Annotated in this window: 44 protein-coding genes (1 of these 44 running past the window's edge); 4 read left to right on the top strand and 40 right to left on the bottom strand. The window is 47.9% G+C overall.

Annotation, left to right across the window (positions count from 1 at the left end; translation table 11 throughout):
- The 6 genes from pcrB to AC50YG_RS30710 all read right to left on the bottom strand — a co-directional run.
- Positions 1-490 carry the 5' portion of a heptaprenylglyceryl phosphate synthase gene (gene pcrB, locus AC50YG_RS30735; RefSeq protein WP_494832526.1) on the bottom strand. It extends 233 nt beyond the left edge of the window, so only the first 490 of its 723 coding nucleotides appear in the window; the start codon lies at positions 488-490; its stop codon lies beyond the left edge, outside the window.
- Positions 491-812: 322 nt separating this feature from the next.
- The gene (locus AC50YG_RS30730; protein ID WP_494832524.1) at positions 813-3,350 is read right to left on the bottom strand and encodes a U32 family peptidase; all 2,538 of its coding nucleotides are present in this window, start codon (positions 3,348-3,350) and stop codon (positions 813-815) included.
- A gap of 282 nt (positions 3,351-3,632) precedes the next feature.
- The gene (locus AC50YG_RS30725) at positions 3,633-4,844 is read right to left on the bottom strand and encodes an efflux RND transporter periplasmic adaptor subunit (RefSeq protein WP_473756472.1); all 1,212 of its coding nucleotides are present in this window, start codon (positions 4,842-4,844) and stop codon (positions 3,633-3,635) included.
- A gap of 157 nt (positions 4,845-5,001) precedes the next feature.
- Entirely contained in the window at positions 5,002-8,112 is a 3,111-nt protein-coding gene (locus AC50YG_RS30720; protein ID WP_494832521.1) for an efflux RND transporter permease subunit, read from the bottom strand.
- Positions 8,113-8,313: 201 nt separating this feature from the next.
- Positions 8,314-9,702, bottom strand: coding sequence for a sensor histidine kinase (locus AC50YG_RS30715; RefSeq protein WP_473756470.1), 1,389 nt, complete (start codon positions 9,700-9,702; stop codon positions 8,314-8,316).
- Positions 9,696-10,379 carry a response regulator transcription factor gene (locus AC50YG_RS30710; protein ID WP_494832519.1) on the bottom strand — a complete coding sequence of 228 codons (684 nt, stop codon included), beginning with the start codon at positions 10,377-10,379 and terminating at the stop codon, positions 9,696-9,698. Before AC50YG_RS30710 ends, AC50YG_RS30715 begins: the two co-directional genes overlap by 7 nt.
- Before the next feature lie 249 nt (positions 10,380-10,628).
- Here AC50YG_RS30710 and AC50YG_RS30705 point away from each other — a divergent pair, with 249 nt between their 5' ends.
- Positions 10,629-11,597, top strand: coding sequence for a sugar phosphate isomerase/epimerase family protein (locus tag AC50YG_RS30705; RefSeq protein ID WP_341279818.1), 969 nt, complete (start codon positions 10,629-10,631; stop codon positions 11,595-11,597).
- Positions 11,598-11,772: 175 nt separating this feature from the next.
- On the top strand, positions 11,773-12,198 hold the full coding sequence (locus AC50YG_RS30700; RefSeq protein ID WP_494832517.1) for a CBS domain-containing protein: 426 nt from the start codon (positions 11,773-11,775) through the stop codon (positions 12,196-12,198).
- A 60-nt stretch (positions 12,199-12,258) separates the two neighbouring features.
- Here the strand turns inward: AC50YG_RS30700 and AC50YG_RS30695 are convergent, their stop codons facing one another.
- The 13 genes from AC50YG_RS30695 to ftsE all read right to left on the bottom strand — a co-directional run bounded on the left by AC50YG_RS30695 (position 12,259) and on the right by ftsE (position 28,102).
- Positions 12,259-12,681, bottom strand: a complete 423-nt coding sequence (locus tag AC50YG_RS30695) for an OsmC family protein (protein WP_338553331.1) — start codon at positions 12,679-12,681, stop codon at positions 12,259-12,261.
- An 86-nt stretch (positions 12,682-12,767) separates the two neighbouring features.
- Positions 12,768-13,538, bottom strand: coding sequence for an amino acid ABC transporter ATP-binding protein (locus AC50YG_RS30690; protein WP_341279822.1), 771 nt, complete (start codon positions 13,536-13,538; stop codon positions 12,768-12,770).
- Positions 13,539-13,658: 120 nt separating this feature from the next.
- Positions 13,659-14,303 carry an amino acid ABC transporter permease gene (locus AC50YG_RS30685; RefSeq protein WP_494832514.1) on the bottom strand — a complete coding sequence of 215 codons (645 nt, stop codon included), beginning with the start codon at positions 14,301-14,303 and terminating at the stop codon, positions 13,659-13,661.
- Positions 14,304-14,381: 78 nt separating this feature from the next.
- Positions 14,382-15,254 (bottom strand): transporter substrate-binding domain-containing protein, encoded by an 873-nt coding sequence (locus AC50YG_RS30680; protein WP_494832512.1) that lies wholly within the window; start codon positions 15,252-15,254, stop codon positions 14,382-14,384.
- 79 nt (positions 15,255-15,333) lie between these two features.
- Positions 15,334-15,915, bottom strand: coding sequence for a TetR/AcrR family transcriptional regulator (locus AC50YG_RS30675; protein ID WP_473756466.1), 582 nt, complete (start codon positions 15,913-15,915; stop codon positions 15,334-15,336).
- 192 nt (positions 15,916-16,107) lie between these two features.
- Positions 16,108-16,320, bottom strand: coding sequence for a PH domain-containing protein (locus tag AC50YG_RS30670; RefSeq protein ID WP_341279826.1), 213 nt, complete (start codon positions 16,318-16,320; stop codon positions 16,108-16,110).
- Between the two features lie 358 nt (positions 16,321-16,678).
- Positions 16,679-19,561 carry an excinuclease ABC subunit UvrA gene (gene uvrA / locus AC50YG_RS30665; RefSeq protein WP_494832510.1) on the bottom strand — a complete coding sequence of 961 codons (2,883 nt, stop codon included), beginning with the start codon at positions 19,559-19,561 and terminating at the stop codon, positions 16,679-16,681.
- Positions 19,562-19,603: 42 nt separating this feature from the next.
- The gene (uvrB, locus tag AC50YG_RS30660; protein ID WP_445933767.1) at positions 19,604-21,601 is read right to left on the bottom strand and encodes an excinuclease ABC subunit UvrB; all 1,998 of its coding nucleotides are present in this window, start codon (positions 21,599-21,601) and stop codon (positions 19,604-19,606) included.
- Between the two features lie 326 nt (positions 21,602-21,927).
- On the bottom strand, positions 21,928-23,265 hold the full coding sequence (locus AC50YG_RS30655) for a PDZ domain-containing protein (protein WP_494832507.1): 1,338 nt from the start codon (positions 23,263-23,265) through the stop codon (positions 21,928-21,930).
- Between the two features lie 142 nt (positions 23,266-23,407).
- Positions 23,408-24,943: a S41 family peptidase gene (locus AC50YG_RS30650; protein ID WP_494832502.1), complete on the bottom strand. Its 1,536-nt coding sequence runs from the start codon at positions 24,941-24,943 to the stop codon at positions 23,408-23,410.
- A gap of 296 nt (positions 24,944-25,239) precedes the next feature.
- Complete coding sequence (locus tag AC50YG_RS30645) at positions 25,240-26,502, bottom strand: murein hydrolase activator EnvC family protein (RefSeq protein ID WP_494832498.1); 1,263 nt, start codon at positions 26,500-26,502, stop codon at positions 25,240-25,242.
- A gap of 12 nt (positions 26,503-26,514) precedes the next feature.
- Positions 26,515-27,426, bottom strand: a complete 912-nt coding sequence (gene ftsX, locus AC50YG_RS30640; protein ID WP_494832496.1) for a permease-like cell division protein FtsX — start codon at positions 27,424-27,426, stop codon at positions 26,515-26,517.
- Positions 27,416-28,102: a cell division ATP-binding protein FtsE gene (ftsE, locus tag AC50YG_RS30635; RefSeq protein WP_046229739.1), complete on the bottom strand. Its 687-nt coding sequence runs from the start codon at positions 28,100-28,102 to the stop codon at positions 27,416-27,418. The genes ftsX and ftsE overlap by 11 nt, the downstream gene beginning before the upstream one ends.
- Positions 28,103-28,371: 269 nt before the next feature.
- Here ftsE and AC50YG_RS30630 point away from each other — a divergent pair, with 269 nt between their 5' ends.
- Complete coding sequence (locus AC50YG_RS30630; protein ID WP_494832494.1) at positions 28,372-29,853, top strand: VanW family protein; 1,482 nt, start codon at positions 28,372-28,374, stop codon at positions 29,851-29,853.
- A gap of 250 nt (positions 29,854-30,103) precedes the next feature.
- Complete coding sequence (locus AC50YG_RS30625; protein ID WP_494832493.1) at positions 30,104-32,053, top strand: amidase family protein; 1,950 nt, start codon at positions 30,104-30,106, stop codon at positions 32,051-32,053.
- A gap of 126 nt (positions 32,054-32,179) precedes the next feature.
- Here the strand turns inward: AC50YG_RS30625 and argH are convergent, their stop codons facing one another.
- The 21 genes from argH to AC50YG_RS30520 form a co-directional block, all read right to left on the bottom strand.
- A complete protein-coding gene (argH, locus tag AC50YG_RS30620; RefSeq protein ID WP_341279835.1) occupies positions 32,180-33,595 on the bottom strand; it encodes an argininosuccinate lyase in 1,416 nt (471 codons plus the stop codon).
- A 96-nt stretch (positions 33,596-33,691) separates the two neighbouring features.
- Positions 33,692-34,921, bottom strand: coding sequence for an argininosuccinate synthase (locus AC50YG_RS30615; RefSeq protein ID WP_046229721.1), 1,230 nt, complete (start codon positions 34,919-34,921; stop codon positions 33,692-33,694).
- 94 nt (positions 34,922-35,015) lie between these two features.
- Positions 35,016-35,993, bottom strand: a complete 978-nt coding sequence (argF, locus tag AC50YG_RS30610) for an ornithine carbamoyltransferase (protein ID WP_473756458.1) — start codon at positions 35,991-35,993, stop codon at positions 35,016-35,018.
- A gap of 25 nt (positions 35,994-36,018) precedes the next feature.
- Entirely contained in the window at positions 36,019-37,227 is a 1,209-nt protein-coding gene (gene argD / locus AC50YG_RS30605) for an acetylornithine transaminase (RefSeq protein ID WP_494832490.1), read from the bottom strand.
- Positions 37,228-37,257: 30 nt separating this feature from the next.
- Entirely contained in the window at positions 37,258-38,049 is a 792-nt protein-coding gene (argB, locus tag AC50YG_RS30600) for an acetylglutamate kinase (protein ID WP_494832488.1), read from the bottom strand.
- 45 nt (positions 38,050-38,094) lie between these two features.
- Positions 38,095-39,336 (bottom strand): bifunctional glutamate N-acetyltransferase/amino-acid acetyltransferase ArgJ, encoded by a 1,242-nt coding sequence (gene argJ, locus AC50YG_RS30595; RefSeq protein ID WP_473756455.1) that lies wholly within the window; start codon positions 39,334-39,336, stop codon positions 38,095-38,097.
- 49 nt (positions 39,337-39,385) lie between these two features.
- Positions 39,386-40,435, bottom strand: a complete 1,050-nt coding sequence (argC, locus tag AC50YG_RS30590; RefSeq protein WP_494832486.1) for an N-acetyl-gamma-glutamyl-phosphate reductase — start codon at positions 40,433-40,435, stop codon at positions 39,386-39,388.
- A gap of 185 nt (positions 40,436-40,620) precedes the next feature.
- Positions 40,621-41,544, bottom strand: coding sequence for a YitT family protein (locus AC50YG_RS30585; RefSeq protein WP_494832484.1), 924 nt, complete (start codon positions 41,542-41,544; stop codon positions 40,621-40,623).
- Positions 41,545-41,752: 208 nt separating this feature from the next.
- Positions 41,753-42,860 (bottom strand): peptide chain release factor 2 gene (gene prfB / locus AC50YG_RS30580; protein WP_473756453.1). Its coding sequence is split into 2 segments (ribosomal slippage): positions 41,753-42,787 and positions 42,789-42,860, totalling 1,107 coding nucleotides; the frame shifts between segments, so codons are not numbered across the junction.
- A gap of 262 nt (positions 42,861-43,122) precedes the next feature.
- Positions 43,123-45,627 carry a preprotein translocase subunit SecA gene (gene secA / locus AC50YG_RS30575; protein ID WP_473756452.1) on the bottom strand — a complete coding sequence of 835 codons (2,505 nt, stop codon included), beginning with the start codon at positions 45,625-45,627 and terminating at the stop codon, positions 43,123-43,125.
- 313 nt (positions 45,628-45,940) lie between these two features.
- Complete coding sequence (gene hpf / locus AC50YG_RS30570; protein ID WP_046229713.1) at positions 45,941-46,486, bottom strand: ribosome hibernation-promoting factor, HPF/YfiA family; 546 nt, start codon at positions 46,484-46,486, stop codon at positions 45,941-45,943.
- Between the two features lie 222 nt (positions 46,487-46,708).
- A complete protein-coding gene (locus AC50YG_RS30565; RefSeq protein WP_056036940.1) occupies positions 46,709-46,906 on the bottom strand; it encodes a cold shock domain-containing protein in 198 nt (65 codons plus the stop codon).
- Between the two features lie 209 nt (positions 46,907-47,115).
- Positions 47,116-48,285 (bottom strand): cytidylyltransferase domain-containing protein, encoded by a 1,170-nt coding sequence (locus tag AC50YG_RS30560; protein WP_494832481.1) that lies wholly within the window; start codon positions 48,283-48,285, stop codon positions 47,116-47,118.
- On the bottom strand, positions 48,270-49,136 hold the full coding sequence (locus AC50YG_RS30555; protein ID WP_494832479.1) for an N-acetylneuraminate synthase family protein: 867 nt from the start codon (positions 49,134-49,136) through the stop codon (positions 48,270-48,272). The genes AC50YG_RS30560 and AC50YG_RS30555 overlap by 16 nt, the downstream gene beginning before the upstream one ends.
- A 50-nt stretch (positions 49,137-49,186) precedes the next feature.
- Entirely contained in the window at positions 49,187-49,861 is a 675-nt protein-coding gene (locus AC50YG_RS30550; RefSeq protein ID WP_494832477.1) for a class I SAM-dependent methyltransferase, read from the bottom strand.
- A gap of 359 nt (positions 49,862-50,220) precedes the next feature.
- Entirely contained in the window at positions 50,221-52,455 is a 2,235-nt protein-coding gene (locus tag AC50YG_RS30545; protein ID WP_494832475.1) for a motility associated factor glycosyltransferase family protein, read from the bottom strand.
- Positions 52,455-54,725 carry a motility associated factor glycosyltransferase family protein gene (locus tag AC50YG_RS30540; protein WP_494832473.1) on the bottom strand — a complete coding sequence of 757 codons (2,271 nt, stop codon included), beginning with the start codon at positions 54,723-54,725 and terminating at the stop codon, positions 52,455-52,457. Before AC50YG_RS30540 ends, AC50YG_RS30545 begins: the two co-directional genes overlap by 1 nt.
- Before the next feature lie 109 nt (positions 54,726-54,834).
- Entirely contained in the window at positions 54,835-55,161 is a 327-nt protein-coding gene (locus AC50YG_RS30535) for a hypothetical protein (RefSeq protein WP_494832471.1), read from the bottom strand.
- Positions 55,158-55,553 carry a flagellar export chaperone FliS gene (gene fliS / locus AC50YG_RS30530; protein WP_494832469.1) on the bottom strand — a complete coding sequence of 132 codons (396 nt, stop codon included), beginning with the start codon at positions 55,551-55,553 and terminating at the stop codon, positions 55,158-55,160. The genes AC50YG_RS30535 and fliS overlap by 4 nt, the downstream gene beginning before the upstream one ends.
- Positions 55,554-55,567: 14 nt before the next feature.
- The gene (fliD, locus tag AC50YG_RS30525) at positions 55,568-57,043 is read right to left on the bottom strand and encodes a flagellar filament capping protein FliD (RefSeq protein WP_494832467.1); all 1,476 of its coding nucleotides are present in this window, start codon (positions 57,041-57,043) and stop codon (positions 55,568-55,570) included.
- A gap of 17 nt (positions 57,044-57,060) precedes the next feature.
- Entirely contained in the window at positions 57,061-57,450 is a 390-nt protein-coding gene (locus AC50YG_RS30520) for a flagellar protein FlaG (RefSeq protein ID WP_494832465.1), read from the bottom strand.
- Positions 57,451-57,671: the final 221 nt, after the last annotated feature.

The raw sequence follows: 57,671 nt of genomic DNA, 5'->3' as shown, positions 1-57,671 counted from the left end.
ATTCCATATAAATGACAGGAAGGCGCATGAGGCGGTCCGCCATTTGCACATGAGCAAGCACCTGTTCCTCGCTCAGCTCGGCATTTGCTCCTGTCAGCTTGGCGGCGGTCGCTTCTCCATTCAATATAATATAACCTTGCGCCGCCGTTTCCTCCCAAGGAATGAAGGAGCCGAATGCTTGCAGCCCTTCTGTCTGGCGACCATTAATCCACTCGGCCTGGCTCGTGTTCAATACAAGCGGCACGAAATAGCCGTCAAAGCCGGGAACCGCCGCATCCATCGACGAGACCTCCAGCGCGCAATCTACCGCATAACGGCGAATGCGCGACATTAAATCTACGGTATTCTCAAACGTCACGCCGCTAGAGCCTCCTACTAATACGGCATTTGTACCCGACATGCAAATCGCATCAAGCTCCTCATCGGAGATGCTGCGCTCCGGGTCCAGCTTAAATACATGTCTCCAACCTGCATACCATTGTCCGTCCATCCTCACCATTACCCCGCTTATCCCTATCCGTTATGCTCACTTGTCGTTATGAGCGCTCCAGTTATTTCAGTAACTTTGGCTCTAAATCGCAGCCTGCTTCTTCCTATGCTAAGCGAGCCGCATGGCGGTGTCAAACGGCTTGAGTGAACCAAAGATCAGGTATCCTCAAGCGTAAACGGCTGAAGCCGTCCTCTGGCGGCAATGCTACCATTTCGCGGTGAAATATAAGCTGATTATAAGGGTGAAACTTATAAATGCTTATATTTTCAAAAAAAGCCGACACTGCGTTTCCCGCAATGCCGGCTCTCCTCTTTCCGCTTTCTTACTTCACCAATTGTCCGCGTGTTACGCCGATTTGGTTTGTTGCTTTCAGCGTGCGCCATACTTTCGTTCCCGTAATCCGGCCATCAAGCGCATCGCGGTAAAGGGACAATACTTCCGTTACCCGCTCCGGCGTTTCTTCCAAAAATTCGACGCGGAATGATGGAATGCCCAGCTCCAAAAATTGCTTAATATATTCAGCTCCCGATTGCTCAATCGCGTTGTACACTGTATTGCGGCAGCCTTCGTCTACGCGAACCGGATGGGACATGCCAATACGGTCCTGCAAGGAAGCGCGCGAATCTTCACATGGACGTCCACAGTTCGTGAAGTTGGTGCCTTCACTCATGAAGGTGCAGTAGACGCAGTGCTCCGTATGGAACATCGGCATATGCTGCTGGATTACGACTTCCAGCTTTGCCGTATTGGCCTTGTCCAGCATATCCATCATTTGCTGAATGTTCAGGTCATAGGACGGCGTAATCATATCGAGGCCAACTTCTTCAAAAAGCTTCACCGTCTTGTGATTAGCCACATTCAGCGAGAAATCGCCAATCAGCTTAGGAAATGGCTGATCGGGATTTTCGGCCTTGGCGCGCAAATAATAATAAAGCGCACCCGTATTGCGGACAAGCACAGCGTCTGGCTTAAGCTTCAAAATGTTAGCATGGTAGCCGTTCTCACCCGGCATATGAATGCGCGGAGTCGCCAGAGCGATAGGCTTGCCTGCCGCTCGCGCCAGCTCTACAGCCGCCGGAAATTGCTTAATAAATTCAAAATCAGCATAAATCATATCGACATCGGCGGCAATCGCCGCTTCGACCTGCGGCAAGCCGCGGCATAGAGCCGTCAGGCGCGGCGCAAGATCGCCTTCGTGCGAATAACCGGAGGCAGCGGCTGGAACAGCCTCTTGATCCGCGGTGTTTGCCAGCGGGTCGATGTTATTTTTCACATAAACGGGCGGCTTCGGGCGCTCTCCAGCTAAATGCTCTACCGCTTCGCGGCGCATCCGGTTGAGCTCACGCACGGGCACAATCAGTTCGCCCTCAAGCAGCACTTCCAAATGGTCAAGCTGATAAACCGTTCCACCTAGACGGCCCAGTTGATCGGCAAGCAGCTCGGCATCCATTGGACGCTTCTGCGCCTGCTCCAGCAGCAGCTCAGAGACCACCTCTACCATCGTTCCCTTCTGCATATCCGTCCATATCGTCCGCAGCGGCTCGCCGAGCTTGCCTGTTACCGATACATGAAGCGGGAAAACGCGGTATGGCTTCTCCGTCTCATAGGTCGCGCGCAGACGCTTATCCAGAGCCGGGTCATTCGTCTTCCATACGCGGTCGCCCACATGCACCTTACGCAAATCAACGTCGCTGCGTCCTGGAACAAGCTCCAGCAGCGTGCCTTCCTGCGCTTCCCCTTCAATCTTCACGCCTTGGCGGCGAATGTCGTAGACGCGGCCGCCCTCTTCCTTCTTCGTTGGATCGCCAGCATCGAAAACGACGCCATCGCCACGCTTAAGCGGAGCTTCCAGACGGACGGTTACAGCATCGCGAAGAATACGCTCGACACGGCCAATGAAGACGCCACGGCTTTTGGGAAACGTGCCTTCAACTAGCATTTTATTGTTCGTGCCAGATAGGAAGCCATGTGTGAACCCGCGCGAGAAGCTTTGCTGCAATTCGCGAACTTCCTCTACCGATGGCTTGGACAGGTCGCCGTCAAAATATTTATCAATTGCCTTACGGTATTTGCTGACCACATTGGCAACGTATTCCGGGCTTTTGAGACGTCCTTCGATTTTGAAGGACACGACGCCTGCTTCAATCAGCTCAGGCACGAGATCGATTGCCGCCAAATCCTTCGGCGACAGCAAATACGAAATATCGCCCATCGGCTGATGCTTGCCATCGACCATCAGGTCATAAGGCAGACGGCAGGCCTGCGCGCATTCGCCGCGGTTCGCCGAGCGGCCGCCCCACATTTCCGAAGTCAGACACTGGCCAGAATACGATACGCATAGCGCGCCATGCACAAAAACCTCCATAGGAAGCTTCGCCTGCTCGCCGATTGTTTTAATTTGCTTTAGGTTATTTTCACGGCCGAGGACGACACGCTCCATATTAAACGGCTTCGTAAATTCCACCGCTTCTGGAGAAGTAATCGTCATTTGCGTCGAGCCATGAATCGGGAAATCCGGAGAAAGCTCGCGAATGAGCTTCACGAGTCCCAAATCCTGCACGATAACCGCATCTACACCTGCATCTATACACATTTCAATGAGCGCTTGCGCATCGCGCAGCTCGTCCTCAAATACTAGAATATTGAAAGTCAAAAAGCCCTGCACGCCGTAGCTGTGCAAAAAGGCCATAATCTCTGGCAGTTCCTCGCTGCGGAAATTATTCGCTCTCGCACGAGCATTGAATTTTTCCACACCAAAAAAGACAGCATCCGCACCGTTCGCAACCGCCGCCCGCATACACTCCCAGTCGCCTGCCGGAGCAAGCAACTCTACATCTTGACGCATTATATTTGCTTTCATAGTACCGCACATTCTCCTCAATAGTTAGCAATCTGTTGCTACTAGTGTAACAAACCGCCGCCAGCTATTCCACCATACATTGTTGACAAAATTATAGAAAGTCCAGACATGCTATCAAGCAGTCTTGTAAAAATCAAGGTGAAACGGCTTTCGCCGTCCTTTGGCGGCGCAGCTCGTTTCAGTCCGAGAAATATAGAGAAAGGATGGAAAAATCATATACTTTCCTAATATTTAAAAAAGGAGAGAGCATAATTGCCGCTCCCTCCTTGTCTTCCGCCTGCCTTATGACTGCTTCGCAGCCTCTTCATTCTCGATCTTCTGCCCGTCGCTCAGCGTATGCTGGCCAGAGACGACAACAGTCTCGCCTTCTTTCAAGCCTTCTTGCACTTCCTGATAGACGCCATTGATGCGGCCCAATTTAACTGCGCGCTTCTCAGCTGTACCTGCATTGGACAGCATAACGAAGGTTTCGCTCCCTTCACGTACAATACTCAGCGATGGAATAGCAATTACATTCTCCTCTGCAACGGTCGTCAGCTCCACTTGAACGCGACTGCCTGGCTTGAGCGAGCCATCCGCATTGTCCGTTGTGAGCTCAAGCGCGTACATTCTCGTTTTTGCATTAGGCACCGAGGCGAGATAGACCACTTTCGCTTTTTTCTTCACAGATGGATTCTCCGAATTGTAGTAGACAAGATCTGACTTGCCGCGGGCCAGCTCGGCTGCTGGTTCGCTAAGCTCGGTTTTAATCGAAATTTGCTTCACATTCTGCACGACAGCTACTACTGTACCTGCGTTTATCGTCATGCCCTCGCTCACGGCAAAATCAGTAATCGTACCGCTCGCTGGAGCGGTAATTTGATAGCTGTCCAGCTGAAGATCTGCCTGCTCGACGGCTAATCTAGCCGCATCGATTTGGGACTGCAACCCGGAAAGCGAGCTGCCATTATCCAAATCGGCAAGCTGCTGCTTGGCCGACTCCAGATTACGACGTGCGGCATCAATCAAATTTTGATCATCACCGGCACTAGCCTGAATGTACTGCGTCTCCAGACTAGCAATATTATTCAGCAAGGTAGAACGGCTTGAAGCAATATCCTGCTTAGCCTTTACTAAAGATTGCTCTGCTGCTGTCAGGCTGGTTTCCGCGCGCTTACGGTCAAGCACTGCGAGATTCGACTCCAATTGAATGATGGCTTCTCCTTTTTGAACCGTGTCGCCATTGCTCTTAAGCACGCGAGCGATTTTGCCAGAAGCCATCGTCGGAATGTCCAGACGAACCGAGGCGCTTACCTCAGCGACCTGCTCGCGCGGAGCTCCCATGCTGTGCTTGGCTGCCGCCTCTGTTTTAATGACTGTCACTTGCTGCTCTACTGCTGTCTCTTCTGCAGCAGGTGCCGCGCTCGAGCATCCCGCAGCCATTAAAGCCATTGCAAACACGGCTGCGAGTGCGGCTTTGCTGCGCCGCTCCTGCTTGATAAAACGAAAAAACATATATTCCAGCTCCCCTCTATATTGTTAACCCTCTTAACCTTTTATGTGCCAAGCAAAAACGACTTCGTCGTCCTTCTAGGACGTGCGAAAAGCTTTGTCGGAGAAATATAAGCCTGTTTATAAGGGAAAAACTTATAAAGGCTTATATTTTAAATGTTTAGCCTTCCAAATGGGCAGGCTTATTAAAATCCACTGGTGCAGCTTGGCCTTTCCCTTTGCGGAACAGCTTGTTGCTAATCGCCTCAAGCATCTCATATACGACTGGCACGACTACAAGCGTAAGCAGTGTAGAAGTGATCAAGCCGCCGATAACAACGACCGCGAGCCCTTTAGAAATAAGTACGCCTTCACCAGTGCCCATTGCCAGAGGTATCATCGCTACTATCGTTGCGCCTGCTGTCATAATAATCGGACGCAGACGGACTCTGCCTGCTTCGACCAGCGCATGGCGGACGGAGAAGCCTTCATGCCGCAGCTGCTGCGCTCGGTCGAGCAATACGATCGCATTGGTAACGACGATGCCGATCAGCATCATAAATCCAATGAGGGATGTAATATTAATGGATTCATTCGTAACCAGCAGGCCTAGCAAACCGCCAATAATGGCGAGCGGCAGCGAGAACAGAATCGCGAACGGCGTGCTGGCATTGCCGAAGCACAGAACCAGTATAAAATAAACGATAGCGATGGATACAGCCATAGCCATAAACAGCTGCGTGAAGCTTTCGGTGATTTCCTCCGACACGCCCTGTATCTCGGTAGATACACCTGTTGGAAGCTCAATTGCATCCAGCGCTGCCGCCACTCTTGTGCTGACATCAGTCTGGTTTGCTGCATCAATGGTAGCCGACATCTTCACGACCTGCGAGCGCGATTCCCGGCTCAATGCAGCAGGGGCCTGTACTTCCTCTACTTTGGCCACCTCTTGCAAATAAACGATGCCTGCCGTCTGCGATAAAATCGGCATTTTGCCAAGCTTCTCAAGCGAGCCCTTATCTTCATCGCGAAGCTTGACCACTGTGGAATACAAAACATTATCAAAGCGAATATCTCCAAGGCGCTGCTCTGCAAGCCACATCCGAACTGAATCTCTGACATCAGCAGGATTAAGTCCAAGCTCTCTAGCCTTCGTCTGCGAAACGGTAATGCTTATTTCCGTTTTGGCGTCGCTAAGCGTATCCTTGATTTTAGTAAGCTCAGGGAATTCCTTCATTTTATCCTTGATGAGTGCGGCCCCCTGCTCAAGCAACTGTTGATCGTCACCTTTCAGCACATAAGAGAAGGTTCCTCCGTTAAGACCTCCACCACCGCTTGCCGTCTCTCCCGTTACTTCCGTGCCTTGCGGCAACTGGTTTTTAATCAGCTCCACATAGTTGTTCAAGACCAGCATTGCATCCTCTGCTTCGCTGATCTCAGCGGTAAGCAAGGTTGTATAAGGAACGGTATCGTCACTGTCCGCATATCCAACCAAGGACTCCACGAAGGTGAACAAGGCGCCGCCCTGGCTGTCTTTGGCATCCAGCAGCATCTTCTCAATTTCCTGTGACTGCATGTCATTGCTCTCCAGTGACGTTTCATATGGATACTTCACTTGGAAGTACACGAGCTTCTCTGGGCCGCTCGAAGGCAGGAAGTTAACTGCCAAATTCGGAATCGTAATCGCCATGGTCACAACAAGCATGACAAGCGACATCAGCAAGGTTTTGATCCGATTAGTCAAGCACCATACTAGAATACGCTCATATAGACGCGTTACTTTGCCGTCATGCGCATGCTCGTTCTGCTTAATCTGCTTGCGGCTGCGAAGTACGAGCAGCTTTGTCATCATGGGAATGACCGTCAGCGCCACGACCAGTGAAGCAAGCAGAGCACATGATACCGTCAGCGCGAATGGCCGGAACATCTGTCCAACGATGCCGCCAACAACTGCGAGTGGCAGGAACACGCCTGCCGTAACGAGCGTCGAGGATGTAATCGCCATGGAAACTTGGCGGGTAGCCATAATAATGACGGATTCGCCGCGCTCCTGCGCTTTTTCCAGATTACTGTATATGTTCTCAATGACGACGATACTATCGTCCACAATTCGCCCAATGGCGATGAACATGCCGCCGAGCGTCATAATGTTCAGCGTAATATTCATGCTCGACATCATAATCAGCGTGATCAGAATCGAGAGTGGAATCGAGACGAGAACGATCAACGTCATCCGAATATTGCGAAGGAATAGCAGAATCATAAGCGAGGCAAGGGCAATCCCGATAAAGCCTTCCTTTAAAATGCCGCTGATCGATTTTCTAACCTCATCTGCGCCATCGTAAATTTTTTGGAATGTAACCGCTGGCTGCTTTGTTTCCCAATCGGTCAGCACCGAATTGACTTCATTGGAGAAATCAACCGCATTGGCTTCGCTCATCTTATAAAGACGAATGCCCAGCGCAGGCTGATTGTTGTAGCGGGCAATAAACTTCGATTCGTTCACAGCCTGAACATCTCCCAAATCCTGAAGCAGCACCGTTTGGCCGGTCCTCGTGGCAAACTCCAAATTTCGGAGGCCGTAAATGCTGTTCAAATCGCCACTCACCCGTGCCATTTGCGATTTGCCGTCCAGCTCTACTGAACCGACTGCACCATCCGTCAGAGCGGATTGAATGGCACTAGTTACCTCTACCGCCGACAAGTTGAACACGGATAAAGCATCTGCGTCCAGCAAAATATCGAGCGAGGTTGAACTAACGCCAATAGAATTAACATGGTCAATACCATTAACACCTTCCAGCGATGGCTTAATGCTATCCTCGTAAAGCTTGTTGAGCTCCATTTGCGACATGCCTTCCCCGGCATATAGCGTTAAGTAATAAGCAGGCTGGGAGGAAAAGCCGAAGGTCAAAACCTTTGGCGTACTCGCGCCAGCCGGAAGTGCTACCTCTTGCAGCAGGCTTTCCAGCTCCGTCTTTTTCTCCTTTATATCGTAGCCCTGCTTAAACTGGACAACGACGCTGGAGATATTATCGCTGGATGTTGAGCTGAGTGTATCTAGCCCCTGTATGTTCGCGATTTTATCCTCAATCGGCTTCGTCACCTCATCCATCACATCCATTGGCGGTGCCGGATATGTGGTTTGAATCATGGCGACTGGAAACGAGATATCGGGGATCGTCTCCATTTTCAGAGTCGCCGTTGCGTATAGCCCCCCTCCTACAAGCAGGGCAATCAATATAACCATTGCAGCCACTTTATTCATCGAAAAGCGGATTAAACCATTCAACCAGAACCCCTCCTACTCGCGTGTATACCTCAACGTTAAACTTTCTGTATGAACATAACGTGAACCATGCAAAAAAAATGATGCAAGCAGCCCTTTTTTTTTGCGTGGTTCGCATTTGTAGGAGTGATATGGCAAGCTATGGAGGGATGGTCTTGTCATTATCCCTTCTTCCGTGCGGATGCAAGCGGCTGCTTAAGCCCGTCAGGAAATGCGTTTTTTGGCTGCCATGCTCGGCAGCGTCACGTCTACGCGCGCACCGCCCTCCACCCGGTTTGTAATACGGATGACGCCTCGATGCAAATTGACGATTTTCTGGGCGATGGAGAGGCCTAGGCCGCTTCCTCCCAGCTTTTTGCTGCGCGACTTGTCCGCCTTATAAAATCGTTCAAACAGCCTAAAGCCGTCTTCGTCAGGAAACCCTCTGCCATTGTCCGATACGGATACTTTAATGCTGTCTGTATCAAAGCTCATTTCAATGCGTATATATCCGCCTTCCGGAGCAAATTTGATCGCATTGCCGATTACATTTATCCATACTTGGCTAAGCCCATCCTCATCGGCATTTATTTTCACATGGGGCAGCTCCAGTATCATCTCAATCGATTTTTCGGACCACTGCGGCTCGCAGACCAAAATAACTTGGCGCAGTTGCTCATCGAGATCGTAGGTAACCGGATCAAAAGCAGGCACTGCCGAATCCAGTTCCGCCAGCTTAAGCAAATTATCGCTAAGGCGCGACAGACGCTGGCTTTCTGTATAAATAATGTTTAGATACCGCTGCTTCTGCTCGGGATCTTCCACCGCATCCAGCATAAGCATTCGCGAAAATCCGGCAATCGACGTCAGGGGCGATTGAATCTCATGCGAGACGCTGCTTACAAATTGCCCACGCAGTTCATCCATCTGCTGAATTTCCTTCGCCATGCCGCTAAAGCTTTGGGCCAGCTGCCCGAGCTCATCTGTACGCTTGCCTGATCTTAGCTGAATGTCGAAGCGCCCACTCGCCATCCGCTCTACCGCCTGCTTCATTTCTTTAAGCGGACGCACCAAATAGATGGCGGCCACAAAGATGCACAGACCGCCTACCCCGAGCACAACAGAAAGAGCAACGAAGAGCATCTGGTTGAAAATAACAGTTCTACTCGTCGGCTGGTGCACGAACAACGCGTACGTTTTATGATCAGAAGTAAACGGCATCCCGAGCACGAGGCCTTTGCCCTCGGTGAACCCAAAATCAAAATCCACAAACGGCTCGCCGTTTAATACAGATGTTGAAATGCTGTCTCCGGGAGCAATGCCAAATTCCGCAAACAGCTTCCCCTCCTCAGTGAGCCAGCCCTTGTCATCCATAACCATATATTTATAGGTCGGGGTAGGCTCTAATAGCGTAACAATTCGCTTCGCTTCCTCAATGCCATACTGCTCATATAAAGCGGCAATCGAATGTCCGTATTGCAGAACCTCCTTCTGCACCATGGTGATCACCTGGTCCTTAAACAGCGTAATCGTAATGAAGAAGGCGCTGACCAGACCAATCAGCACCGCTGTTATAAAACTAATAATAACCCTTACATATAAGGTTCTTAGCATGCGTCCACCATTTCGAGCCTGTAGCCAAGCCCCCGCTTGGTCACAATCGTAAACGGCGCATCCATTTCTGCAAAACGTTCGCGCAATCGCTTAATATGTACATCCACTGTCCGCTCATCGCCGAAAAACTGCGGACCCCAAATTTGGCTGATCAGCTCGTTGCGCGTGAAAATTTTGCCCGGGTTACCCGCCAGCTTGAACAGCAGCTCAAATTCCTTCAACGGCAGCGCTACCCGTGCCTGCCCCTGAATCATCTCAAACGTATGCCGATCCAGCACAAAATCGCCCAACTGCAGCCGCATTGACGCTTCAATTCGGTAGCGTTTCAACAATGCCCGAACACGCAGCACTAACTCATAGGGCTCGAAAGGCTTCACCATATAATCATCAGTTCCCAGGCCAAACGCTTTGATTTTCTGATTAATTTCACGCTTTGCTGTTACCATCAGCACAGGGATATTCGGGTATTCTTCCTTTACATATTTACATAGCTCCCAGCCATCCATGAAGGGCATCATGATATCAAGCACCACTAAATCTGCTTTTTGCTTTCGCAGCAGCCGAATGGCCTCTTTGCCGTGGCTTGCCTGAATCGTCTGAAATCCCTCACTGCTAAGCTGCGCGTGCATGAGCTCGCGTATATCTGGATCATCATCTACCAGCATGACACTTGCCATCTCTTTGTTCCTCCCGCTCTCCTGTGGCTTCTCCATTGTTTTCGGCAGTTCCTATTTAAAATTATAGCTTAAGGACAGAAAAAACTGTCAAGTATTATCTTTAACTTGTACGGATGAGCGGGCTTTAGGTAACCTTTTGTTTAGTTTATATGCGATTATGTCAAATTTGCAGTTTTCATTAGATATCGGCAATTAGGCAATGGTATAATGGGAATTAGCTTTTCTTATAAATAGGAGGAATGATTGCACATGAAATTAGGAGTATTCAGCGTGCTTTTCGCACAGAAGTCATTTGAAGAAGCGCTCGATTACATAGCTGCCAAAGGACTGGATGCTATTGAAATCGGCACTGGCGGTTACCCTGGCACAGCCCACTGTGATCCTGATGTCCTGCTTGCTGATGAAGAAAAGTTGAAAGCGTTTAAGCATGCAGTAGAATCACGCGGCCTGATCATCAGCGCCCTGAGCTGCCACGCTAATCCGCTGCACCCACAGAAGCATCTAGCTGCTGCGGATGATGCTACTATTCGCAAAACGATTGAGCTCGCAGGCCGCTTGGGCGTTCCTGTCGTTAATACATTTTCCGGCTGCCCAGGCGACCACGAGGATGCTAAATATCCAAACTGGCCGGTTGCGCCTTGGCCAAACGATTTCCAAGAAATTTTGGCTTGGCAGTGGGAACACAAAGTTATCCCTTATTGGACTGAGATCGGTGCGCTTGCTGAAGAGCATGGCGTGAAAATCGGACTTGAGCTGCACGGCGGCTTCTCCGTTCACAGCCCGGCAACGCTGCTTCGCCTTCGTGAAGCGGTTGGCCCGGTTATCGGCGCCAACCTGGATCCGAGCCATATGTGGTGGCAAGGGATTGATCCGGTTCAAGCTGTTCATATTTTGGGACGCGCTGGCGCAATTCACCATTTCCACGCGAAGGATACGACGATTGATCCAATCAACGTCAACCATCACGGCGTAACGGATATGCAGTCGTATTCGCTGATGCTGGATCGTGCTTGGCAATTCCGCACCGTCGGCTTCGGGCATGACCTGAAGGTATGGGCGGACATTATTAGCGCGCTTCGTCTAGTCGGCTACGACTATGTGGTGAGCATTGAGCACGAGGACGGCCTGATGTCCGTTGATGAAGGTTTCACCAAAGCGGTGCAAAACCTGCAGCAAGTGCTGATTAAAGAACCACTAGGCGAAATGTGGTGGGTATAGTTTAAAGGAGGGCGGCTGCATCCGGCGAGGATGCGGCCGTTCTTTTTTTGCAGGAAGGAGGTGGGCAGGCTCGTAAAATCTTTACATTCCACTAATAAATAACACTCCCCGCGTTAATCCTACTAGCGTACTCTATAAGAGCAACCCCCACTAAACCAGAGGATAGGTGATCAACATGACTGGCTATGCTACTGATGCCGTTGCTGCTTCTTTCGTCCCCCAACTTAACAAAGGCCAAACCTGCTATGAAGCGCTCCAACTGTTCCGCAGCTACCCGGAAGCGCCTTGCGCTGTCGTATGCAATTCATTGACAGAGCCTATTGGGCTCATTATGCGCGACCGTTTTTTTCTCCAATTATCGAGCAGCTTCCTTGGCTATTATCAGGCGGACATTACCAAGCTCATGAATACCCGCTTTCACTCCATCATCGCTTCCTCCACTGACACAAGCTTTAATCCGGATAGCAACTCCTCATTGAAAAATAAAGCTGCTGATCGTCAAGCCGACCTATGCAGCGATTGCATCGTTATGACGAATGAGCAGGGCCAATTCGCGGGTATCATTCATGCTGCCGCCTATACGTACAAAATAGAGCCGTAACCCGAACCGCCCACGGCAGCCTCGGATCACGACTCTTTCTTTGTGTTCGCTGAAATCAGCTTATCCCCGCGTCATTTCTACCCCATTGAGTACTAGCCGGTAACGAATGTCCGCTTTCAGCGAATCCGAGACAGCGCAATATTTTTCCTTGCCCAGCTCAATCGCTTTCCAAATCCGGTAATCCGGCACATCGCCATTCACTTTAAAAATAAGATCAATGGCCGTAAAGCCCTTCGGCATTTCCTCTTTGCGCGTGCCTTCCGCATCTATCTCGATGCTGCTGATTGAACCAAGGAACGCATCCATAATCATCGTAATATCGATGCCGATACAGCCCGCGAGGCCCGCCAGCAGCAGCTCCATCGGTGTAGCTCCTTGCCCGTCGCCGCCATATGCTGCGGTCGCATCCATTCCAACACTGTAGCCAGATGGCCCTACAGATGTAAATGCACGTTTGCCTGTCCATGTTGTTGTAACCTTCATTGCGGTTTACCCTCTTTCTTTCGTAAGAATCGAAGGCCAAGCCTCCTGCTTTAACTTTGTGATTCGCATTAATATTCTGTCGTTCTTTATTGCTGCTCTTGCTGCAATCCTCTGTGCTGGCCCAGCTTGTTCAGAAATCGACGCGCCCGTTCGGTAACAGGATGATCGAAAAACACATCTGGCGCTGCCTCCTCGACAATTTGCCCATCATCCATAAACACAACACGATTCGCTACATGGCGGGCGAAAGCCATTTCATGCGTCACCACCAGCATCGTCATACCTTCGCGAGCCAGCTGCTGCATCACATCAAGCACCTCGCCGACCAATTCCGGATCAAGCGCAGATGTCGGCTCGTCAAACAATAAAACATCCGGCTCCATCGCCAGCGCCCTTGCAATCGCTACCCGCTGCTGCTGTCCGCCAGACAGCCTTGATGGATATTCATCCAGCTTGCCTTCCAGCCCGACGCGCTCCAGCATTTTTTTGCCGATAGCAATAGCTTCGCTTCTTGGCAGCTTTTTCACGACAAGCAGCGATTCAATGACGTTGCCCAGCGCTGTTTTATGCGGGTACAGGTTAAACTGCTGAAATACCATCCCGCTATGGCGGCGAATGGTTCGGACATTCTGATTATGCTCGCGTGGCTTCATCTGTGTATCAAGGCGAACACCGTTCATCTCAATACGGCCTCCGCTGAGCGTCTCCAGCCCGTTCAGGCAGCGAAGCAGCGTGCTTTTTCCCGAACCGCTTGGCCCGAGCAGCACAATAATTTCTCCGGGATTGACCTGAAGATTGATACCCTTCAGAACCTCGGTGCCTTGAAAAGATTTCGTTAATTTCTCCGTCGTAATCATCGTATTTCTCACGCCCCAACCCAAGCGTAAACGGCTGTCGCCGTCCTCTGGCGGCAAAGCTTCCGTTTCGCGATGAAATATACGCCCATTATAAGAGTGAAACTTATCATTTCTTATATTTTAATAAGCTTTGGACAAGCGCTTCTCAATCGCTTCTAAAATAGCTGAAAAAGCGGTACTCATCACCCAGTACATAACTCCAATTCCCACATAAAACGGCATATAGACGTAATACTGTGCTATAAGCAAAGTCGCCTGACGCAGCAACTCGGTTACAGTAATAGCTGAAACGAGCGATGTCTCCTTAAGCATTCCAATAAACGTATTTCCCATTGGTGGAATGGCTACCCTTGCCGCCTGCGGAAGCACGATTCGATAAAGCGCCTGCCAAGAGGTCATGCCCGTTGCATATGCGGCCTCCATTTGCCCTTTTGGAATGGACAAAATCGCACCACGAAACGTTTCCGACAAATACGCACCCACATTAATACTCAGTGCAATCGTTGCTGCCGTCAGTGGCCCTAATATAATTTTATAGTCCGCCAACCCATAATAAACGACAAAAATTTGGATAAGCACTGGGGTTCCACGAATAATCGAGACATATCCCCGAGCCAATAGCCGAATGGGACGGTTACCCTTCAAACGGGCAATAGCTACTACTGCTCCGATTATGAGCCCAAAAAACATCGACATAACCGTAAGCAGTAGCGTGTAATACGCGCCCTTTAGCAGAAAAGAGAAATTTTCAAAAACGAGATTCATAACGTGAAGGTTCCCTTCCGTCTACGTGGTTTCGCAAGGTAAAACTTATAAATCCATATAATTTGACGAGAGCCGGGCTTATTCAGCCGCTGGCTCTTCGCCGAACCATTTCACAAAAATAGTTTTATACGTGCCGTCGGCTTTCATCGCCTTCAAAGCTTCGTTCAGCGCGTCACGGAATTCCGGGTTATCTTTGCGGACTGCAATGCCTGCGTTGTCCGATTTAATTGGATCGCCAACCGCTTTGATTTTGAAGCCATTTTTCTCGACGATTGGTTTCAGGGCATACATATTGTTAATTGTCGCATCAATACGTCCGGCATTCAGATCCTTCAGCGAAGTAATGACATCATCATAGGTTTTAATGGTGAAGTCGCCGACTTCAGGCAGCACCGTTTTGCGAAGATAGGTTTCGTCGTTCGTACCCAGGCCTACACCAATATTTTTGCCTTTAAAGTCAGCCAGCTTCGTGATCGTATCGTTTTTTTCGGCTACGATGATTTTTACAGAGTTCGTAATGTACGGTTCTGTAAAATCCATTTGCTCCTTGCGCTCGTCGGTAATCGTCATTTGGCTAATGACGACGTCAAATTTCTTCGCCTGCAGTCCAGCAATCATACCGGAAAACTCCTGTGCGACAAACTCAGCTTTTACGCCAAGGCGCTTGGCAATTTCTTTTGCAATATCGGCATCAAAGCCATCTATTTCCTTGTTGTCGTTTAAAAAGTTATACGGCGCATAGGTTCCCATCAAACCTACCTTGAGAACGCCTGCTTGCTTCACTTGCTCCAGCAGATTGGCAGGAGCCGCTGTTTCTGCTTCCGCAGTCGGCGAAGCCGAGCCCGCATTGCCGCTGTTGCCGTTCTTCGAGCCGCAGCCCGCCACAATAACCGCCAGCAGCAAAATAGCTGTCATCATCCATAACGTTGATTTTTTCATTTGAATCCTCATCTTCCACTCTCTCCTTCATAGCTTCTCTAATATTTTATTATTGCTTATTAATGTGTCCGGCTTTCGCAGGGAAATGCAGCTAAATGCCTAATAAGCCGAAAAATTCAAACCGCGCCGTTTCCGCAGCGAGCAATTCCGCAGATTTTACCGCAATAGCATCGCTTTCCGGCGAGCTGCGAAACAGCCAACGGGACAGTACGCCTTCAATGAGGCTCATCAGAAATGCCGCTCGCAGCTTGGCATCAATGGTGGCCGGCAGCATGCCCAGCTCAGTGGCGCGTTCAATATTGAGTACAAAGGATTGCTCCATCGCCATTTGAGTAACCGTTATTTCCTGTCTAACGACTTCGCTGAAGCCTGTGCCATCAAGCAGCATGCCCATTAAATAGCGATTTTCCTTAGCAAAATGGAAGAGCTCGGCAAGCAGATGCTCAGAGGCTGACACCATATCCTGCACCGAACCGGCATTTTTTCGGTAGCCTTGTCCAATAACCGTAAGCAACCGCTCCCGGCCATCCTGTACAATTTCTATAGCTATAGCTTCTTTACTTTTGAAATACCAATAGAAAGTACCTTGCGCTACTCCTGCATCCGCTACAATATCCGATACTTTCGTCGAATGGTAACCATGAAGGGCAAAACGCTTCAGTGCGGACTCCATAATTTGGCGTTTGCGCTCCGCATTGTTCGCCGTATTGCGATCTACGGTTCCGATAACAGCATCGCCTCCATTGATTGACTCGTCAGTCAGTTTTGATTTAAATCCTATCGGATCACTTGTATATTGTCAAGTGGATAACAAAAAAAGACCACCCAGGTCGCATTCAACTTGGACGGTCTTTCTTGTTTGTCGTTATGCCAACCATACTTTGGTGATCATGATGTAATCAATAAACAAAAACAATCCCAAAGATACAGCTGTGAAACCAATCGCGAAAATGTTCTTCTTGCGCTCTTTCACCAACCGGACAAAGCCGATCAATAACAAAATTGTAAACGCAAGCATAAACCAGTCAAACGTGTTAATGTTGCTGGTCGCTTGTGCTGCTTCTTCTGCCAAAAACATTTGAATGACCCCTCCCACAGTTAAGCTTTTGCTCCATTTCACTTGCTTTAGGACCTGTCCTCCAAACCAAAAAAATCCATTTGGCCACACGCATCCTATCCTAACCTATATGTTATCTTTTCCATGCGCCTGACGCAAGTCCGAATCTGTTTTCGTAACAACTTTGTCACGTTTGTCCATCAAGCATGACTAATACCTTATTGCCAATCAGGCTAATCCTTTTCCACTATCTCCTTATACGTTGTCCAGCTTTGCCCATCCTTATAACCTGCGGCCGTCATGGAATATGGATGGAATTCAAATTAGACAAAGAAAAAAAGCTAACCCACATCAATGGGCTAGCCTTACATCATCAGGCCTAATTAGACGCCGCAGCAACGGACGCTTGCGTCTCGCGCCGCTGGATGGTCCGTTCCCGGTCACGCTCCATAATAGGCTTCAGGTATTTCCCTGTATAGGACTTGTCTACCTTCGCCACTTCCTCCGGCGTTCCCGTCGCAACGATTAAGCCGCCGCCGCTTCCGCCTTCCGGCCCCAAATCGATCAAATAATCGGCTGTCTTAATGACATCGAGATTATGCTCAATGACAAGCACCGATTCACCCGAATCAACAAGGCGATGCAAAACCATCAACAGACGGTCAATATCATCGGCATGCAAGCCTGTCGTCGGTTCATCCAGAATGTACAACGTTTTCCCCGTACTCCGGCGATACAGCTCGGAAGCCAGCTTAACACGCTGTGCTTCGCCTCCAGACAATGTCGTTGCAGGTTGTCCCAGGCACATATAACCTAAGCCTACATCAAGCAGCGTCTGTAATTTGCGCTGGATTTTCGGGATATTTTCGAAAAACTTGCAGCCATCCTCAATTGTCATTTCCAGCACATCGGAAATGCTCTTGCCTTTATATTTCACTTCCAGCGTTTCGCGATTGTAACGCTTGCCTTTGCAAATTTCGCAAGGGACATACACGTCAGGCAGGAAATGCATTTCAATCTTGATAATGCCGTCTCCACGGCAAGCCTCGCAGCGGCCGCCCTTCACATTAAAGCTGAATCTGCCCTTCTTATAGCCCCGCACCTTGGACTCATTCGTCGAAGCATAAAGATCGCGTACATCGTCAAACATGCCCGTATACGTAGCGGGATTCGAGCGTGGCGTTCTGCCAATTGGCGATTGGTCAATATCAATAACCTTCTCCAAATGCTCGATTCCGCGCATTTCCTTATATTGTCCAGGCCGTGTTCTCGCTCGGTTCAAATCACGCGCCAGCGTCTTATAGACGATTTCGTTGACGAAGGTTGATTTGCCCGAACCAGATACGCCAGTAACCGCCGTAAAAATGCCAAGCGGAATCTTTACATTGACACCACGCAAATTGTTTTCCTTCGCACCGCGAACCTCCAGCCATTTGTCTCCCGCCGCACGACGCTCCAGCGGCACCTCAATAAACTTGCGTCCGCTCAAATATTGACCCGTCAACGAATTTTCATTGTGCATGATTTCCGCTGGTGTTCCTTCCGCGATAACGGTACCGCCATGAATGCCCGCACCAGGGCCAATGTCGATAATATAGTCAGCAGCCAGCATCGTATCCTCATCATGCTCTACAACAATCAGCGTATTGCCGATGTCCCGCATATGCACAAGCGTCTCAATCAACCGATCATTGTCCCGCTGATGAAGTCCGATGCTCGGCTCATCCAAAATATAAAGAACGCCCATCAGGCTCGACCCGATTTGTGTTGCCAATCGAATCCGCTGCGCCTCACCGCCGGACAGCGTTCCAGCCGCCCGGTTCATCGCCAAATATTCCAGCCCGACATTGACAAGGAAGCCTAGCCGACTGTTGATTTCCTTCAAAATCAGATTGGCAATCGTTTGTTCCCTCTCCGTTAATACCAGTCCTTCGAAGAAGCGCTGCGAATCGCCAATCGAGAGCGAAGTGACATGAGCGATGTTCTGGGAGGCAATCGTTACAGCAAGTGTTTCCTTGCGCAGCCGCTGGCCTTTACAGCCGCCACAAGGCTTAGCACTCATATAAGCTTCGATGTGTTCCCGCATGGAATCGGACGCTGTCTCGCGGTAGCGCCGCTCCAAATTATTGACGATACCTTCAAACGGTACATAAGCCTCTTTACGATGACCAAAGTCATTCTCGTATAGGAAGCGAACACGTTCTCCACCGGTACCATAAAGCAGCTTATTCATTTGCTCGTCGCTGAGCTCAGAAACCGGCACATCCTGTGGAATGCTATAATGCTCACAAACCGAGCTTAAAAACTGCGGATAATAATTGGACGTGCTTCCAGCCCAAGCAAGAAAAGCAGCTTCTTTAATAGATTTGCTCATATCGGGAACGAGCAGATCCGGATCGACGATCATCTTCGCGCCTAGTCCGTCACAATCCGGACAAGCACCGAACGGGCTGTTGAACGAAAACATCCGCGGCGCGAGCTCCTCTACGCTAAAGCCGCATGCTGGACAAGCCAGGTTTGAGCTGAACAACAGCTCTTCCTTCTCCATTACGTCAACGAGCACCCGGCCATCGGCCAATTTAAGCGCCGTCTCTATCGAATCAGCCAAGCGGCTGTGCACGTCTGCCTTCACAACGATACGGTCAACAACGACCTCAATGCTATGTTTTTTATTTTTCTCCAGTTCGATCTTCTCACTGAGCTCGCGCAGCTCGCCATTTACGCGAACGCGGACAAAACCCTGCTTCTGGATGTCGGCAAACAGCTTCGTATGCTCGCCCTTGCGGCCGGATACGAGCGGAGCCAAAATTTGCAGCTTCGTCTTCTCGGGATATTCCATAATGCGATCGACCATTTGTCCTACGGTCTGCGAAGTAATTTCAATCCCATGCTCCGGACAATGCGGCTTGCCGATTCGTGCGTATAACAAGCGAAGGTAGTCGTAAATTTCCGTTACTGTACCTACAGTGGAGCGCGGATTGCGGCTCGTCGTCTTCTGGTCAATTGATATCGCCGGAGACAATCCTTCGATAGAATCTACATCTGGCTTCTCCATTTGGCCGAGAAACTGTCTTGCGTAGGCAGATAAAGACTCCACATAACGGCGCTGTCCTTCGGCGTAAATGGTATCAAATGCAAGGGACGATTTGCCTGAGCCGCTCAAACCCGTCAATACAACAAACTTGTCGCGCGGAATGGTGACATCAATATTTTTCAAATTGTGTGCACGAGCGCCTTTTACTACAATTTTGTCGCTTCCCAATCTTATTGCCTCCTCTTTCCTATCCATTCTCTTCTTTCGCTGCTACATTCCCGCACGCAGCTCCAACAACGCATCCCGAAGCTCGGCCGCCCGCTCAAATTGCAGGTTTTTAGCCGCATCCTTCATTTCGACTTCCAATCTATTAATCATCGACTGACGATCCTTCTTCGACATCTTGCCAGATCCGGCATCCGCCAAATAATCAGCCTTCTGCTCGGCAACCTTAGTCGCTTCAATAACTTCCAATACTTTCTTGCGAATCGTCTGCGGCGTAACGCCATGCTTCTCGTTGAAAGCTTCCTGAGTCGTCCGCCTACGTTCCGTTTCCTTCATCGCACGGCTCATTGAATCCGTCACCTTATCGCCATACATGATGACCCGGCCCTCGCTGTTGCGCGCCGCACGGCCAATCGTTTGAATCAGCGAGCGGTCTGAGCGCAGGAAGCCTTCCTTATCCGCATCCAAAATCGCTACCAGCGATACTTCAGGCAAATCCAACCCCTCCCGGAGCAGGTTAATGCCAACCAGCACGTGGAACACGCCAAGTCTTAGGTCCCGCAATATCGCAATCCGCTCCAGCGTCTTAATATCCGAGTGCAGATAACGCACCTTCACACCTATTTCCTTAAAATAATCGGTTAAGTCCTCCGCCATCTTCTTCGTCAGCGTCGTGACCAATACCCGCTCATCCTTCGCCACCCGATCGCGAATTTCGCCTAGCAAATCATCAATTTGCCCCTTCGTTGGACGAAGCTCAATGATCGGATCAAGCAGGCCTGTAGGCCGAATAATTTGCTCTACCATTGTCGGACATTGCTCCAGCTCAAAAGGACCCGGCGTAGCGGAAACATAAATCGTCTGCTTGGCCTTCGCTTCAAACTCCTCGAACTTAAGCGGCCGATTGTCCATCGCCGATGGCAGCCGGAAGCCATGGTTGACGAGCATTTCCTTCCTTGCCCGGTCGCCGTTGTACATCGCGCGAATTTGCGGCAGCGATACATGCGATTCATCAATAACAATGAGCATGTCATCCGGAAAATAGTCGAAGAGCGTGTACGGTGTTGCTCCCCGTTCCCGGAACGTCAATGGACCCGAATAGTTCTCAATGCCCGAGCAAAAACCCATCTCGCTCATCATCTCGATGTCATAGCGCGTACGCTGCTCAAGCCGCTGCGCTTCCAGCAGCTTGCCCGCTTCCTTAAGCTCGGCAAGCCGCTCCTCCAGCTCGCGCTCAATATTAACGAGCGCAAGCTTCATCGTATCCTCATGGGTAACGAAGTGAGACGCCGGAAAAATCGCTACATGCTCGCGCTCGCCCACGATCTCGCCGGTCAAAACATCGATTTCCGTAATCCGTTCAATCTCATCGCCGAACAGTTCAATTCTAATCGCCCGCTCATTATTGGCAACGGGAAAAATCTCTATAATATCGCCGCGGACACGGAATGTGCCGCGAATAAAGTTAATATCGTTGCGCTGATATTGAATATCGACGAGCTTATGCAAAATCGCATCGCGGGGCTTCTCCATCCCTACGCGCAGCGACAGCAGCATGCTGCCGTACTCCTTCGGCGAACCTAAGCCGTAAATACAGGAGACGCTGGCCACAACGATAACGTCTCTTCGTTCGAATAGCGAGCTGGTCGAAGAGTGGCGCAGCTTATCGATCTCTTCATTAATACTCGAATCCTTCTCAATATAGGTATCGGTTGAAGGAATATAAGCTTCCGGCTGAAAATAGTCGTAATAGCTGACGAAATATTCCACGGCATTATCGGGGAAAAATGACTTAAATTCGCTGCACAGCTGCGCTGCGAGCGTCTTGTTATGCGCAATAACGAGCGTAGGCCGATTAACCTGCGCAATCATATTGGCAATCGTATAAGTTTTTCCCGTTCCAGTCGCACCCAGCAGCGTTTGAAACCTCTCTCCTGCTTCAACGCCTTCAACCAGCTGCCTAATAGCACGCGGCTGGTCGCCTTGCGGCGTATAATCGGATTTAAGCTCAAAATTGCGGGCTTGCGGTGCAAAATTACTCACTTCAGCCATCCACTCCTTCTTCCTTCCTAAGCTATCTATCATTATAGTCTATATCGCGCAAAAGAAGCAGCAAGCCTCAATTTGTTCATGCTGTTACAAGTAATTCCAATTCATAAAGGCAAGTCTGCCCTTTATAAGAATATGTGTTCCCGTTTATTATAGCTCTAAGCATTCTCCGTTGCAACCAGCTAAATTTCCCTACATTAAAAAACCGCACTGACAGCAGCAAAAGTCTGTCAGTGCGGTTTTGAATGATATTTGATATGCAGCCTGTCCAGCAATTTCAGGCAATGGCCATTCATTTCGGAAAGCGCCTCTGCTTGCAGCTATACTGTTGTCTTCTCGCTAGAAGCAGCGCCTTTCACAGGGGCTGGCGCTGCAGATGAACTCCGGCGATGCGCAGTTCGCTTGTGCCTCAATAAATCAAGCAGCGAAGCAGGGCCCGATGCCGCATAGAAATTCGCATCCTCGTCCGGCGCCAAAATAACCCCGAGTTGATGATGCTCATTTTCATAACGCGCACGCTGCACAAACTTTACTTCTCCCGCAAAGTTCAGCACTTCCAGCTTGCAGAAAGCCGAGTTGAGATGAAGCGCGGCATGCAGATCTGTTTTCGAATGCACGCGAACGCCATTAACCTTCGAAATAATCTCGCCTGCCTGAAGCCCCAGCGCCTCAGCCGGCGTTTGCGGCAAAATCCCTAGCAAGCGCAAGCCGCGCTGGTCATGAACGAATAGCGGGCTGCTGGCATTTTCCAGCCTGCGGCTGCGCCAGATAATCGCTTCATGGAGCAGCAGCGAGCAAAGAGCGGCAATGGGCAGCAGCACGGGCAGCCACCAAGCCAGCAAAGCTGCTGCTGCGAGGGCGACACTGTAAAGCAGCAAGCCTTTTGCAGCGTGCTTGGCCTTCTCCTCAGGCAGCATCGAGCGTGTTAATTCGCTAAAGCCGATAATCATTGGCAGCGCAGCTATTGTCCAGCCCTGCGACCAGTCCGCGCCGAGCAGCGGTGTCCATGGCAATGCTGTTGTTGAAGCATCTGCACCCGCACCTCCGCCAATGGGAACGAGCAGCAGCAAAGGGACTGGCCAAAAGCTTTGCAGCATGTAGCCGCCGACAATTTTCCCTCTCTTGCCCGAGAGGAACAGTGGCGTCGCCAGCTTGCCGCCCTGTTTTCGCACGAGCAGCGCCTCTGCCAAATGCAGCAGAGCTACCAGCATGAACAGCCCTGTCATATCCATGGCGGCGAGCGAGGCCGCTGCTTGACCGACTATACCTTCGCCCGAAGCAAGCGGCGTAAACCCAACGATCCATTGCAGCAGGCCAAGTACGCCAGCCGCATAAGCAAAGCATAAATATCGGATGCGAAACAGCATCAGCAGCGCGGATACGCCCCAGAGCCACATGACCGACTGCTGCGTAACGGAAACGCCGATAAAAGCCCCTATGAGAGATACAGCTATGCCTACCAGCAAGCCTGTGACGATTGCCCGGCCGAGCAGCCGGGGCCATATATGCAGCTTAACGGCGAACAATTGCCGTTCAAGCTTGATCTGCTTCGTGTATTGGAGCAATATAAATAAAATAGCCACATAATAAAAAGGTTGTACCAGCAGTTGAAGCAACGCCAACTGGAATTGCTGCAACAAAGCAAGAGCCTGATTCACCGCATACACTCCTTCATTTTTACCAACTTGTTCCTGTATCCGCCCTAGCGGCTTTTTCCCCTCTCATACCTGCTGCCTACTCAAAAGAAAAGGCTGACTCCGAAGACAGAGTCAACCTTGTTAGGGATTCGACAACGAGACGTTATTTCCTGCCTACACGTTCAATCGCTTCCCGAAGCTGCACATCGTTGTTCTTGTCTTTAACCCAAGCAACAACTGCTTTCTCCAATGCTGTCGCTGTAGTCTTGTCCAGTTTTCCCGTCACCGCCAGACTCGATTCTCTCTGGAATTGCTTGACCGCCTGCACGGTTTCCTCATTGAAATAACCATCGTCACGCTTCGGCTCATAACCAAGCCCCTTAAGCATAATTTGCGCACTGCGAATTTGCTCATTGTTCATATCACGCTGCAGCGTTTCGTTTATGGTCAGCCGCGCAACGGTGTAAAGCGAAGGCGGAGCTACGGCAACAGTCGGCTCAACGCCCTTCTCATGAATCCAGATGCCTTTCGGCGTCAGCCACTTGGCAATCGTCATTTTTACCAGACTGCCATCACCCAGCGCTTTATTATAGCTGACCTGTACCGTTCCTTTGCCGAACGTCGTCTCGCCGACAAGAATCGCACCGGCTTCCTCGCCAAGCGCGCCAGCCAATATTTCCGAGGCGCTGGCGCTGCCTTTGTTCATGACTACGGCGACCGGATAAGCCTTGCTGCTGCCTTTTGACAACGTCTTCTCCCGCTTGCCGTCGCGATCCTCCACCTGAACAATCGCATCGCCCTTCGCAATAAACTGCTCGGCAATTTCCACAACGACCGGCAATACGCCGCCAGGGTTATTGCGGACATCAATTACGAGGCCCTTAAGGCCTTGCCGTCCCTTATCGGCTGCTCCTTCGCTGCCCCGAGCGCTAGACTGCACCTGAGCCTGCCCTGCTGACTGCTGCTTCGCTTCCTGCTCCAGACGAGCAAGCTCTTCCTTGAAGCGTTCGGCCGTATTGAGCGAAAACTGACGAATTTCAATGACACCAATTCGGTCATCGGACAAATGGGCATATACGGTTTCCACATCAATATCATCCCGAATTAAAATCAGCTGGATCGATTCGCTTGTGCCTGTCCGCTGGATTTGCAGCTTGGCCTTCGTCCCTTTCGGTCCGCGAATTTTGTCTACCGCCTCATTCAGTCCAAGGCCCTCCAGCTTCTCTCCATTAACCGAAATGACGACATCCTTCGCCAGCAGTCCCGCCCGTTCGGCAGGGGAGCCTTTGATCGGAGATACGACGACGAGCTTGCCGTTTTGCAGCGTCACTTCCGCGCCAATACCTGTGAAGGACCCTTCGATGGATTCAGAAAAATGCTGCGCCGACGTCTTCTCCATATAAACGGAGTAAGGGTCATCCAGCGATTCCAGCATGCCTTTGACTGCACCATCTACCAGCTCTTCACGATCCGTCTTCTTCACGTATTTGGTTTCAATCAAATCCAGCACCGCATTCATTTTGTCAATCTCGGCTTCATTCAGATCATGTTGCCCGCTAGTTTCGGCAGCTGCCGGAGCGGAGCCTGACGCCTGATAGCTACCCACGACAAGATCGCGAGCCACTACAAGCGTGACCAGAACAGAAGCGAGCATCGTAATCATTACAAAAGCAATGACTGTACGGCCTCTAAACTGCATATTCAGGACACCACCTTCTCGTTTGACCACAGCATTAAATAGAACCTACTTCAGTTCATGCCTTCCCGCTTGGAAGACACGCCCTAGTATATGACAAGTTCTGTCCATTTATTTGCGTCTGCCCAGCGACCCACCTATTCCATATTTTTCAAGCGTAAACGGCGTTGCCATCAAAGGATGGCAACGCCCGTTTCGCACTGAAGCAGAAATAGAAGCTAATTTATTATGAAGACTCGTATCATTGCTTAAATTTCGAACAAGGGCAGCCCGAAGGCTGCCGCTTGTTACTGATCGTCCTATTTTAAATAGCTGCTTGGATCCGTTGTTGAACCATTAATCCGCACCTCAAAATGCAAATGCGGTCCGGTGGAATTGCCCGTGCTGCCAACCTCGGCAATTTTTTGGCCTTTTGTAACACTGTCGCCTTTGCTTACTTTAATGCCGCCTTCGCGAATGTGGCCATACAGCGTCCACATGCCGCCTCCGTGGTCGATAATGACGGCATTGCCATAACCGCTCCAGCGCTGCGCCATAAGGACAACGCCGCTTTCTGCCGCATGTATAGCCGTTCCCTGCGGAGCTGCAAAGTCGATGCCGGTATGGAGCTTCCTAGAACCCGTTATCGGGTGAATCCGGTAGCCGTAGCCCGAGCTGACACGATACGAATCAAAAATAGGCATGCCCAGCTTTCCGCCCGTATAGACGGCACCGCCGCTTCCGCCTCCGCTGCTGCCATTGCCTTTACCCGCAGCAGCGGCCGCAGCCGCTGCAGCTTTTTCCCTCGCGATTCTTTCCGCTTCCAGCTTCGCTACCTTCTCGGCTTCCAGCTCGGATACCTTCTGTGCGAATTCAATCATTAGTGCTTCCTGCTCTGCGCTTATATCTTCGAGATCCTCAAGCTGATGATCATATTCGGCAACCAGCTTGTTTTTCTCGGCTTCTTTTTTCGCTAGATCGCTTTGGTAATTTTGCAGCTTGGCATACATCGTTTTAACTTCTTCAAGCTTGTGCTCAACCTCGGCTTTTTTCTCCTCTACCAATGCCTGATCGACTTTGTTTTGCTCTAAAATGCTGCGATCCTGGCTTAAAATCAGCTGAAGCGAATCGAACCGGTCGATAAAATCGGAAAAGCTGCTCGCATTCAGCAAGACGTCAAGATACGACACCGAGCCGTTCTCATACATAAGCCGCAGACGCTGCTGGATCAGAATGTCGCGTGTTTTAACACGTCCTTCCGCCTCAACCAGCTCTGCACCAGCCTGCTGAAGCTCCGATTCCGTTTGGTCAACCTTTGCTTGCGTATTATTCATATTGACTACAACCGCATCCAGCTGTGCCAATACGGCTTTAATTGAGGCTTGTACATCAGATTTGAGCGTCGATACTTCCGTCTTTTGCTGCTCTGTCGCGTCAGCTTCCTTCTGCGCTTTGTCAATGGCCTTCTTGGCATCTGTAAGCTGCTTGTTAATGCTGTCCAGCGATGCGGCACTGCTGCTCAGTGGCTGAACAAGCAATACCGTCATTATCACCATAAGAACGATTAGATTTCTTCTCTTCACCGACGCGTCCACCTACACTTTCAAATATTTTCGAATGGATATCGTACTTCCCCATATGCCGATCAAGGAGCCCAGTCCAATTAATACACCGCTAATTTCAAGTCCAACCTGCTGAACCGATACGAGACTAAGCATCATCAGCCCAAGTCCCTCCTGCGTCAATTTGACAAACTGCGCGTAGCTGACGAGCAGTACCGCCGTCGTCAATATCGAAGCAATCATGCCAATAAGCGCACCTTCAATGAAAAATGGCCAGCGGATAAACGCATTCGTTGCGCCTACCAATTTCATAATGCCGATTTCCCGGCGCCGGGCAACAATCGTCACTTTAATCGTGTTAGAAATGAGGAACATAGCCGTAACCGTAAGCGCAAGTACGATCACGAGGCCAATTGTACGCACCGCATTCGTAATTTTGAACAGCGTTTCAATTTTGCCTTCCCCATATTTCACACTCGTAATAGGCACCGATTCATCACCTGTGTTGAGCGCCTCGATCTGCGCAGCTGCAATGCTGACAGACTGAGGTTTAAATACTTCTACCGTAAAAGAGTCCGGCAGCGGATTGCTCGCATCATCATAGCCGTCAAGCAAGCCTTCGTCACTCAAGTTTTTGCGAAGCTCCTCAAGTCCCTCTTCCTTCGTAACCAGCGTAACTTGCTTCACTTCAGAAAGGGCGAGAATTTTATTCTCGACCTCTTTCATCTTCGCCTTGTCTATATCCAGCTGCAGAAATACGCGAATTTCCACCTTGCTCTCCACCGAGGAGGCAAAATTGTTTACATTCAGCGCCAGCAGCATAAAAGCCCCGAGCAAAAACAACGAAATAAAAATCGAGCTAATGGAAGCAAACGACATCCAGCCGTTGCGAATAATATTTTTACAGCCTTCTCTAAGGTGGCGGAGCAGGGTTCTAAATTTCATAACCGTACTCCCCTCTTGCCTCATCCCGAACGACCAAGCCATTCTCGATAGCGATGACACGCTTGCGCAAGCTGTTTACAATATCGCGGTTATGCGTCGCCATGACGATGGTTGAACCGCGGAAGTTGATTTCCTCCAGCAAAGCCATAATTTCCATGGACGTCTCAGGGTCTAGGTTGCCGGTAGGCTCGTCCGCTACAATAACCGACGGGTTATTCACTATTGCCCGGGCAATCGACACACGCTGCTGTTCTCCCCCTGAAAGCTGGGCCGGCAGGCTGGCATGCTTATGCTTAAGACCAACGAGATCGAGAACCTCCATCGTCCGTTTTTTAATAATCCGCTTGGGCGCTTCGATAACCTCCATCGCAAAAGCGACATTTTCAAACACCGTCAGCTTCGGAAGCAATCTAAAATCTTGAAAAATAACGCCTATGTTGCGCCGTACAAATGGAATTTTGCGTGGCTTGAGCTTGCCTATATTAAAACCATTTACGGAAAGCTGCCCTTTCGTAGGCACTTCCTCGCGATAGATCAGCTTCATGAAGGTTGATTTCCCAGCCCCGGAAGGCCCTACCAAATACACAAATTCATTACGATCTATGCGTACGGACACTCCTCGCAGTGCATGGGTACCGTCGACGTAAGTCTTCCAAATGTCTTGCATTTCAATCACGTTATCACATCCTGTTTTTAGTCAGCATTAGTAATTCGACAATGACGTGGCAAATCCTTTCTTTTCGACGGTTTCTTTCCTCATTTTTCACAATTCTCATATTCATTCTAGCTGCTTGCATATACATAACAGAGTCGCTTTTGAAATATAAGAATTTATAAGTTACGTACTTATAAATGGGTTTATATTTCTCGGAGTGAAACGAGCTGCGCCGCCAAAGGACGGCGAAGTCGTTTTTTGCTTGACCCGAAGGAAGGGGGATTGTCCCATTGAAAAAACTACATCTCATCAGCATTTTTGTATTTGCCCTGCTGCTTGCAGCGTCCGTCAGCTGGGGTGGACTCACCTATTATGCCGAGCAGCGCACCGTGCCGACAGGCGTAACAGCGGGCGGGCTTAATATTGGCGGAATGCCTATTACAGAAGCGGTAAAGCTGCTGAGCGACTATGAGCAGGCTCTAGGAGCGCGCGAACTGACGGTTGCTACTGGCAACGCTGGCTCGGACAGGCGCACATGGAGGGCGGAGGAGCTCGGCTACCAAGCAAATACTGCGGAAGTGCGCGAGGCTTTGCAGCAGCTTGGCAAAGGAACGTTATGGGAAGCGGCAAAATATCGCTATCATTTTCCGCCAACCTTTGAGCTTGCGCAGACGTTTGATCAAGCATTGTTCGAAAAGCTTGTTCGCCAGCAGTGGGGCTGGCTAGAGCAAAATGAGCCCAAAGATGCCACCCGAACCATCACGGATCAGGACGAAATTTTTTATGAGCCGGAGGCAGAAGCCTACCGTATTGAAATGAGCCGCCTCGCTGCGGAAGTGAAAAATTGGCTCTGGCTCGCCGCCGATACTAGTTCTCCTGTGAAACAGGCGGCGTATCGCACCGAGCTTCCTATCCTCACCCTATCTCCCTCCGTCACGCTGGAGCAGCTCAAGGCGCAGGGGGTCGAGCGCAAATTGATGTCGTTCACGACCGACTTCGCTGCTAGCACAGAAGGCCGCGCTTATAATGTCGCCTCAACGGCGGCTGCTCTCGACAACTGGCTGCTGGCTCCGGGCGAGGTTTTTGACTACAGCAAAGTCATTCGCAGGGTCGAGGAAAAATACGGCTTTCGGGAAGCGCCCGTCATCTTGAACGGCAAGCTTGTTCCCGGTATTGGCGGCGGCATCTGCCAAGTGTCCAGCACGCTTTACAATGCCGCACTGCGCGCCGGACTTGAAATTGTCGAAAGACGCAACCACTCGCTTCCCGTTTCTTATTTGCCCGTTGGACAAGACGCCACCTATGCCGACGGCGCCATTAACTTTCGGTTTCGCAACTCAACGGACAAGTACATCGTCATTCGTGCTACATCTGAGGGACGCAAGCTGACGGTCAAGCTATTCGGAAATAGGTCCGAGGACGTCCACTACCGCATTGAATCGGTTACTGTCGGCACGCTGTCTCCAGAGGTGCAGCAGCTTCAAGACCCTGCACTGCCAGCTGGCACACGCAAGGTAATCGCTCCTGGGCGCAATGGCTACGTCGTCGACACATTTAGAGTGACGCTGGAAAATGGCAAGCCGCCATTAAAGGAACGCATTTCGCGCGACACTTACCGTGCTCAGCCTACTGTCATTCATATTGGCACAGGGAAAGCAGGGGGCACCGATCAGCTACCCGTCCCTCAACCCGCTCCAGCTCCAAGCGCGTCAAGCTCACCCAACGGATCGGGTACACCGACAGAACCGCTTCTTGAGGATGGCATTAGCTAAATCTCGATATTCAACATCGTAATTATATGATAATTGTATAACATGAATATAACATGAATAGATTCAGCATTATAATAGATGTTAGTTTTATTAACACATTGAGATAACGGGATGAAATGGCTGATATATCTAGTAATTCAGTTATTCAACCGCTTACTTGGGTGATTTATGAACCTTGCGTACTTTATGCCCTCTACTATACTCTTTAATTATGTCAGATTACATTACATAATAGAGAGGGAGTTTAAAGATGCCAAATCTTCTTTCATCATGGAAAAAACACAGTGCTGCTTTGCTTGTCGGCGCATTGCTGCTCACAGGGCCTTTAACAGCCTCTACTGCTGCGGCAGCAGCTGTCTATCAAGGAGAATCTTCGAAAGCGATAGAGCTGAAGCTGGGGGATGCCAGCATTTCCCCTGATAAACTTATTCCTTCGGCGGAGCTAAAAAAACTGTTTGACCAAAGCGCCAAGCTCGCAGGCGGAGACGCTATGTTTAAAGCCACACCAAAAGGGGCGACTGTCACTCGCAAGGATGCTGCGGTTATGATCGCTGAAGGACTGCATTTGTCCCCAGCCACCGAACCATACAAAGACGTGCCGGATAAAGCATCCTATGCTGCATCGGTAGGAGCGGTCATGGAAGCGAAGCTGATGCTTGGCGTTAACCAGACCCAATTTGCGCCAAATCAACCACTAACTTATGCGGGGGCCTATGCGCTTGCCTATCGCATTTATAATTACAGCATGCCATTCCTGCTGCCAGAAGCGACGATTGCCAGCATTCAGCAGGCTGTCGGCCAAGGCAAGCTTACTTACAAAGAACTGGTTCAGCAATATTTGGACCGCATCGAGAAATACGATGACCAAGGCATTAAGCTGAACGCAATTTTGACGATTAATCCAAGGGCGCTTGAAATCGCCGAGGAGCTGGATAAAGAACGTGCTTCCTCCGGCATTCGCGGCCCACTGCATGGCATTCCCGTTATTGTGAAGGACAACTATGACACAAATGACATGCCAACGACGGCAGGCTGCCTCTGCCTGAAGGATTCCATTCCTTCGGAGGATGCCGATCAGGTTGCCAAGCTTAAGGCGGCAGGCGCCATTATTTTAGCCAAAGCCAATTTGCATGAGTTTGCATTCGGCATTACAACTAGCAGCTCCCTGGGCGGTCAAACCTTGAACCCTTATGCACTGGACCACTACCCCGGCGGCTCTAGCGGCGGTACAGGCGCTGCCATTGCGGCAAACTTCGGCGTTATTGGCATGGGCACCGATACAGGCGGCTCCATCCGCATCCCTTCGACCTATAACAGTCTGGTCGGCATTCGCCCAACGATCGGCCTCTCCAGCCGCGACGGCATCATCCCGCTTGCCCTGTCGCAGGATGTAGGCGGACCTATGACCCGGACCGTGACGGATGCAGCCATCGTATTGGACGCAACGGTTGGTTATGACCCTGACGATGTCGCGACGGCAGCAAGCATCAGCCACATTCCGAGCAGCTACACGAGCTATCTGGATGCAAAAGGCTTGAAAGGCGCGCGCATTGGAGTGGCGACCGAGCTATTCGGAGCTGCGGAAGCAGAGCAGCCTACCACTGAGGTGGTACAAGCGGCTGTTAAGGATTTAGCTAAGCTAGGAGCGGTAACTGTCGATATTACCATTCCAAACCTGAAGGAAATTATGGCTTATCCAAGCCTCAGCGGCTACGAATTCAAATTCCAGCTGAATGAATATTTAGCTGAACTGGGCTCCAGAGCCCCTTACCACTCGCTTACTGAAATTATTGCTTCCGGTCAATTCGACAAGTCGATGGAAGCTTCGCTCAAAACACGTGATGCCAGACAATCGCTGAATACAGAGGACTACAAAGATATCGTGCTGTTCCGCACCAAAACGACAAAAGATGCGCTGCTGAAAGTGATGGCTGATCATAAGCTTGATGCGATCGTCTATCCTTCCACTACGCAAACAGCAGCATTGATTGGCGAAGCACAAAGCGCAGGCGGCAATAATCGCCTCAGCCCGTTCTCCGGCTTCCCAGCCATTACAGTGCCTGCCGGCTACACAGCTGAAGGACTCGGGGCGAGCATTGAATTCCTGGGCCGCGAATACAGCGAGCCAACGCTGATCAAGCTGGCTTACTCCTACGAGCAAGGGACGAAGCATCGCGTCGCTCCTGTACTTGCCCCATAAGGAAGCAGCACATACGCATACGCAAGCAATTACTTTAATTACAAGCTCACGCGAGAAAGCAAAAAATCTCCAAACCCACTGTAAAGGTGGATTTGGAGATTTTTGATTTTATATCACAAACAGCGCTTAACGGCTGCGCTCTGCGTATTCCGTTACCCATGCGGCTACCTTCAGCAGGTCCTCATCGGCACGGCCAATAGCTGCTTCAACCTGTACAGTCGCTGTGCCGCCATAGACGTTTCGCGCATCGACAACCTGCTCCGGCTGGAGCACCGCATAAATGCGATCATCAAACAGCTCGGAAAATCGCTTGAATTCCTCCAGCTTCAAATCGAGCAAATATTTGCCCTGCTCGATGCAATAAAGCACCGTTTTACCGATAACTTCATGCGCTTGGCGGAAAGGCAGACCTTTGCCCACGAGGAAATCGGCAATATCGGTCGCATTGGAGAAATCTTGATTAACCGCTTGGCGCATCCGGTCTTTGTTGACCTTCATCGTCGCGATCATCGGCGCGAACAACTGCAGCGCGCCTTGCAACGTGCGAACCGTATCAAACATGCCTTCCTTGTCTTCCTGCATATCCTTGTTGTACGCGAGCGGAAGTGATTTTAAAACCGTAAGCAGGCCAACAAGGTTGCCATAGACACGGCCTGTTTTGCCGCGCACTAGTTCAGGCACATCCGGATTTTTCTTCTGCGGCATAATGCTGCTGCCTGTGCAGAAGGCATCATCCAGCTCTACGAAATTGAACTCTGTGCTGGACCACAGGATGAGCTCCTCGCTGAGACGCGACAGATGCATCATAATGATCGAAGCATGGGAGAGAAATTCCAAAATAAAGTCGCGGTCACTGACTGCATCCAAGCTATTTTCATAAACACGATCAAATTTCAGCTGGCTGGCTACAAAATGACGGTCAATCGGGAACGTCGTTCCCGCAAGTGCGCCTGCGCCAAGCGGCAGCATATTAATGCGTTTGTAGCTGTCTTGCAGACGCTCGATGTCGCGTCCGAACATCGCTACGTAAGCCATCAGATGATGGGCGAACAAAATCGGCTGGGCGCGCTGCAAATGCGTGTAGCCCGGTACGATTGTAGCCGTATTCGCTTTCGCCTGCTCCACGAGCGACGCTTGCAGCTTTTGCAGCAAATCCACAAATTCTACAACGCGCTTGCGCAAGTAAAGATGCATATCGGTCGAAACCTGGTCATTACGGCTGCGTCCAGTGTGCAGCTTACCGCCTACGGAGCCAATGTCGTCAATGAGCGTTTTCTCGATATTCATATGAATATCCTCGTCGGACACCGAGAACTCCAGATCATTGCGCTTGATGCGCTGCAAGACGCGGTGCAGGCCGTCCTGAATCGTCTCCACATCTTTATCTGGCAAAATGCCCTGCTTGCCCAGCATCGTCACATGAGCCAAGCTGCCTTGAATATCTTCTTCCGCCAGTTCCTTGTCGAACAGGATGGATGCTGTGTACTCCTCCACCAACTGATCGGTCTTCTTCGTAAATCTGCCGCCCCATAACTTGCTCACGTTATCGCACTCCCTCCCGGATAAGGCACAGGCCGCTGCATGCAGCGGCCTCTCCTGTGCTTCCGGCATCTATTAATAAATGACGTACTTTTATTGTTATTTACCGCTGTATTTCGTTCCGACCTTCAAACGCAGTGCGTTCAGGCGGATAAAGCCTGTAGCATCGCCTTGGTCATAAGCTTGTGTCGGATCAGCTTCCATCGTAGCGATCTCTGGGTTGTACAAGCTCACAGGGCTTTGTACGCCAGCGCCGATGATATTGCCTTTGTACAGCTTCAGGCGTACAGTGCCCGTCACGTTTTTCTGGGATTCCAGCACGAGAGCTTGCAGCGCAAGACGCTCAGGTGCGAACCAGAAGCCGTTATATACAAGCTGGCTGTATTTTGCAATGAGGGAATCACGCAGATTCATGACTTCACGGTCCATCGTGAGCGACTCCATTTTGCGGTGTGCGCTGAACAGGATTGTGCCGCCCGGCGTCTCATAGACACCACGGCTCTTCATGCCGACAAAACGGTTTTCGACCATATCCACGCGGCCAATACCGTGCTTGCCGCCCAAGTCATTAAGCTTGTCCATGACTTGCAGCGGAGTCAATGACTCGCCATTAATGGCCGTACAGTTGCCCGCTTCAAAGGACAATTCCACATATTCGGATTGGTCCGGCGCATCTTCCGGCGCTACGCTGAGCACGAACATATCTTTGTTCTCATCGGAGCTTGGATCGAACCAAGGATCTTCCAGCATGCCGCTCTCAAAGCTGATATGCAGCAGGTTGCGGTCAGTAGAATAGGGCTTGGCAGCCGAAGCTTGAACGGGAATGTTGTGCTTCTCGGCATAAGCGATCATTTCTGCGCGTCCCGGGAACTCTTCACGGAACTGCTCTTCACGCCAAGGCGCGATCACTTTAATATCAGGAGCAAGCGCGGCAACGCCGAGCTCAAAACGAACTTGGTCGTTTCCTTTGCCAGTCGCGCCATGAGCGATAATGGTCGCACCTTCAGCGCGTGCAATATCAACCATACGCTTCGCGATCAGCGGGCGGGCAATCGAGGTACCAAGCAGGTATTGACCTTCATAGAAAGCGCCAGCTTGGAACATCGGAAAAATAAAATCAGACGCGAACTCATCGCGCAGATCGTCGATATAAACTTTCGAAGCGCCTGTCGCAAGCGCTTTTGCTTCCAGTCCATCCAGCTCATCCTTTTGCCCGATGTCAGCTGTGAACGCGATAATTTCCGCATCATACGTTTCTTTCAGCCATTTGAGAATGACGGACGTGTCCAAACCGCCCGAATATGCCAATACGATTTTTTCCTTAGCCATTGTAATTGTCGCACTCCTTAAAATCATGATGAATAATCCCGGCGAATATTCAGCTATGCGGGTGGCAAACTGAATAACGCCGAATTAAGCTCTGTTACATAATCGCGGCCATAATGGCCTTTTGAGCATGAAGACGATTTTCCGCCTGGTCAAAAATAATCGAGTGGTCGCCGTCAATAACGCCCTCACTCACTTCCTCGCCGCGATGTGCAGGCAAGCAGTGCATGAATAAATAGTCTTTCTTCGCATGTGCAGTCAATGCTTCATTCACTTGATAAGCGGCAAATGCTTTCTCGCGTTCCTTCTGCTCCGCTTCTTGCCCCATGCTCGCCCATACGTCCGTATAAACAACGTCAGCGCCTTCAATGGCTTCTCTCGGATCGCGGCATACATGAATGCGCGAGCCGGTCTCAGCTGCATGATCCTTCGTCTGCTGCACGATATCTGCATCCGGCTCATAACCTTCCGGAGTCGCAACCGACATGTGGATGCCCAGCTTAGCTGCTCCCATCAGCAGGGAGTGAACCATGTTGTTGCCATCACCAATATAAGCCACTTTCAGCCCTTCCAGCTTGCCTTTGTGCTCCAGAATAGTCTGGTAGTCAGCCAGCGCCTGACAAGGATGGGAAAGGTCTGTCAAGCCGTTAATAACCGGTATCGTTGCACCGCGTGCCAGCTCCACTACTTTGCGATGAGCAAACGTACGAATCATAATGCCGTCCAAATAACGCGAAAGTGTCTGTGCCGTGTCCCAAATCGACTCGCCCCGTCCGATTTGCAAATCATTGCCGCTCAGGAACAGTCCGTGTCCGCCGAGCTGGTAAATGCCCGTCTCGAACGATACGCGCGTACGCGTCGACGATTTTTCAAAAATCATTCCGAGTGTTTTTCCTTTAAGCAAATGATGCGTTTCGCCCGCTTTCAGCTTTTGCTTGAGCTCGATAGCGAGATCAATCAGGTAACGGATTTCCGCTGGCGCATAATCCACCAGCATGAGAAAATCGCGGCCTTTCAGGCTCGCAGCCATTTCTTCTTTTACTGCTTCTTGCAATCGTATCTCCTCCACTTCCATCTATGCGTTTCATTTATGATAGCTGTTATTTATTGTCGCCAGCGCCTGTGCCTGCCAGCAGCTCTGCCAAAATGCTCACCGCTTGATCAATCTCCTCATTCGTAACGAGCAGATTTGGCAGCAGACGGATGACATTCGGCCCCGCCGAAATGACGAGCAGCCCTTTATCCTGCGCCGCCGTGAGCAATCCAGCGATTGGCTCCGCGCATTCAATACCTACAAGCAGCCCTTTGCCGCGAATGTCCTTCACGAATGAATTGCCCTCAAGCTTCGCTTTCAGTTGCGACGTTAAGTAGTCGCCCTTCTCCTCCGCACGCTCAGACAAACGGTCGCCGACAATGGTCTCCAGCGTCGCCTTCACAACAGCTGTTGCAATAGGTGTTCCGCCAAAAGTTGAACCGTGGCTTCCTGGACCAAACGCTTCACGCAGCTCTTCCCTGCACACAGCTGCCCCTACCGGGAAGCCGCTGCCAAGCCCTTTGGCCAGCGTGAAAATATCCGGTTCAATGCCGTAATGCTCATAAGCGAACAGCTTGCCTGTACGGCCCATGCCCGTCTGAATTTCATCGACGATAAGCAAAATGCCATGCTTGCGGCATAGCTTGCACAGGGCATGCACAAATGCCGGATCAGCCGGATAAATGCCGCCTTCTGCCTGAACCAGCTCCAGCATAACTGCCGCTGTTTTATCGCTGATTGCCGCTTCCAGCGCTTCAATATCATTGTAAGGAATGTATCTGAAGCCCTCCGGCAACGGAGCAAAACCTTCCTTTACCTTCTCTTGGCCCGTCGCAGTCAAGGTTGCCAGCGTCCGTCCATGGAAAGAATTTTCGAACGTAATGATTTCATAACGGCCATTGCCTTTAATCTTCTGCTGGTATTTGCGCGCCAGCTTAATTGCCGCTTCATTCGCCTCTGCGCCCGAGTTGCAGAAAAATACAGCGTCGCCGCTGCTGTTGTCCGTAAGCAGCTTAGCAGCTTCCTCCTGATTCGGAATATGAAACAGGTTGGATACATGCCACAGCTCATCCAGCTGCTTAATTAAAGCTTCCTTAATTTTGCGAGGCGCATGTCCCAAATTCGTAACGGCAATGCCGCTCATGAAATCAAGGTAACGCTTGCCCTGATCATCCCATAGCCAGCTTCCCTCGCCCTTCACCAGCGCGATTGGGTATCTCGCATAAGTAGGAAGCAGTGAATTTGCCGCTGCCGAAGTTTTTGTTTTCTCACTCATCGTTTATATCCTCCCTCCCGCTCTCGCGATTTAAACCCCTTTGACGATACGCGTACCGACTCCGCCCTCGCGCACTGCCTTAGTCAATACGCCTGGCTCCTCGCCGCTGACGATGACCACTTCCTGCACCTGTCCTTGAATACATTGCACAGCTGCGCGAACCTTCGGAATCATTCCACCATATATTTCTCCGCTTGCGATCATCTCGTCAATATCAGCAACAGTGACCACAGGCAGCACCTGCTTCACGCCATCGACCGTACGCATAATGCCCGGCACATCGGTTACTACGATCATTTGATGAACGCCCAGATGGGAAGCTACAGCTCCAGCCGCAGTATCCGCGTTAATGTTATAGCGCTGCCCCTGTGCGTCAATGCCTACAGGCGCGATAACAGGAATATAACCCATTGCCATCACGCCTTCTATAACAGCAGCATTAATGTCCATCACATCGCCTACAAAGCCAATCTCATCAGCGTTTGCGACCGGACGGGCTGTAATCAGCTGGCCATCCACACCGGATAAGCCGAGCGCCTGTGCGCCGCAGGAAGACATTTTCCGAACAATTTCCTTGTTGATGCGTCCAGACAAAACCATTTCGACGACATCCAGCACCGCTTCGCTCGTCTTGCGCAAGCCGCCGACAAACTCGGTCTCAATGCCAAGCTTCGCCAGCGTCTCCGAGATCGCCGGGCCGCCGCCATGTACAATAACTGGGCTAACGCCGGATTGCTGCAGCTCCCGCAGCTCGCCAAAAAAAGATTCAGGCAGCGCAGCCAGTGTACTGCCGCCGCATTTCATTACAAATCGTTGCGTCATGCTATTATGAGCTCCTTTATCGCTTAATGCCCGCCTTATGCACCGTTATGTACGGTAAGCCGCATTAATTCGCACGTAGTCATAAGTCAGGTCACAGCCCCAAGCTGTTGCCGCGCCCGCTTCCATATGCAGATCCACATGAATGACGACCGTATCGCCCTTCAAATATTCCAAAGCTTTCTCCTCGTCAAAAGCGACCGGCTTCGACTGCTGCAGCGTTACAATGCTGCCCAGCGAAATATCGACCGTATCCGGGTTGACAGGCTCGCCAGCGCGGCCTACTGCCGCAATAATCCGGCCCCAGTTCGCATCAGCGCCAAATACCGCTGATTTCACAAGAGAAGAACCAATGACCGTCTTTGCAATCGCCTGCGCCGATGCATCGCTAACCGCACCGCGCACCTGAACCTCGACAAGCTTCGTTGCGCCTTCGCCGTCACGCGCGATCGCTTTCGCAAGCACCTCGCACACATGGCGAAGCGCCGCGCCGAAAGCTGCCCAGCCTTCATGCTGCGGATGAAGCTCGCTGTTGCCGGCAAGTCCGCTTGCCATCGCAACGAGCATATCGTTCGTGCTTGTATCCCCATCAACCGTAATCATATTAAAAGTATGGTTCGTCGCTTCACGCAGCACTTGCTGCAGCGCTTCGCTGCCAATTGCCGCATCCGTCGTAACGAAACCGAGCATCGTTGCCATGTTTGGGTGGATCATGCCGGAGCCTTTCGCCGCTCCAGCGATATGAATGAGCTGTCCGTCAATTTCTACGGATACGCAGACCATTTTTTGCACCAAATCGGTCGTCAAAATCGCTTGGCAGAAGCTTTCTGCCGCTTGCTTATCGGAAGCCAGCTTCGCTGGCAGCTCACTGATGCCGCTGCGTACTTTATCCATCTTGAGCAGCTCGCCAATGACGCCGGTAGAAGCTACCGCTACTTCATCCGCTGCAACGCCAACACGCTCAGCGAATTTATTGCGCATTTCATAAGCATCCGCTTCGCCCTGCTCGCCCGTGCAAGCATTGGCATTGCCGCTATTGACCAGCACAGCACGCAGGCGGCCATCCGCGCCAATGCTCTCGCGCGTCACCTTAAGCGGTGCCGCCTGAAATACATTTGTCGTGTACACGCCCGCCGCTGCCGCTGGAACCTCGCATACAATCGCGCCAAGGTCATTGCGCGTAGTTTTTTTGAGGCCGCAGTGAATGCCGCCCGCCGTAAAGCCCTTAGGTGTTGTAATCGAGCCTTCCGCCACAACCGTATAAAGGGGTGCCGTGTGTCCCTGTCCCATAATTACATCGTTCTCCTTCGCTTCATGCTAAATTAGATTATGCTGGTTCTTATGGATAAACAGGAACAAACTGCAAACCAAGCGTCTCATCCCAGCCCATCATAAGGTTCATGTTCTGAATCGCTTGTCCCGCTGCGCCTTTGACCAAATTATCAATGACCGAAACAATCGTTATTCTGCCTGTACGGCTATCGAACGCAAAGCCGATATCGCAATAGTTGGAGCCCCACACTTCCTTCGTCGCAGGCAGTTGTCCTTCAGGACGAATGCGCACGAACGGGCGGTTCTCGTAATAGCTGCGATACAGGTCCATAAAATCATCCGCGCTTCTGCCATCTTTCACCGTTGCATACATCGTCGTCATAATGCCGCGTGTCATCGGCACGAGATGCGTCGAGAATGTCGTCACAACGGGGCGCCCCGCAACATCGGAAAGCACCATTTCGATTTCAGGAGTATGCTGATGCTGATTCAGCTTGTACGCTTTCAAGCTCTCGTTCAGCTCGGAATAGTGCGTGCCAAGACTCGCGCCGCGGCCCGCTCCAGAAACGCCGGATTTCGCATCAATAATGATGCTGTCCGGATCGATAAAGCCAGCTTGCACAGCCGGAACTAGGCCAAGAAGCGCCGCCGTAACGTAGCAGCCTGGGTTGGAAATGAGATTCGCACCCCGCACACGGTCGCCATAAACTTCAGCCAATCCGTACACCGCTTGCTTCAAAAACTCCTCGTCCGCCGCCGGCTTTTTGTACCATTTTTCATATAACTCTCTATCTTGCAGGCGATAATCGCCGGATAAATCAATCACTTTAAGGCCTACAGCCAGCAAACCGGGTGCCAGCTTGGAAGCGACAGCCGCTGGTGTTGCCAAAAACACAACATCCGCTTTGCTGCGAATCGTCTGCGGCTCTACATCATCTAGCAGTTCTTCGCGAATGCTTATTAAGTGCGGGTATCCTTCCGTTATCGGCGTCCCCGCGCTGGATGATGAAATAACCGAGGTCACCTCAGCAAGAGGATGTGAGGCTAACAATCGAATAAGCTCAACGCCGCCGTAGCCGGTTGAACCGATAATAGCTATTTTCAGTTTTTCGCTCATATCCATCATCTCTCCCTATGAGACTATCTAAAAGTATATTGTACATGATTCGGCAGTCGATTAAAACACACTGTTTTTCCGTATTATTATACATGTCATTTCATATTAATACAATGAGCGAATGGATGTATTTTTGTGCCTCGCATGCTCGAACAACCCGCTGTTATGGAGCAATATTGCTATTTCTATTCCAGCTTAAACCCTTCCCCTACTACCTCTGATGTGTTGCTAATGATGACAAATGCAGACGGGTCCACCGTTCGAACGAGCTGCTTAAGCTTTGCCACTTCCATCTGCCCCACAACGACCATCAGTACGGTCCGGCCTTCCCCACTGTAGCCGCCATGCCCATCAAGCTTCGTTAAACCGCGGTCGAGATCATAAAGGATCGTCTCCGACAATTTTTCCGGCTCGCTGCTAATAATAAAAGCGACCTTTGAAACCGGCAGTCCGCTTTGAATAATATCAATCGTTTTGCTCGTTACAAACAGCCCGACTAAAGCATACAACGCCACTTCCGGCGAAATAAGCAGACCAGCCGCGATGATGACACACCCGTCAAAAATAGCAACGGCGAGCCCAAGCGATAACCCCGTGTACCGATGCAAAATTTGCGCAGCCAAGCCGAGCCCGCCCGTTGAGCCGCCTCCGCGAAAGACGATGCCAAGCCCGAGCCCCACACCGATCCCGCCATAAATAGCTGCAAGCAAAGGATTATGTGTTGGTGTTTCCCAATGGGAAGTAAGCAAGACGAATAACGGCAGCACAACGGAGCCAAGCGCCACTTTAAGCGCATAACGTTTGCCCAGCAGCCACAGCCCTACAAAAAACAAGGGAATATTTACAGCCCACTGCGTATAAGCTGGCGGAATGTCAACAAAACGCTGGACCAAAATCGAAATGCCGGAAACGCCGCCTGAGGCAATCTCATTGGGCACCAGAAATAAATTAAAGCTTGCCGCCATTAAAAAAGAGCCCAGCAGCACCTGAAGCATGCTCCAAAAGAGCTGTTTTCCGGGGCTGAGCGGTTTCTTTATTCGTTTATTTATTACCGTCGATTTAGCTGTGTACGACCTGCGGCTGCCTTTATCATTCATTTCTTTCACCATATCAAATCCCACCCAAATTCATAAAGTCTTATGTAAAACGCTCATAAAAAAAGAAGAGTTCCACCCTTGTTCGAGTCGGAACTCTTCTTAGCTTACGTCAATATGGCTTGATCCATGCGTATTCATCCATATCCTTTATCCTTATAGCCATTTACGGCAAATGCCCAGCACTCGGGTTAGCTTATAGGAACGCTGCAATCGCCAGCTGTTAGTCGTGGCGAATTTGATGGCGCAAATATCCGTTGATGAAGGCGTTCAGGTCACCATCCATAACGGCTCCCACATTGCCTGTCTCCACCGATGTGCGATGATCCTTGACCATGCTGTACGGATGAAAAACATAGGAGCGAATTTGGCTGCCCCAGGCAATTTCCGATTGCTCGCCGCGAATTTCCGCGAGATGCTGACGCTGCTCTTCGATTTTCCGCTCATAAAGCTTGGAACGCAGCATATTCATAGCCCGCTCACGGTTCTGAATTTGCGAACGCTCCTGCTGGCAGGCAACGACGATACCCGAGGGGATATGCGTAATACGAATCGCCGATTCCGTCTTGTTGACATGCTGTCCGCCCGCCCCGCTTGCGCGGTATGTATCGACCTTCAAATCCTCGCTGCGAATTTCGATATCGATGTCATCGGTGATTTCCGGTACTACATCGCAAGATGCGAAGGACGTATGACGACGGCCTGACGCATCAAATGGTGAAATACGAACGAGGCGATGTACGCCCTTCTCCGCTTTAAGATAGCCGTAGGCGTTGTAGCCTTTGACCAAAATCGTGACGCTCTTGATGCCTGCCTCATCACCTGGCAGATAATCAAGCAGCTCGACCTTGAAGCCGCTTTTCTCCGCCCAGCGCGTATACATGCGGTACAGCATTTGGCCCCAGTCCTGCGACTCGGTGCCGCCGGCGCCAGGATGCAGCTCAACGATAGCGTTGAGCTTATCATACGGCTGGTTGAGCAGCAGCGTCAGCTCAAAGTCATTCAGCTTGCGCAGCAGCTGGGCTGTTCCTTCCAGCAGCTCAGGCTCAAGCGTCACGTCCTGCTCCTCCTCTGCCAGCTCCAGCATCGTTTGCAAATCTTCCATCTCGCCATTCAAGCGCAAATATTGATCGACGACCGATTTGACCGCATTCATTTCGGAAATCACGTTTTGCGCCTTGTCATTGTCATCCCAAAAATCAGGCGCCGTCATTTTTTCCTCGTAATTTGCGATTAGCTCATTCTTAAGATCTAAGTCAAAGAGACCCCCTGAGATCTTGGAGCCGCTTCGCTATTTCTCGCAAGTCCTGTTTCACCGTTGGTTCTATCATAGCGTACGCTTCACCTCAAATTTCTTATCTTGTCTGGTTGCCCAGCTTTTACTTGAAATATAAGAATTTATAAGTATTTCCCCTTATAAATAGGCTTATATTTCTCCGACAAAGCTCTTCGCACGTCCTAGAAGGACGACGAAGTCGTTTTTGCTTGCTATGCTGCTTTATGGCATAAACGCGCCTGCTGCGAAGCGAAGCAGCTTCTGCCGCATCTCTTTCGCACACTGGCGCGTTAAGCCTTGCCTATCCGATCAGTACCTTATTTACCGTGGCACTGCTTGTATTTCTTGCCGCTGCCGCATGGGCAATCATCATTGCGGCCAACCCGGTCCAGACGCTTCGCCGGACGTTTCTCCTGGCTTTCGCCTGGGCTGTTCGTCGTCGTCTGGCCTTGAGCTACCTCTTGGCGCTCCAGGTTGCTCTCTACGCGCGACTTCATGATATATTTGGCAACTTCCTCTTGAATCGTATCAATCATCGCTTTGAACATCTCAAAGCCCTCAAATTGGTACTCGCGAAGCGGATCTGTGCCGCCGTATGCCCGAAGGTGGATACCTTGGCGCAGCTGGTCCATTGCATCGATATGATCCATCCATTTGCTGTCAACCGCGCGGAGCGAAACGACCTTCTCGAATTCACGCATGGTTGTTTCGCCTAGCTCAGCTTCACGCTCGTCATAGTAAGCAACGACTTTGTCATAAATAAATTGTGTAATTTCCTCAATTTCTTTACCCCAAATGTTGTCTCTTGTGACGGTGCCTTCATTGAGAAGGTTGGCATCTACGTAGTCGATAATAGCTTCCAAATCCCACTCTTCCGGAATATCCTCCGTACAATGAGCTTCAACCGTGCGGCCAATAACCGCTTTAATCATTTCCATGACGATTTCACGGATGTTATCGGAAGTAAGCACGTCCAGACGCTGCTTGTAAATGACTTCGCGCTGCTGGTTCATGACATCATCATATTGGAGAACGACTTTACGCTGGTCGAAGTTGTTTCCTTCTACGCGCTTCTGAGCCGATTCTACTGCACGGGTAATCATCCGGCTTTCGATCGGTTGATCCTCTTCCAGACCAAGACGATCCATCATGGCCATAATGTTATCCGAGCCAAAACGGCGCATCAGTTCATCTTCCAGCGACAAATAAAACTGGGACGAGCCCGGATCGCCTTGACGTCCTGCACGACCACGCAGCTGGTTATCGATCCGGCGGCTCTCATGGCGCTCCGTACCAATAATATGGAGGCCGCCAAAATCAGCTACGCCCTCGCCAAGCATAATGTCGGTACCGCGTCCTGCCATGTTTGTTGCAATCGTAACAGATCCGGCTTGACCGGCACGCGAAATAATTTCAGCCTCTTCCGCATGGAACTTCGCATTGAGTACTTTATGTCCAACGCCGCGGCGCTTAAGCATATCTGCCAGCTTCTCGGAATTTTCAATGGAAATCGTACCAACCAGCACGGGCTGTTTGTTCGCGTGACGAGCAACGATCTCCTCAACAACGGCATTAAACTTGCCTGTTTCCGATTTATAGACGACATCTTGAAGATCTTTACGAATCATGGAACGGTTCGTTGGAACTTGAATAACGTCCAGGCCGTAAATCCGCTTGAACTCTTCTTCCTCCGTCTTCGCCGTACCCGTCATGCCCGCAAGTTTGCGATACATCCGGAAATAGTTCTGGAACGTAATCGTCGCCAAGGTCATGCTCTCATTTTGAACTTTGAGCTGTTCCTTCGCTTCAATCGCTTGATGCAAGCCATCGCTGTATCGACGCCCCGACATTAAACGTCCCGTAAACTCGTCGACGATAATAACCTCGTCATCTTGAACGACATAATCGACATCGCGCTTCATGATAACATTAGCTTTAAGCGCCTGTTGGATATGATGATTGAGCGTCACATTTTCATGATCAAAAAGATTTTCAATATGGAACGCCTTCTCAGCCTTCTCCACGCCTTCTTCCGTCAGCATAACGTTGCGCAGCTTCACATCAATCGTGTAATCCTCTTCCGCCTTCAAACGGCTCAGGAAGCGGTCCGCAGAATAATAAAGATCAGTCGACTTGGCAGCTTGTCCCGAAATAATAAGCGGTGTACGCGCCTCATCGACAAGGATGGAGTCCACTTCATCAATAATTGAGAAATAAAGCGGGCGCTGAACCATTTGTTCTTTGTAGAGAACCATGTTATCGCGCAAGTAATCGAAGCCAAATTCATTGTTCGTACCGTACGTAATATCGCAAGCATAAGCGCTTTGCTTCTCCTCATGCGATAAGCCGTTCAAGTTGCAGCCGACCGTCATGCCGAGGAAATTGTAAAGCTGAGCCATCAGCTGGCTGTCACGGGAGGCCAAATAATCATTGACCGTTACGACGTGTACGCCTTTCTCCAATAGCGCGTTCAAATATACAGGCAGTGTCGCCACGAGCGTTTTACCTTCACCGGTTCTCATCTCAGCGATTTTGCCTTCATGAAGAACGATACCGCCCATCAGCTGCACATCAAAATGACGCATGCCGAGCGTACGCTTCGAAGCTTCACGCGTAACTGCAAAAGCTTCTGGCAATATTTGATCAATCGTCTCCCCTTTAGCAAGGCGAGCTCTGAATTGTGCCGTTTTAGCTGTGAGTTCCTCATCGGACAAAGCCGATACGGTTGACTCCAGTGCATTAATTTCTTCTACTTTACGCGTGAGGCGTTTAACCTCGCGCTCGTTCGCATCACCAAATATTTTTTTCACTAATCCGAGCATGGGGCTTCCCCTTTCACCTTACGCTTGTTTGCCTTAAATTGTAACAGTTTGCAGGATGCACCGCAACGCATCACCATTATTTTCAGGTAAGAATATAATAAACCTTTCGAAAAGAAAAAAGGCGAACCGTCTATGTTTTCAACTGAGTTCATTATACATCGCGCAGAGGGCGAAATCAAAACGTCTACCTATTAAAAAACAGCATTGTCTCCTATGGATAAATGCACCATTCCAAAAAAATGAAAAAGCCTTCCCTCCCGCAGGAGGAAAGGCTTAAAATTGCAATAAATGTATAAGTACGACTGGCCTTGTATTAGCCTTGTTCAATTAATCCATATGTTCCATCATCGCGTTTGTACACGACGTTCACCTCTTCATTAATGCTATTGGCGAATACGAAAAAGTTATGGCCGACCATATTCATTTGCAAAATGGCCTCCTCCACATCCATCGGCTTAAGCAGGAATTTCTTCGTTCTTACGACTTCGAAATCCTCTTCCTCATGCTCGAGAACGCCTACGGCGGAGCCTTCTTCCCTGAATAGCGATTTCACACCGCTGTCATGGCGGAATCTACGGTTAACTTTCGTTTTGTGCTTGCGAATTTGTCTTTCCAGCTTATCCACAACTGTATCAATAGAGGCGTACATGTCGGCACTTTTTTCCTCTGCTCTCAAAAAGTTGCGGGCAATCGGAATCGTGACCTCGACAGCGTGTATGCCTTTCGTCACCGATAAGGTTACGGTTGTTTCGGAGGTAGGGGCTTCAAAATACTTCTCTAAGCGGCCGAGCTTCTTCTCGACATATTCCTTGAGTGCATCTGTCACTTGTAAATGTTGACCTCGAATGATGTATTCCATGGGGCATGCCTCCTTTACATGTTCTTATTATAACATAGTAGGGGAGGTATAGTAAAACTATTTTCTATTAATTTAGAATTTTCTAATAATTTATGTCGAAGGTTTGAACGAGCAGAGATTAACAAGTACCTAGTGCTATTCGGCAAAATAAAAGCCCCGGTTGCCCGGAGCTTAAAGTTACATATAAATGAATCCTATAGACTGGCTATTGCAGCCTGATGATTACAGTTTAGTGACGTTAGCAGCTTGTGGACCGCGTGCGCCTTCTACGATGTCAAATTCAACCGCTTGGCCTTCGTCAAGAGTTTTGAAGCCTTCTGTTTGAATAGCCGAGAAGTGAACGAATACGTCGCCGCCTTGATCAGTTTCGATAAACCCATAACCCTTCTCCGCGTTAAACCATTTAACTTTACCTTGCATGCATAAACAGTCCCTTCATCTTCAAATACTGTGAAACACCTCACTCATGTGGCCCACAATTTGACTATAACACCGCGTTATTAGAATTGTCAAACAATTTATTGTAAGCGAATACATTTCTGTTAAATGCTAATAAAGAAGCGACCTCTACGTGATAAAGATCGCTTCTTTAAACAACTAAATATACTTATTAATAACCACATAAATTCTCAACTTAAACTGGCTATGTATTCACATGCTTCTCGAACAGCACCCTGTCCACCTTTACTTCGTGTAACAATATCGGCTTTTTCTCGAACAGTTATCATAGCATCATTTACTGCGAAAGACAGGCCTACATTCCCCATAACCTCATAATCATTAAGATCATCACCAATATAGGCAACCTCATCAAGCGTTAAACCATGTTTGGCTGCCAGGCTTTTAATGAGCTCTAATTTATTAACGACTCCACAATGAACCTCATCGAGCTTCATTTTTTCAGCTCTACGTCTAACTAATGCTACATCTTCACCTGTAATAATGCCTGTAATGATTTTTTTCTCTCGGAGCAGTGATAGACCAACTGCATCTTTGGTATTAAATTTTTTAACTTCATCACCCAACTCTGAGTAATACATGCCTCCATCTGTAAGCACGCCATCACAGTCCGTTAAAAACATTTTTATGTTTTTAGCGCTTTTCTTGGGAGCCTCAGACTGTCCACGCTTCAAAAGCTGCTCCACGATTAAAAAATCTTCCGGCTCATCGATTTCAAAATAGGACATTTCGTTCATTTCAAAATGGCCTATTCTGCCTGAGATACGATTAGAATGTTCAAGTAGACTCGCTCTGCCGGTGATATAGAAAGCGCCGTTTTCAACTAAATAACCATTAAACTCTTGTCTTCTGGGTCTATATTTATAATTATAATTTTCAGGTGCTACCGTCCCATCAGCATTTTCAGCCCAAATAAATCTTTTTTGTCGAACAACCGACAATAGACTATCAAACGATCCCTCTCTATAGTAAGAAATCGCCTTCCCTAAATCATCTTTGTTTAGCATAGGTGAGGTGGCTTGGATAAACACAACCTCTTCGAATGAGTGGCCCCTTGCAAACTCTAATAATGCTAACTCCGATGACGCATGATCGGTTGCGGTTTCCTCACTACGTTCAATAATTGTCAATTTTTCGCTATCATATAATTTAAGACAATTCCGTATTTCAATAGAGTCTGTCGAAACAAATACTTGATCAATTAAAGGACACGCAACTGCAGCATCAATCGTCCAAAAAATAAGCGGTTTTCCTGCAACAGGCTTTATATTCTTGAGAGGAATGGACTTGCTTCCACCTCTTGCAGGAATAAAGGCTACCGTTCTCATTTGTTTCTCCATTTGAGCTTGTCTCTTTGCACTAATTCAATGTCCAGCATGTCTGTTTCTTTGTAAGTCAGTGATTTTTCGACTGCTTTCAAATCCCGTGCAAGTCTGCGCATACCATCCGGCTCTAAAGAAGCTGCATGGTCTGTGCCTTTCCAAGTACGATTTAGTGTATAGTGACGTTCGATTGTAGTTGCTCCAAGTGTATATGCAGCAATATCGACAGCAATCCCATTATGATGACCAGAAAATCCAATTTCTTTAACCAAATGTCCATAGGCTTTTTGAAGTCTTGATATTTCATATAAACAAACATCCTCGAACGGCACAGGGTATCCAGACGTACAGCTATACAGCACTACATCTTGCGCACGTTTGTTTTTCACAAAGAAATCAATAATGCCTGCTTCTTCATCCTTGGTTGTCATACCAAGCGACAAATGAATTTCTCCTCCGTATTCCTCACACAAATATCCGAGCATATCAAAATGAAGATTAATCGCCGATGGAATTTTAATAAAGCTCGGGTTAATAGAGGCAATTTCCTTAGCTGAAGTGAAATCCCAAACCGAGGTACTGTATTGAAGCCCCGCTTCTTCACACCACTGTTTAAGCTGTTTATGTTGTTCTACGTCAAATTCTAAAAATTCACGATGTTCGCCATATGTATTTCCGTAGGAGTTATAAGGATTTGGATGCGGTGTATCGTACTGCTCTGGAGTCAGTAATTCTCTATTATTACGTTTTTGAAATTTTACAGCATCGACCTTACAGAACACAGCCGCTGTTACAATTAACTCCTTAGCAATTTCCATGTCACCTTTATGATTACAGCCTACCTCAGCAATTACTCTTGGTGTTTTCATATGAAACCTCCTGAAATTTTAGTTGTATTTTTCCTGAAGTAATCCAGAACTTATATTGTAATACAAGCAAATAATGTGTCGCACATTCCTATGCTTGCCAATTGTTTCTCATAAGCAGAATGAAGTTGCGGATCATTAAGTCCACCCCATTGTTGATGGCCGCCAGGTTTTCCCTCTGATAACCAATGCAAATGATTAGCTAAAGGATATCTCTGTACCTGTTTGATATATTGCACCTTAAAACCCGCCTCTTGAACGACTTTCCCTAAAGTTTCAGGGGTGAACAAAAAGAGATGACAACTCCAATAAGTGAATTTCGCAAACGCTTCACTTTTATAGAACTTCAACAAAGCGTCATTTGCGCTTGGCACTTCAATAATAATTTTCCCTTTATGATTGAGTGCTTCTCCTAATTTTTTCAGCATAATAACAGGATCTTTCAAATGCTCCAATACGTGAAAAAGGGTAATGAGATCATATCGGTCCTCAATAAAATCAATAGATTCGAACACCTTTAATCCCTGATCTTCTTGCAATGAATTACGAATCGCTTTATCTAATTCTACGCCTGCAATGCGATCAGCATAGGATTCGGCAAGTGATAAAAAACCTCCCCCTCCGCAACCAAAATCCAATATTGATTTTGCTGCTATTTCATCCTTCAGAGCATTCAGTCTTCTCGAATCATCAATTAATGAGCGTTTTCTGTATTCATTTAAATTCACTTTCCCTCCTAGCATCATAGATTCTTCGTAAAAGCTCTCATTAATATGATCGAAGGAGGAGAGGTATACCAAACCACACACAGGGCATTCCATGACATCAATGAGCGGGTTATCACGTACTCCCTTATGTCTCAATTCACCGCTCTGGGAGCCGCATAAGTAGCACTGGGTTGTTTTAATCATTTCAGCCAGAGTTTATTCCTCCTATTTACTTCGCTTTGGTATCCAGCACTTTATTAGAATTAGCTATAATCTATATATCGGCAAGCATCGATGAATAAATAAGAAAGACTGTCAGGAAATTACCTCCTAACAGTCTTTTTCATTCTACTATTTTTAGCAGTCCTGTACTTCGACAGTTAATAGCGAATAGCCGCTACTAAATCCTCTAATTCATTCATTTGATTTATCATTACTTCAACGAGAGGGAGCATGTATTTTTGATAGAAAATGATTTGCTGCTCTATTCCTTTAGCTGCTGTGAGTTTCTCCAGATTTCGCTCAAACTTTTCAATTTCTATTCGGCAAGATTGAATATATACACCATTAAAAATATCACCTTTAACAATTACTTCCCAATCTCCATCAATAGCCTCAATAGCATTCATACATCGCTTTAAATTCTGATTATATAATTGATCAAGTGAATTTATAGTTTCGATAATTCGATTCAAGTGAAGTGCACAAATAGACAAGCTATCAGGCAATTGTTTTAGTCTTTTTAAAATGACATCATGATGGCTAAACTTAACTTTTTCCGTTGCTCGCAACATATCATAGAAATAATGATCAGAAATTTTGTTGCTCTGCTTTCGTGAATATACCGATTCCAATGACTCCCATTGCGTGTGCTTTATTTTTGCACCCCGATTAGACGTATTAATAAATTCCACATCGGAAATAGACCCCATTAGCTCTTCAATATCCGCCAATGTTACTGCTAATGTAGCTGTAGTAGAATTAAAAGAACCCTTTACATTTTTCACATTTAATCTAGCATCAGATAACTTGTTTTCCACTTCCGCATCTGTAACATGTTTGGCACCGGCAGCATATATTTTATTTTCGAAATATGAAAAATCCTGGCCGGCTAAAACCACTTCCTTGCATCCCATATAGGCAGCAGCCTGTATCGCTGTCCCTGTTACAGAATGCGTTGAACGAAATATAACATCTTCATTAGTCAAACTAAAAAAATGTTTGGATACCCAGTCTGTGCCTACAAACAAGTGACATAATTGCTGCTCCGGGAGGTTTTTCAAAATCCCGTGATGTACTGTTGGTGAATATAGCAACGGTATACTGGTCAGGTCTAAATGGTTGAAAGCATTAAGGTTTCCTTCTGATCCATCTACTGTAACAATCAAATGCGGCTCTATTTGATGATAAAGTAATGTTTGAATCGCTGTACCAGCAGCAATGATTATTGCATGATTTTTAAGCTTCTTCAAATAATTAATGTCTTCTTCGAGTGAAGGCCCTGCGCCAACAATGACTACAGTAGTGTTAATTAAAGCAATCTTGAGGCTAGATATATTCGGCGTTTTGAGAGTAACAGCCATATTCCAAAGACCATTTTTCACCCATTGCATGCCATATTTATTATTAATATTCACATGATTATTATAATTTAAATATTCAATTGTTGCTTGTTCATCAAATGCCAGTTTCTCTGTTTTAAACAATTTCTCATATACAGGGGAAGATAACATTCTAAATTCTTCTCCAACAGAACAAGCATATCGCAGCAACATTTCTTTTATTTGATTTTTATTAGACCCGATTACAAAATCCACAATATTCACTGAGGAAAAGAAGTTCTCCAAATCAAGAACATATAATGCGGCCGAAAAAACTTGTGTGTCAGGTTCATAAATAGCAAAGCGGCTTTCTGTATATTTTTTTGCATACTCCTGAATATAATAACCAAGACCAAATCCAAAAAATAACACTTCGGACAGCTTAGCTTGCTCTTGTTTCCTATTAATAAGATTAGCCCATTCTCTTGCCTCAAGTTCCGGATCATATTCACTATACAAACTGATCTTGCCATGAACTGAATTCGAAATAAGTAAATTCGCATTGCCGTTTCTCGCATAAGAAAGTTGATACGTTTGAACATCCCGAATTTCCGAGCTCAGTTGGTCATAGATATGTTGATAATCTCTTTTCAAAAACTGCATATTTTTATTAAACAGTTGTTCTTGATAAACTTTAGGAGCCCCTAGTTCCGCCAGAAGCTGTTCCAAAATAGGAATAAGCTCATACTGTATACAATCAGCTGCTCTCGTATAATCTTCAAGATCCATTAATTGATTGAGCATTTTAAATTTCAAACTCAAATCATTTAATGCGCGTTGTATGGCTTGATGCGAAACTATGTTTAAATGATTCTCACTAATATCTTGATCAATAGAATAAAGGGCTTTATACAGATCGTCCATTCCTTCGACCACTTCTCCAAATGGTCCCCATACTTGTTCTAGATCAGAAGAGTGTAACCATAAAATTACGGTTTTACTAGCTTCAATAAGCTTAGGAAGGAAAGGTTTAATATCTTCTATGTACTCTTCAATAGAGATTAGCTGACTCATTAGCTTCCCCTTTCCAAATTCTCAATTGCTTTTAATTTTTCTATTGTTTTATCTGTTACTTCTTTAAGCAAAGGAATTTTACTGATCATGTTAGCAACGAGTGGCTGCATGATTTCTTTCGCTAATGCCGCTTTTTTTATGATATTCTTCTCATTTGCCAGCTCCGGTACATCGCGTTCAAAATTATTAATTTGATTCCGAAAGAGCATATAACAAAAAGCTTTAAACGGCGCACTTCCAACAGCTGCTCCCCATTCGATATTTACCGCATCAATAGCTTTCATGCTTTTAAGCGGGCTCTTCCTGCTCATATCAGCTGCTTTCTCAATATTTTTCTTAATTCTTTTCAATTGTTCTTCAAATAATTCGATTTGCTTTGGAAGCTGTAATACACTTCTACTAATATTCTTAATTCGTACAACATCGTATCTTTGCATTTCCCTAATTTCTTTTTGTAAAAACTCGGGCTGTACAAGCCTTTTATCTAAGCGTTCTAAAACCTTTTCCATTAATTCAAAACGGGTATTACGAATTTTAGCGCCTTTTTTTGAAGTATTTATAAAATGAATATCCGGATATGATTCTAATAATTCTCCGATATCCTCTAGAGTCAATTTCATAATTTTATTCGTTCGATTTAAAGTACCTTGGACATTTTCAACCGTCAATTCTGCTCGATTAATCGTTTGTGACATATGCTGCTCTGACAAGTGCCGCGATCCAGGAGCATACATATTTTCTGTAGGATACGATAGATCCTGCCCAGTAAATATAATTTCTTTGCACCCCATAAAGGCCGCTGCTTGTATAGCTGTACCTGTAACCGAATGATTGGATTTAAATACAGGATCTTCCTTAGATAAATCAAAGAAGAATTGGGTAATGAAATCATTTCCAAAGTGAACATGAAACAAATGATCTTTTTTCTTGTCAAGGATACTATGCTTCAACATGGGCGTAAACAATAATGGTATTCCAGCAATGTCTAAATTTTTGAAAATATCGTTATTTGATTCAGAACCATCCATGCTCACAATCAAGTGAGGTCTAATTCCAAAATGCAGCAGAGATTGTATAGTAGAACCAGCTGCAATAATAAAGGCATGATTTTTGAGTTTACGTAAATTTTCAATATCGTCCGCTAGGGAAGGTCCTGCTCCTACAATTACCGCTGTCACATCTGCAAATTTATCTTTCAGCCCTAGGATAGATGGAGAATATAGGGTCTGCGGTAAATTATACATACTATTTTCAAGCCACTCTTGCCCATATTTTTCATACATCGAGAGGGAGCTGCTATAGTTTAAAATAGCTAGTTTGGCATCATTGGTAAACTCAAAAACGACTTTCTCCATCATTTTTTTATAAATGGGGAGGACAATAATCTCTACTTCGCCCTTTATAAACTTCATAAATCGGTATAACATACTTGCGCGGGTAGCGGATCCACCTCCAACGGCAAACTCTTTAATACTAGGCAGATCGAGAACCTTCCTCAGATCAATACAATACATAGCAGCAAGTAAAACTTGCTCATCTGGTTCATATATATAGATATTATGGTCTGGAAATGTATTCGCATATTCCGCTAGATGATATCCACATCCAAAACCGTACATAATGATCTCAGATTTTTGATCCACCTTCTGGGATGTATGCTGCATCCAAAAATTCACTTCATTATTTGGATCGTATTCGCTATATAGATAAAAAGGCCGCCCATCTTCTGTAATCAAAAACAAATTAGACTGACCGTTTCTAGCATTCAATGTTTGATATCGCTCTGTATTTCTGGTCAATTCAATTATTACTTTATGAACAAGAGGATATTTTCGAGCCAGATAATCAAGGTTTTGCGAAAAAAACTTATCCTGACGGGCTCTATTGCCCCCTTCACCTAACTCTAATAGAAGCTGCTTGAATAAAGGGATCAACTCAAACTGAATACAGTCACTTGCCCCCAGATAATGTTCCTCATCCATTTTAATATTTAATAGTTGAAATTTTTCACTTAATTCTACAGAATATCTATTGAAAGTTCCATGTAACGCATGAGCTACATTCATACTCTGAAGGCTTGTATCTATTGTATTTAAAGTTCGATATAAATCATTCATACCTTCTAGGCTATCTGAAAATAACTCCCAAAACCCCTCTGTTAATGGTTCATATAACAATTGCTGAACAGATTCTAAAGCAGCAATCAGCTTAGGCAAAAACAGGCTAATGTCCTCAATAATCTCTTTAATATCCCCCTGGCTCTGCTCCATACATAAGCTCCTCACTATACTTAATAAGAAATATGGTTGTTAAAAAACATAAACCGCCAGAGCATTACTCCGACGGTTTAAATAGTCTGCCCTCTAAATGATGATCATTTCACTCTTTATAATCAACAAAATAACTTTCTGATGAATAGGCCTGTTCGTATCTTTGCTTTTGGACACGATGCATCTTAATTCTATTTAAGCCCAAAGCTGCCTCATCCTTTAACTCATGCATTCGTTTTGTTATGGTATTGTCATACTCGCCAATCAAACGAATTATCGCCTTCATCTCTTCTGAAACCTGGTTTTGCATGTGGAGCTCTTCTATAACGTCAGTCCTTAATAACAATAATTCTGTCAGTTCTTCTTGGCTGACTTCAGAGATCACTCCGGCGAGTTGCCGAGTTTGAGCATACAAAGATTGCAAAGTAGAAATCATTGCCTGACTCCAGTTGCATTGTCGGCGGCAGCAACTTTAATTGCTTCCTTCCATGTATCACGAAACTCTTGCAAATAACCTAGTACTTCCTTGGCCGCAGCAACATCTTTCTTCATATTAGCCTGAATTAACAGATGAAGCATATACTCATAAATACGTAAGAGTTCCTTCGAAATATCGAAACTGGAGTCAAGTGAAGCCATTAGTTCGTGGATAATGGCTTGAGTCTTTTTCAAATTTTTGTTTGTGCTCTCAACATCTCTCTTCTCCAAGCCGTCAATTGCCGCTTTTGTAAATCGAATGGCTCCTTCATATAGCATAATAATAAGCTGACCAGGTGTCGCTGTCTGTACAGAGGACTGCTGATAAATTTGATACGGCGAGTTTAACAAACCGTTTCACTCCTTTAGCTGGAAAAACTTGATAATGCTGATGACTGGGTGTTAAAACTACTGATAGCTTTCTCCATTGCGCTGAACTGTTTAAAATACTGCGTTTCTATGCTGTTCAATTTGGAAAGCATGCGGCTTTCCTGTTCCTTCATGGCTCGTAATTGTGTACTGATTAAAGAACTTTCAAGAAAGGCCACGCTTGTGTCCGACTGTACCATTGAAGTTCCGGCTTTAGTATTTAGAGTTTTTAAAGCTGTCATTGAAGATGTTGACATTTTGGCAAATACACCCGATGTAGAACTTCCGGGAGATTTATCTGTACTTGTAGCCGTAAACATATTAATCACTTTCTCGGGATCAACTTCCAAAGCGCTTCTTAACTTATTCTCATCTAATACAAGCTTTCCTTTCTCAGAATAAGAGCCCGTTGTAATCCCAATAGAAACTTTTTTCCCATTACCGTCTACATAACCCGCTACTAAGGATGTTGCAGCAATCCGGAAATCAGAAAGCATGGAGCTGAGCGTACTATCGTTTCGTAATGAGCCACTGCGAGCTTTCTCTTCCCATTGCTTTATTTCATCCTCTGTCATTGCTTTCTTCTCATCTGAAGTCAATGGCTTATAATTTCTGTTTACTGCTTCAGATAGTTCGGAGTTTACAGAAGCAATCAAACTATTGTATTCAGTAACAAAAGATTTAATAGTATCCATTATTTTAGTTGTATCCTGAACAGCAGCAATTGTTGTTGAAGATGTAGACTGCGCTTTAACAGTAAAATCAAAGCCGTTAACTGCAAATCTATTATTCGCTTGCTTGTAACTTATTCCATTTACTATAAATTCTGCATCTGTACCGCCTTGCCCCCCAGTTGGTGTCAGATTTTCAAATACATTGTCTTGAAAGGTTAATTGGTTCTCTCCTGTCTGAGTAGCAGACATGGAGAATTGCCCAGAAGTCGCATCATACAGTGCTGTAGCTTTAAGTGTGCTCACATTGGAATTAATACTTTTAGCTAGATCACTTAATGTGGCATCTTTTGAAACTTGGATGGTTTTATTATTAATGGTGATATCTACTGTGCTTGATCCTACTCCAGACAAAGTAAAACCCAGATCCTCTAATGTTTTGACCTTATCTGTAGCAGAAAATGTAAATACGCTATTAGCAGCAGTAGCCACTTTGCTGACAGTTACATTCAAAGCACCATTTGCTGTAGAGCTTGTTGAATTAATGGTCAATGCATTGGAATCACCAGTTACTTGTGATGTTTTAGCGCTAATCGCATTCGAGATGTTAAAACTGGAGAGCTTATTATTACGGAAATCGACGATTTTAGAGCTAATCGAACGATATTCCTCCTGCTGCCACTCAAGTTTTGTCCGTTTTTTAATCATATTGTCATAACTGGCTCTACGGGCCTTCATCATCTCTTTGACCATGCTGTCAACATCCATACCAGAAGCTAAACCTGTTATTCTATTAGCCATTTGCCTAATCCCTCCTTCTAAATTTTCTCATCAATTAAAATACCATTTACCATACCATTTAGCTCCATCAGCTTTGCCGCCATATCAAGCAGCTTTTCTTCTGGAATTTCACGAATTACCTCTCCTGTACCTTTATCTTTGATCTTATAGATAATGTGGTTCGTCTCTTCATGCACAGAGCGTTCGACAGTAGTCTCTGGTCCACTAAGAGTCTCTATAACCCGCTCTACATTTTTTGTGAGCAGTTGTTCCTCGCCATGTATCGCTGCTACTTGCGTGAAGCCGTCTATTGAACTACCAGGCCCACCTATAGCCCCTATTGCTCCAGTAATCGGTTTGATTTGACTAGCCGCTGCTGTCTTCTCTGTTGCGTATCCGGTTGTGGTATTTGCAGATGAAATATTCATCTAAATTCCCCACCTCTATTAAAATGATTTTCTATAATCTATATCGGATTAAAATCCGTCGTTTATTAGTTTTTCTATTAAAATTTAATTTGAAAAATGCTTGTTTATAGAAAAAAGAGGCCCTAGATAATCTAAGGCCTCTTCGCTCAAAGCAACAATTATTGCAGCAAGGACAATACGCCTTGTGGTTGCGAGTTTGCTTGAGCAAGCATCGATTGGGA

The organism is Paenibacillus sp. J31R34 (assembly GCF_059383715.1).
The sequence above is the reverse complement of the archived record's forward strand: the minus strand, read 5'-3'. Positions and strand labels throughout refer to the sequence as shown.

What these genes read in the sequence shown, in the direction of transcription:
- argB (WP_494832488.1), bottom strand. Translation starts at nt 38,049, where the DNA reads ATGACGCAACGATTTGTAATGAAATGCGGCGGCAGTACACTGGCTGCG.
- AC50YG_RS30670 (WP_341279826.1), bottom strand. Translation starts at nt 16,320, where the DNA reads ATGTTTTTGGCAGAAGAAGCAGCACAAGCGACCAGCAACATTAACACG.
- ftsX (WP_494832496.1), bottom strand. Translation starts at nt 27,426, where the DNA reads ATGAAATTTAGAACCCTGCTCCGCCACCTTAGAGAAGGCTGTAAAAAT.
- AC50YG_RS30540 (WP_494832473.1), bottom strand. Translation starts at nt 54,725, where the DNA reads ATGGAGCAGAGCCAGGGGGATATTAAAGAGATTATTGAGGACATTAGC.
- AC50YG_RS30680 (WP_494832512.1), bottom strand. Translation starts at nt 15,254, where the DNA reads ATGAGGATTCAAATGAAAAAATCAACGTTATGGATGATGACAGCTATT.
- AC50YG_RS30520 (WP_494832465.1), bottom strand. Translation starts at nt 57,450, where the DNA reads ATGAATATTTCATCTGCAAATACCACAACCGGATACGCAACAGAGAAG.
- AC50YG_RS30715 (WP_473756470.1), bottom strand. Translation starts at nt 9,702, where the DNA reads ATGCTAAGAACCTTATATGTAAGGGTTATTATTAGTTTTATAACAGCG.
- AC50YG_RS30535 (WP_494832471.1), bottom strand. Translation starts at nt 55,161, where the DNA reads ATGATTTCTACTTTGCAATCTTTGTATGCTCAAACTCGGCAACTCGCC.
- AC50YG_RS30705 (WP_341279818.1), top strand. Translation starts at nt 10,629, where the DNA reads ATGAAATTAGGAGTATTCAGCGTGCTTTTCGCACAGAAGTCATTTGAA.
- AC50YG_RS30585 (WP_494832484.1), bottom strand. Translation starts at nt 41,544, where the DNA reads ATGGTGAAAGAAATGAATGATAAAGGCAGCCGCAGGTCGTACACAGCT.
- AC50YG_RS30615 (WP_046229721.1), bottom strand. Translation starts at nt 34,921, where the DNA reads ATGGCTAAGGAAAAAATCGTATTGGCATATTCGGGCGGTTTGGACACG.
- AC50YG_RS30695 (WP_338553331.1), bottom strand. Translation starts at nt 12,681, where the DNA reads ATGAAGGTTACAACAACATGGACAGGCAAACGTGCATTTACATCTGTA.
- argF (WP_473756458.1), bottom strand. Translation starts at nt 35,993, where the DNA reads ATGGAAGTGGAGGAGATACGATTGCAAGAAGCAGTAAAAGAAGAAATG.
- AC50YG_RS30690 (WP_341279822.1), bottom strand. Translation starts at nt 13,538, where the DNA reads ATGATTACGACGGAGAAATTAACGAAATCTTTTCAAGGCACCGAGGTT.
- fliD (WP_494832467.1), bottom strand. Translation starts at nt 57,043, where the DNA reads ATGGCTAATAGAATAACAGGTTTAGCTTCTGGTATGGATGTTGACAGC.
- AC50YG_RS30625 (WP_494832493.1), top strand. Translation starts at nt 30,104, where the DNA reads ATGCCAAATCTTCTTTCATCATGGAAAAAACACAGTGCTGCTTTGCTT.
- secA (WP_473756452.1), bottom strand. Translation starts at nt 45,627, where the DNA reads ATGCTCGGATTAGTGAAAAAAATATTTGGTGATGCGAACGAGCGCGAG.
- AC50YG_RS30560 (WP_494832481.1), bottom strand. Translation starts at nt 48,285, where the DNA reads ATGGAGAAACAAATGAGAACGGTAGCCTTTATTCCTGCAAGAGGTGGA.
- AC50YG_RS30650 (WP_494832502.1), bottom strand. Translation starts at nt 24,943, where the DNA reads ATGCAGTTTAGAGGCCGTACAGTCATTGCTTTTGTAATGATTACGATG.
- AC50YG_RS30685 (WP_494832514.1), bottom strand. Translation starts at nt 14,303, where the DNA reads ATGAATCTCGTTTTTGAAAATTTCTCTTTTCTGCTAAAGGGCGCGTAT.
- AC50YG_RS30730 (WP_494832524.1), bottom strand. Translation starts at nt 3,350, where the DNA reads ATGAAAGCAAATATAATGCGTCAAGATGTAGAGTTGCTTGCTCCGGCA.
- argC (WP_494832486.1), bottom strand. Translation starts at nt 40,435, where the DNA reads ATGAGCGAAAAACTGAAAATAGCTATTATCGGTTCAACCGGCTACGGC.
- AC50YG_RS30555 (WP_494832479.1), bottom strand. Translation starts at nt 49,136, where the DNA reads ATGAAAACACCAAGAGTAATTGCTGAGGTAGGCTGTAATCATAAAGGT.
- AC50YG_RS30565 (WP_056036940.1), bottom strand. Translation starts at nt 46,906, where the DNA reads ATGCAAGGTAAAGTTAAATGGTTTAACGCGGAGAAGGGTTATGGGTTT.
- AC50YG_RS30675 (WP_473756466.1), bottom strand. Translation starts at nt 15,915, where the DNA reads ATGGAGTCCGCACTGAAGCGTTTTGCCCTTCATGGTTACCATTCGACG.
- AC50YG_RS30710 (WP_494832519.1), bottom strand. Translation starts at nt 10,379, where the DNA reads ATGGCAAGTGTCATGCTGGTAGATGATGATCCAGATATACGCGAGCTC.
- AC50YG_RS30545 (WP_494832475.1), bottom strand. Translation starts at nt 52,455, where the DNA reads ATGAGTCAGCTAATCTCTATTGAAGAGTACATAGAAGATATTAAACCT.
- AC50YG_RS30700 (WP_494832517.1), top strand. Translation starts at nt 11,773, where the DNA reads ATGACTGGCTATGCTACTGATGCCGTTGCTGCTTCTTTCGTCCCCCAA.
- AC50YG_RS30725 (WP_473756472.1), bottom strand. Translation starts at nt 4,844, where the DNA reads ATGTTTTTTCGTTTTATCAAGCAGGAGCGGCGCAGCAAAGCCGCACTC.
- argJ (WP_473756455.1), bottom strand. Translation starts at nt 39,336, where the DNA reads ATGGGACAGGGACACACGGCACCCCTTTATACGGTTGTGGCGGAAGGC.
- argD (WP_494832490.1), bottom strand. Translation starts at nt 37,227, where the DNA reads ATGAGTGAGAAAACAAAAACTTCGGCAGCGGCAAATTCACTGCTTCCT.
- hpf (WP_046229713.1), bottom strand. Translation starts at nt 46,486, where the DNA reads ATGGAATACATCATTCGAGGTCAACATTTACAAGTGACAGATGCACTC.